This is a genomic window from Puia sp. (assembly GCF_036500295.1).
Taxonomy (GTDB): Bacteria; Bacteroidota; Bacteroidia; order Chitinophagales; family Chitinophagaceae; genus Puia.
In genome coordinates this window covers 1-57,671 of record NZ_DASYCH010000117.1, presented here as the reverse complement: position 1 = coordinate 57,671, position 57,671 = coordinate 1, and the positions used below count along the sequence as shown (strand labels likewise).

The following is a 57,671-nucleotide window of genomic DNA, read 5'->3' as shown; positions in this document are numbered from 1 at the left end:
GCTGTCCGCCGGAGAATTCATGCGGCCACCGGTCATAATGACTGGCGCTAAGGCTGACCTTCTCCAGCAGTTGGATCACCATTCCTTTTCGATCCTTTTCGGTTACTCCCATTCCATGAACCCTCATCGCCTCGGCAATTGCCGAACCGATCGTCAGGCGCGGGTTCAGGGAGGAATAGGGATCCTGGAAAATGAGCTGCATCCTGCTGCGAAGCTTTTTCATTTCAGCGGCGGTCAACGCGCCCAGCGACCGGCCTTCAAAAAAGACCTGACCTTCCGTAGGTTCTATCAGTCGCAGCAGCGCCCTGCCAAGGGTCGTCTTACCGCAACCCGACTCGCCCACCAGACCCAGCGTTTCGCCTTTAAAAACCTCGAAGCTGACGCCATCCACCGCTTTGTTATACCGCAGGACCTTACCGAGCAGGGTTTTCTTCGCGGGATACCAGACGCGCAGGTTGTCCACCTTTAAAAGCACTTCGGTCGACACCGGCACCGGGACTGGCACCGGCGTCGGCACCGGCTCCCTGCCCGCCAGATAATCACTTACAACGGGGAGCCGTTCGCCCTTCGCATGGAGCGCCGGCCGTGAATTCAATAGCCCTTTTGTATAAGGATGCCTGGGATGGTGAAACAGTTGGCGCACCGGCCCCTGTTCTACGATGGCTCCCTTATAAAGCACGACGGCGCGGTCGGCGATCTCGGCGACGACGCCCAGGTCATGTGTAATAAAGATGACTCCCATGTCCCCGGATTTCTGCAATTGCCGGATCAACCCGAGGATCGTCTTTTGTACCGTCACATCCAACGCCGTCGTCGGTTCGTCACAGATCAGCAGCGAGGGCCGGCTGCTCATCGCCATCGCGATCATGACCCGCTGTTTTTGTCCGCCGCTGAGCTGGTGTGGCCAGCGGTCGTACATCCCTTCGGGATCGGGTAGTTGGACTTGTTCGAAAAGCGCAATGGTCAGCTGCCTGGCTTCGGCCGCCGGGACCTTCCGGTGTGCCCGGATGGCTTCGGCAACCTGGTTGCCGCAGGTAAAGACGGGATTGAGGGAGGTCATCGGTTCCTGAAAGATCATGGCAATCTCGGAACCCCGCCGCCGGCGTAGTGCTTCGGGATCCAGGGTAAGGAGATCGACGGTCTGGCCGTCCCGTCCGGTGAAGAAGATCTTCCCGGAAAGATAGCGGGCGGGTGGGGTGGGCAGCAGGCCGAGGATGGAAAGTGAAGTGATGGACTTGCCCGACCCGGATTCGCCTACGAGTGCGACAATCTCCCCCCGTCGAACCTCGAGGCTGAGGTCCTGGACGCCGGGTATTATCCCGTCCTCCATGACAAAACCGATACCTAATTGCTGAATTGATAAAAGGGCAGACATTCCTAGAATCTTAGATGTCTTACCGTAACGCCGTTGTTGATCAGCTGTTTTAACGAATCGATGCCGATCCTGATATGTTTTTCCACGAATTCGCCGGTGATCTTCAGGTCGCTTTCCGCCGTCTTCACCCCTTCCGGGACCATCGGCTGATCACTCACCAGCAACAGCGCCCCCGTAGGGATCTTGTTAAAGAAGCCGACGGAAAAGATGGTCGCCGTCTCCATATCGATGGCATAGGCGCGGATCTTTTGAAGATATTCCTTGAAGATTTCGTCGTGTTCCCAGACCCGCCGGTTCGTTGTATATACTGTGCCGGTCCAATAGTCGACCGCATATTCCCGGATGGTGGTAGAGATGGCCTTTTGCAAGGCAAAGGCAGGCAGGGCCGGAACCTCGGGTGGGAAATAGTCATTGGAGGTTCCCTCGCCGCGGATAGCCGCGATCGGCAGGATCAGGTCTCCCAGTTTGTTCCGCTTCTTCAATCCCCCACACTTGCCAAGGAAAAGTGCGGCTTTTGGATGGATGGCCGTCAGCAGATCCATGATCGTCGCCGCCCCGGGGCTGCCCATCCCGAAATTGATGATGGTGATATCCCCGGCCGTCGCACATTGCATGGGTTTATGCTCGCCTATAACCGGCACCCCATGCCATTCGGCAAAAAGCTGCACATAGTTATCGAAGTTGGTGAGCAGGATATACTCCCCGAAATTCTCCAATTTTTCACCCGTGTAGCGTGGGAGCCAATTATTTACGATCTCTTCTTTGGTCTTCATTTCGTAAATTTAGCAAATAGTTTTGGCCTATGATCAAAATCTACTATCCTTCGTATCCCTTTAAAATACGTGAACCCGAACGAAAAAAGGAAGAGATCTGGGACGATCTTCGCAAACAGTGGGTGCGGCTCACCCCTGAAGAATGGGTGCGGCAGAATTTCATCCAGTACCTGCTGCAGGTAAAGAACTACCCGGCCTCCTATATGGCGGTGGAGCGGCGGATGAAACTGGGGGAATTGAACAAACGCTTCGATCTCCTCGTCTTCGACCAGGCGGCCCAGCCCTGGATGCTGGTTGAGTGCAAGGCCATGGAAGAAAAGCTGGATAGCCGGGTACTGTGGCAGGTGCTGCGTTACAATATGGCCATTCCCATAAAATATCTTGTCGTCACCAACGGCGAGGAATGTCACGCCTTTATAAAGACCCAAACGGACTTCGAAGGCATCACCGCCCTGCCTGCTTACCCGGAAGGCTAGGCGCCTGGCCGGATGACTCCCGTATACAGCTTCGTATCATACCCCACTCTTACCTTTCCTTCTTTTGCATGTCGGGCAAACAATGCCGCCAGTGCCTTCATCATCTCCTGGTTATCTTTCGGGATATAGGACGATGACAGCAGTCTCCCGGTCAGTCCCGGCAGGTCGAAAAGCTGCTCGTTATCGAATCGGTCCAGCCGCAGCTTCGCGGGTGAAAAGAAGGACTCTATTTGCAGCTGGTCGATATTGCGGTGATTGACGGTACGGTATTCACCGGCATATTGCAGGATCAGCGCCTCATATTCCTTTTCAAATTCGCTATCCATCATCCGTTCGTTCCAGACCAGCGCGACCACGGCGCCCGGGGAGGAAATGCGGGCAAACTCAGCCCGGCTTTTCACCGGGTCAAACCAGTGGAAGGCTTGTCCCGCCAGGATCAATTGCACACAGCCATCGTGCAGTCCCGTGGCCCCGGCCGTTCCGTCGACGGACACAAATCCCGGGTAGCTGCCAAGAAGCTCTTCTGCTTTTGTGCGCATCTCGCGGTTGGGTTCTACGGCATATACGCGATTGCCGTTGCGCAGGAACAGTTCCGTGGAGATGCCGGTACCCGCCCCGATATCGGCGACGGCCCAGCCGGTATTGAACCCATAGACATCGGCCAGCAGCGAAAGAATGGCCGCCGGATAATGCGGCCTGTATTTGACATAATCTTCTACCCGGTCACTAAAGCGGGTCGTGTTGTTTGACATACAGCTATTCGGATCGCAAACTCGATGCCGGATTCATCAGCGCCGCCCGCATGGACTGAAAACTTACGGTCAGCAGCGCGATGGCCAGTGCAGACATTCCCGCCACTATAAAGACCCACCACTCCACGCCGATGCGGTAAGCGTAGCCCTGTAACCAGCGATCCATCGCAAACCAGGCCAGCGGAAAGGCGATGAGCGTCGACAAGCCCACCAATTGCAGAAATTCTTTCGAGAGCAATCCCGTCAGCCCCGTCACGCTCGCGCCCAGCACTTTTCGGATACCGATCTCCTTTACCCTGCGCTCGGCCATATACGCCGAAAGTCCGAACAGGCCCAGACAGGAGATGATGATGGCCAGCACCGCAAACAGCCGCGACAGTTGTCCGATGAGGGCTTCGCTGCGGAACAGCGCATTGAAATCGTCATTGACAAAACTATATTCGAAGGGATATCCCGGGTTGTCTTTCTTCAGCACCGTTTCCATCTGCGCCAGCGCCGTCTCGGGATGAACCCCGGGCTTGATCCGCGCAAAGAGGAACATCGCCTGGTCTGTCGCATAGGTGAACAGCACGGGCTCCGGCTTGCCGTACATATCGCCAAAGACGAAATCCCTGACTACACCCACCACCGTTAACGCGTAATCGGTGTTCGACCCGAACCAGATACGCTTTCCGATAGCGCTGCCCTTACCCATCATCTTCGCCAACGACTCCGTTATCAACGCATGCATACTGTCTGCTTCCGGCAGGTCCTGCCGGAAATCTCTGCCCTCGGCGAGTTGCATACCTGCCGTGCTCAGGAAACCCGGCGTCACGCTGCGGAAGGAGATCAGCGGGTCCTGACCCGGTGCCTGTCCCGTCCATTTGGCTCCCGACCCATTATTGCCGATCCATAGGGTGCTGAAGCTGTTGAGCGCCGCATCCCCAATGGTGCCTGTATTGAGAAAGTCCTGGCGGATCAGTTTGAAGTTTTTGGCCATATCTCCCCGTACGGGCACCGTCACCAGATTTTCCTTGTTATACCCGATATTCCGGGTACGGATATGCTCGATTTGCTGGTAGATGATCATCGTGCTGATGATCAGCACGACGGATATCGTGAATTGCATCACCACCAGACCCTTGCGGACTAGCGCTGCGCTGCCGCCTTTCATGCGGATGCCCTTGAAGACAAAGATGGGATTGAAAGAGGAAAGATACAATGCCGGATAGCTGCCCGCCACCAGCCCGCACACCAGCGTAATGGCGATCAATACTCCCAGGTGCAGCGGCGTCATCAGTTGGAAGTCCAGCGGTTTGGCGATCAACAAGCTGAACGCCGGCATCACCAGCGCTATCAGCAGTACGCCCAATGCCACCGCAAGCGCTGACAGGATGATCGCTTCCCCGATGAACTGGCCGATCAACCCCTTCCTGTGCGCGCCCAACACCTTGCGGACGCCCACTTCCTTCGACCGTTTGTCGCTTCGGGCCGTCGCGAGGTTCATAAAATTGATACAGGCGATAAACAGGATGATCCAGGCAATGACGACAAACATCCGCACATAACCGATACGTCCGCCCACCAGCTTCCCATCCTCGAAATGATCCCGCAGATGCCAGTCATTGGCGCTGTGGAGGACACATTTGGCGAGGGCGTCCGTCTTCTTTGTCTGTATAAACCCATACAGCTGTTTGCCGACGGTAGTTGCACTGGCTCCCGGCTTTAGTTCGACATAGGTAGTGAGCCGGTTGGAATACCAGTTGTCCATTTGGCCCCCCTCATTATTCTCATTGTAGAAGGTCTGAAAAGGGATCATCCAGTCCATCTTTACCGTAGAATTGACGGGGAAATCCCCCACTACGGCAGACACCCGGTACTCCTTCTCGTTATTCATTTTGAGTGTCCTGCCCACGGCCGGCCCCTCTCCAAAGAATTGCTGCGCCATTTTACGGCTGATAACGATATCCGTCAGCTGTGCAAAAGCACTGCCCGGATTCCCTTCGATAAAGGGCAGCCCGAACATGCTGACAAAGGAGGGGTCGGTATAGGCGCCATTTTCGTAAATGCCTTTCTCGTCAAGACTGAACAACATCTTTCGTTCCTTCACGCGTGCGGCCGCGGCGACACCCGGGATCTCCTTTTCGATGGCAGGGGCGAGCGGCACCGGCGTCGATCCAAAGGTTCGAACCTTGCCGTCATAGGTCTGGTTCTCCCGGATATAATATACCAGGTCTTTTTTGGGGAACTGATCGTAGCTGAGTTCATCTTCCACCCATAAAAAGATCAGCCCCGCACAGGCGATACCTATTGCGAGGCCGAATATGTTCAGGAAGCTATAGCTTCTGTTCTTCCAGAGATTCCGGAAGGTTACTTTGATGAAGTTGAGGATCATGCCGGTTGGGTCCCAATCCTGATGCCATTTTCTAAAATACTGACAGCCAATAGGCTGAGCAGTCGTTTGGCATCTGCACTGTTCGCTTTCGATACGTCCGGTGTTCGCTAAGCGGCCAGTGGCCGCTCGCAGCTTGTTCCTCTACGGGAAGATGCCCAGTTCGGCATAGGACGTGCCGACCTTATTGATGGCCACCACGTATGCTGCCGTCCGCATATCCGGAATGTCTGGATTGGTCTTCCACACTTCCATGATCTCCCGGGTAGCGGCGATCATCGTATCCTCCAGTCCGCTGTACACCAGGTCGACCTCATCGGCGCCATGGGCTATGAATTCTTTTTCCTTCTGGGAAACCGTTTTCCCGGTCAACCCTTCGATCTGGTTGAGGATATGCGTATTCATATTTTCCGTAAACCGTTTGTCCATCCGGCCATAACGGACATGGCTCAGATTTTTCAGCCATTCGAAATAGGACACCGTTACCCCACCCGCATTCAGGTACATATCGGGTACGACCAGGATCCCCTTTTTGGCAAACACTTCATCTGCCTCTGGCGTAAGCGGGCCATTGGCTGCTTCCCCGATGATCTTTGCCTTTACCCTGGGTGCGTTCTTGCCGTTGATGACGTTCTCCAGGGCGGCAGGGATCAGGATATCACATTCCAGCTCGAGCGCGTCGCCGGAGGTGGCCAGGTTGGTTGCGCCCGGGAAGTTCAGAATGCTTCCGGTTTTCTTCCGGTGCTGGAACACTTCTTCTTCGTTCAGGCCGGCGGGGTTGGTGATCGCCCCCTCGAATTCTGCCAGCGCGATGACCTTGGCTCCCCCCTCGCGGAAGAACTTGGCGGCATGATAACCCACGTTGCCCAGGCCCTGTACGACGACAGTCTTGTTGGCTACGCCCGGTTTCAGTCCCTGCTTTTTCATGATGTCTTCCATGTTGCAAACCTCGCGGATACCATAAAAGACTCCGAGACCGGTGGCTTCGCGCCTGCCCCGTACGCCGCCCTGGCTGACGGGCTTACCCGTTACGCAGCCCAGCGCATCGATCTCTCCGGGGCGCATGCTCATATAAGTGTCGAGGATCCAGGCCATCTCCCGCTCGCCCGTACCATAGTCGGGAGCGGGGACGTCGGTGCCGGGGCCTATGAAATTTTTCTTGATCAGCTCGGAGGTATAGCGCCGCGTGATCTTCTCCAGTTCGTACGGGGTATACTTTTTGGGGTCGATGGTGATCCCGCCCTTGGCGCCGCCGAAGGGTACGTTCACGATCGCGCATTTAAAGGTCATCAATGCGGCCAGTGCCATCACCTCATCCAGGTTCACCGAGGGCGCGAACCGGATACCGCCCTTACATGGGGTCTTGTGGTGGGAATGTTGTACGCGATAGGCCTTGATGACCTCGATCTTGTCTCCGATCTTAACGGGAAAGAACATGCGGTACACCGCATTACATTGTTTGATCTGCTCCAGGATGCCGGGATCCCAATTGGTAAAGACAGCTGCTTTATCAAAGCTTTTCTCTACGGCTTCAAAAAATTTGTATTCCATTTGGCGTGCTATTGTTTAATGACGGGCCAAAAGCCCCATGTGTGTGATTATTTAAGGTCCTTTTCCAGCTTGTGGATCTTCCGGTCGAGTCTGACGACATAGAGGATCACCCCGGCCAGGATCGTCACCAGCACGAGCACGACGACATAGATCTTGCCATTGGCCCGAAGTCCGTCGGCCATCTCGACCGTTTTGGTCGTATCGTTTTGCGCCATTGCCGGTACAGTCAACAACCAACAGAAGAAAAGGATTAACAGCGTGCGAATTTTCGTATGCATTCTTGACTAGATATTGTAAAGTTTCTTTTCCGCCACGAGCGCCAGCCGGATACGCAGTGTCGCGATCCAGACACCCAGCAGGGTCCAGCCCGGGATCGCCCCGACAAGCCACACCATTGCCATCCGGGAGTCGAGGTCCTTAAAGGCAGGATTACCACCCATTCCGCCGGGGTGGAGACTCTCCACCATTCGCGGAAGGATCCATATCGTAGGGAATAACATCGCAAACGCAAAAATATTGTATACAGCGGCGAGCCTTGCCCGTTTATCGATATCCGGTATGCCGTTTCGGAACACCAGGTAGGCGTAATAAATAAGCATTGCGATCATAGCACCCAGCTGTTTGGGGTCGTTGCTCCAGAAGGCGCCCCAGGTATATCCGGCCCACTCGCTTCCGGTGATGATCCCAAGCGTTCCGAACACGATCCCGGTCTTTGCATATTCAACCGAATAGATATCGTTGACGTGAGTGGGATTTCTCAGATAGCGGATGGCATAGACCACCGAGATCGTAAGAAAGATCATCATCGCAAACCACATGGCGACATGAAAGTAGAGATTGCGGATCGACTCGTTTACGATCGGTTTGGCGGGAACGGGGCCCAGAAAGCCCCAGATAAACGTATAGGCTAATAAAAGGACGCACAATATTTTCCACCAGGTCTGACGAAGCATAGATTTCATCTTGGAAGGGTGACCGCGAAGGATACCCCATTTGGAGGGCAAAGGTAGGTTATAGCCTACTAATCCTTCCACAAAAAAGGAAAAAGAATAATCGCCAGCAGCACCAGCAGGAGATCCAGCCCGGCCATGATCGCCAGCATCCACCCAAGCCCCCCCTGCAGTACATCCTCAAAGGCGATGGTCGAGATCCGGTTCAGCAGCAGCAGCTGAGGGATCACCATGGGAAAACCAAGGATCGCCATCAGCGCGGCGCCTTGTTGCGCCCTCGCCGCCAGCGCCGAAAGAAAGGTAAACACCAGGCTGAGGCTTACTCCCCCAAGACAGGTGATTAAAACAAAATAGCCTTCATGGCCCATGGGGTCACCCAGCATGAAAAGAAACAGGACCAGGCTCACCCCGCTCATCAGGATCATCAACAGGGAATTGAACACCAGCTTGGCCAGGATAAAGTCCATTGCTCCCGCGATCGAATAGAAATACAACAGCCTTCCACGACCTTCCTGCAAAAAGCTCTTCGCCACCGCATTGACGCAGATAAAAAGCTGGATCATCCAGAAGAGGCCCTTCCATACAGGCGCCTCCGGCTGACCCATGGACAGATACAATACAAAAATGGTAGCCGCCACATATAATAACACTCCATAAAAGGTGTATTGCTGGCGGATCTCCAGCAAGAACTCCTTCTTTAAAAGATTGATAATATTTTTAATATGTGTCATAGCCAGTACGAAACGAGGAAATAAAGAGTTGTGGTGGGCGAAGATACATCCTCGCGGTCGGACATTCCATGGCTCTTTGCCAGCCGGCCTTCCAGGTTCCAGCGTGCTGCCCGGATTCCGGCACCCAACAACAGTGCGGGCTGGTAGGTTTGAAAGGCGCCTTGCAGAAATGGGGATCGGACGACGGAATTGTCAAAGTTATCATATTCGCTACGGGTACTCGTGTTTGAGAACACGACCGAATTGGCCAAACCCATTTCGATGAAGGGCCTCACCCGGCCCCTGGGATAGGTATACCGGAATAATAGATTAAGATCCAATATATTATAGTCTAATCTGTCGTCGATAGAAGTAAAGTTGTTTTCGGAAAAACGCGGGCTCTGTGAACTCATATGATGAAAAAGAAGTTCCGCCCCGAAAGAGAATTGCTCCCGATTCCTTGCCTGGGTATATATCAGGCCGGCTCCGGCAGCAACGCTTCCGTAGGAGGAGAAACGAACCTGGGACATGTCGTATGCTGTGCTTTTGATGCTGACCTGGTTATTGAAATATCCCATCACCGGGTATAGATGAAGGCGGCCATTTCGATTAGCCATGCGGTTCTCTGCCGTATCCTCGCCGCAGTGGTCATAGGAAAACACCAGCATGCGAAGGGCCGTTTCATTATAGCCGGTCCGCGTGATGTGCCGGGCCGAAGGCGTGCAATCGTTCATCAATGCGGTCAACTGATTTTTATAGACTTCCGTCAGCGAATATTGCTCCAGGCCATTGCGCTCATAAACGGTGCTGGTCAACCGTAGCTGTTGCAGGCCGCCGTCGGCCCGGCCGACGAAAAAATAGTCGACGTTTGTCGAGTCCTTATAAAAATAAAGGTTGAGCCGGCCCTTGACCAGCACCCGGAAGAACACGGTCTTTTCATAGGGCGCGGGATTGTACTGTTCGCTCGTGAGAACGGCAACATCGGTGGAATAGGGATACAGTTTCGCGGTACCGCTTTTATATTCGTCGCCTCCGACGCCAAAGCCTTGCAGATCGGCGGTCGTATAGTCCCTGGTTTGACTTTCGTCGGGCCGGAAATGAATACTTCTGGGATTGATACTCCAATCCCGATTATCGATCTGCCCGCGCAGGCTGTCCCCGTTTTTCAGAATGACATAGCCGGGTTGGAAATTCTTTTGGGCATGAAGGGATAAAGAAAGGGCAATAAAGATGGGCAAAAGCCATTTTCGGGAGTTTGGGGTCATACAAAGAAATGTTAAATTTTTACGGTTGGGTGTAGTAACAATGCCGGCAACGCGGCTCGTAGGTATCTTTTTCACCTAGCAGAAAACGCCCTGCCTGCGCGGTTTTGCGGTAGGAATAGTTGGCAATATTTCCACATTTGACACAAATGGCATGCAACTTGGTTATATAATCAGCTTTAGCCAGCAGGTAAGGCATCTGGCCAAAAGGTTTAGCCAGATAGTCCATATCGAGACCGGCGACGATCACTCGAATGCCCCGGGAAGCAAGCTGGTCGCAGACTTCCGGCAATTGATCGTCAAAAAACTGGGCCTCATCGATGGCAATTACGTCGACGTCGCCTGCCAATAATAGGATGGTCTGAGAGTTCTCGATAGGCGTTGATTGGATAGCATTTTCATCATGCGAAACGATATGCTGCTCGTGATAGCGGGTATCCATTGCAGGTTTGAAGATCTCGACCTTGAGATTTGCAATTTTGGCGCGCTTTAGCCGTCTGATGAGTTCTTCGGTCTTTCCCGAGAACATCGATCCGCAAATGACTTCGATCCAACCACGCCTCTCACCCTGCCAATGGGGTTCTATGAACATAGATAGGTATAAATTAGGTTCGGAATTTGTTATAACTTTATATAGGTTGTCCTATACAAACCCTTAAAGTGCTGTTTAGCTTGTACCATGGAACGACTTAGAGAACTGATCAATCAACTAAAGGAGCAACTCGACCATAAGGCCGAACCTGCTCAGATGCTCGACACTGCCAGACTCCTGGAAGCCGAGCTCCAGCAATTAGCCAGCCAGCCGCAGCCTGCCCGGGTAATGCCGACAAAAATAACGGTTATGATGCCATCCGCAACCAAAATGTATGCCGGACAGCCAAATAGCCAAACTCCAGCCGACCCCCGAAAAGAGCCTGCCAACCAACGGAATACCAATTCCAACGGGAGTTATTCCGAGCAGCGGAAGGAGCCTGCCGAGCAGAAAAAAGAGCCCGCGGAGCAAAAGAAAGAAGTTACCGAGCCAAAGAAGGAGCCGGTAGCGCCCATGAACACGCCGGTGAATCCGCCCGTTGCCGCTTCGGCCGATCTTAATGGTGTGGATGCCCGCTATATGCCCCCCCTCACTTCCGCTCCGGTCGCTGTTCCGGTCGTCGCGCAGGAAGCGCCGGCTACCGCAACGCTGGAGAAGGCGCCTGACCGGGGTGTTTGGCCGTTCAATCCTCTGGCAGACAAGCCGACGGATCGATTTACGTTGTCCCAGCGTAGCCGGGAGGTGAATGACGTTATCGGGCTGGCCACCACTTCTTCCCTCAACGACAAATTGAAATCTGAGGTAGCCGACCTGAAATCGGCGCTCAACGATACGCCCGTCCGCGACCTCAGAAAGGCCATCGGCGTCAATGACCGCTATGTCTTCATCAACCAGCTGTTCCGTGGCGACGAGGTCATGTATGAGCGTAGCATTAAGACAATCAATGGGTTCCGCATACTTCCGGAAGCCGAATACTGGATGGAAAGGGAATTGAAGGTAAAGCTCGGCTGGGATGAGAACCGGGAAACCACCCGCCATTTCTATCAGCTGGTCAAAAGACGCTTTTCATAAAAGTCGTTTCCCGTCTTAAAATGCGCCTCCCGTCATAAAAGGCGCTTCGTCACAAAAGATGCTTCTCGTAAATATACCGGGTGATCTTTTCGGTCGCTCCCTTTTTTGATTGCACATACCGGCCCGAAGCCTCACCGGTCTCCCGAAGTTCGCCGGCATTCTGTAACAACCGGTTGAAGACCTTTTCCGCCTCGAGAGCGCTATCGATGATCAGTCCCCCACCGCTTTCCGTCAGTTCCACCGCCTCGATATATTTCTCGATAACGGGTCCGAAAACGACCGGCTTTCCATAGACGGCGGCTTCCAGCACATTATGCACTCCGTCATCCCCAAATCCCCCACCGACATAGGTGATCGTGGCATACCGGTATAACCGGCTCAGCATCCCGATATTATCAATGATCAGCACGTTTGGTTCAGGCCAGGCGCCGCGCCCCGCGGCCGGAACGTTTTCCCCCCTGGCGAGGGCGGAATACCGGATGGAATGCCGGAAAAGCCCTTCCACCTCCTGGAGGCGGGCTTCGCTGATCTCATGCGGCGCTACAATGAACCGGATGTCCGGGTGGACGTTGGCAAAATGATCCAGCTCTTCTTCGTCCTCCTCCCAGGTCGATCCTGCCACGACCACGGGCCGCCCGCCGCAAAATGCCTCGATCAGGGGGAGGGATGTCCGCTCGAGCTCCGCGGCCGCCGCGATCTCGATCACCCGGTCGAACCGGGTATCCCCGCTGACGCTGACATTCTCCGTCAGCCGCAGGCGCCGCAACAGCGTCTTCGATGCTTCGGTCTGCACGAACAGGTGCGTAAAACATTCGAGCATATAGCGATGCAGCCGGCCGTACCATTTAAAGAAAGGCTGATCTTCCCGGAAGATCCCCGATATCAGCAGCAGGGGGATATTTCGCTTCTTCAACTCCGCGAGGAAATAGTACCAATAATCGTACTTCACCCAGAGAACGATATCGGGCTTTATGAGATCGATAAACTGCCGGGCATTTCCCGGGCTATCCAGGGGTAAATAGAAGATATGATCGGCGCCTTTGTAGTCTTTTCGGGTAGTATATCCCGAGGGGGAAAAAAAACTCAGCACGATGCGGCAGTCCGGCGACTGTCTTCGCAGCGCTTCGAGCACCGGCCGCCCCTGCTCGAATTCCCCAAGTGAGGAGCAGTGCATCCAGATGACGGGTCCCTGACGGACCGTAGCCGTCGCCATCTCTGCCCTGACCCGCTGAAAAAGCCCCTTTCTGCCCTCCAGCCAAAGCTTAGCCTTCCTGTTCCATGGAGAGATCAGTCGAATGCCTGTCCTATACAGTAGAAGAAATACATGATAAAAAATTATACTCATAAGCTTCCCGAACTACCCATTGGTAGCATTGGATAAACCACATTTTTGCAGTAGTTTCGTGCCCCAAATCCGCCTATGGCGGATTTAAAAATGAATTCTATGCGGCCCATCCAAATGGTTGATCTAAAGCGGCAATATACAAAAATTAAAAGTGAAGTTGATTCGGCGATTCAGGAGGTGTTGGATAATGCGGCCTTTATCAACGGAAAAGCGGTGACCGATCTCGCCGGCGCCCTTTCTGCCTATACCGGGTCAAAGCATGTTATCCCCTGTGCTAACGGTACCGATGCCCTCCAGATCGCGATGATGGCAATGGAATTGCAGCCCGGCGATGAAGTGATAACACCCTCTTTTACCTATATCGCCACTACCGAGGTGGTGGCCCTGCTCAAACTGAAACCCGTATTCGTAGAAGTCGATCCCAAGAGCTTCTGTATGGATCCGGCGGCCCTTGAAAAGGCCATCACTCCCCGTACCCGCGCCATCGTCCCCGTTCACCTCTATGGTCAGTCGGCCCCGCTGCAGGAGATCCTGGACATCGCCCGCCGTCACAATCTTTACGTCATCGAGGACAATGCCCAGGCTATCGGCAGCGATTACCGCTTCCCGGACGGCACCATAAAGAAGACCGGTTCTATCGGTACCATCGGCTGCACTTCCTTCTTCCCATCAAAAAATCTGGGCTGTTACGGCGACGGCGGAGCAATATTTACCAATGATGACGCGTTAGCCAACCGGTTAAAAATGATTGCGAATCATGGGCAGAGCCGGCGTTATTATCACGATGTGGTTGGCTGCAACAGCCGTCTCGATTCCATCCAGGCGGCCGTATTGAACGTGAAACTGAAAAAGCTGGATGAATATATCGCCGCCAGAAGGGCCGTAGCCGACTATTATGATAAGGCATTCAATGCCCACCCGAAGATAACGACGCCCTACCGGGCACCCTATAGTAACCATGTATTCCATCAGTATACCCTGCTACTCGAGGGAGTCGACCGCAACGGACTCAATGAATTCCTGGCCGGCCGGAATATTCCTTCGATGATCTACTATCCTGTACCCGCCCATCGCCAGCAGATGTTCGCAGGCTTCGGCGGAGGGAACTACCACCTCGAAACTACCGATTGGCTGACGGAACGGGTCATCTCCCTTCCCATGCACACAGAATTGGACGATGAACAACTGCACGCGATAAGCGATGCGGTTCTCGAATACATAAATAAATAAATAAAAAAGGATTCGTTATGAAAATTGCTGTGATCGGCACCGGTTATGTTGGACTCGTTACGGGCACCTGTTTTGCTGAGACTGGAAATGATGTCGTCTGCGTGGATATCGATACGAAAAAAGTAGAGAAACTGACGAATGGCCAGATCACGATCTATGAACCGGGCCTGGAAAAGCTTTTCCTCCGTAACCTGAAGGAAGAACGTCTCCGCTTTACCACCGACCTGGAAGATGGAATAAAGGAAGCCCAGATCATCTTCCTCGCCCTGCCTACCCCTCCCGGTGAGGACGGCTCTGCCGACCTTAAATATATCCTCGGGGTATCCGATCATCTTGGCAAGATCCTCAAAGAATATAAGGTCATCGTCGATAAGAGCACCGTTCCCGTCGGCACGGCCGAAAAGGTACACGCTGCCATCCGGAAGAACTACAGCGGCGAATTCGATGTCGTCTCCAATCCCGAGTTCCTCCGTGAAGGGGTAGCCGTCGACGATTTCATGAAACCCGACCGCGTCGTTATCGGAGCTTCTTCCGATCGCGCCCGGAAGACCATGAACGATCTCTATCAACCCTTTGTCCGCCAGGGGAACCCCATCATCTTCATGGATGAACGTTCCGCCGAACTCACCAAATATGCCGCCAACTCCTTTCTCGCCACGAAGATCACCTTTATGAACGAGGTGGCCCTGCTCTGCGAACGCCTTGGCGCCGACGTAGACATGGTGCGCCGGGGTATCGGCAGTGACGAACGCATCGGCAAACGTTTCCTCTTCCCCGGTATCGGGTATGGCGGGTCCTGCTTCCCCAAGGACGTTCAGGCCCTCGTAAAATCGTCACAGGAGGTAAGCTATGACTTCCGCATCCTCAACGCCGTCATGGACGTCAACGAAAAGCAGAAGCTCCACCTGATGCCCAAGGTGAAAAAATACTTCAAGGAAAATCTCAAGGGCAAACATTTCGCCCTTTGGGGACTGGCCTTTAAGCCCAACACCGATGATATCCGCGAAGCCCCGGCCCTCTATATGATCGAGTTCCTTCTGGCAGAAGGCGCAACCGTAAGCGTATTCGATCCCGAAGCCATGAACAATGTGAAACAGCTGGTCGGCGACAAGATCATCTACGCGGAAAACCAGTATGAAGCGCTTGAAAAGGCGGACGCTCTCATCATCGCGACCGAATGGAATGAATTTCGGACGCCGAACTTTTTGAAGATCGTCACGACCCTGAAGAACAAGGTCATCTTCGACGGTCGCAACCTTTTCGACATTGCCGCGATCCGGGAATTAGGTTTCTATTATGAAAGCATCGGCCGTGCACCCGCGGTGCCGGAAAAAATAAATAAGCAATAATCTAATCTCCACATGGACAAATATCGTGTTCTGATCACCGGCGCAGCGGGCTTCCTGGGATCGCATCTTTGCGACCGGTTTATAAAAGAGGGATATCATGTCATCGGAATGGACAACCTCATCACCGGTGACCTGCGTAATATCGAACATCTTTTCAAGCTGCCCGAATTCGAATTTTATCACCACGACGTGAGTAAATTCATCCATGTCCCCGGCGAATTGAAATATGTGCTCCACTTCGCTTCTCCGGCCAGTCCTATCGACTACCTCAAGATCCCGATCCAGACCCTCAAGGTGGGTTCGCTTGGGACCCATAACTGTCTGGGCCTGGCGAAGTCCAAAAAAGCCCGGATGCTCATCGCCTCCACCTCGGAGATCTATGGCGACCCTCTCGTCCACCCGCAAACCGAAGAATACTGGGGCAATGTAAACCCCATCGGCCCGCGCGGCGTATATGACGAAGCAAAACGGTTCCAGGAAGCGATGACCATGGCCTATCATAACTTCCACGGACTGGAGACGCGGATCGTCCGTATCTTTAATACCTACGGTCCCAGAATGCGGCTCAACGACGGCCGTGCCCTCCCCGCTTTTATCGGCCAGGCCCTCCGGGGTGAGGACCTGACGGTTTTCGGCGACGGCAGCCAGACCCGCTCGTTCTGTTATGTCGACGACCTTGTAGAAGGCATTTACCGGCTGCTGCTCAGCGACTATCATAACCCCGTGAACATCGGCAACCCGTCGGAGATCACCCTGAAACAGTTTGCCGAAGAAGTGATCGCCCTTACCGGGACAAAGCAAAAGATCGTTTATAAGCCCTTACCGGTGGACGATCCCAAGCAACGCCGGCCCGATATCACCCGCGCCAAAGAGATCCTGGGCTGGGAACCGCGGGTCCAGCGTCAGGAAGGGCTGCGGATAACCTACGAATACTTCAAATCCCTTCCGCCGGAAGAATGGGCAAGACAGCCAAAAGAATTTGTCAGCAGGAATTAACAAAAACGGGATGCCAACCAGCATGAGTGAAGCGAAGATCTACGAAGACCTCTTAGCCAGGAAAGCAAAACTGGCCGTCATCGGACTCGGATATGTAGGGCTGCCCATCGCCCTTGAATTTGCGCGGAAGATACCGGTTATTGGATTCGACATCAACACAAAGCGCATCGAGCTGATGCGCAAGGGCATCGATCCCAGCAAAGAAGTCGACGCCGCCGGGTTCCGCGACTGTGACATCGTATTCACCGACGATATCGAGGTGCTCAAGCAGGCCCGGTTCTTTATCGTTGCCGTTCCGACGCCCGTCGATAAATACAATGTTCCCGATCTGAAACCCCTTGTCGGCGCCTCTGCCACCGTTGCAAAGGCGTTGAAGAAAGGGGATTATGTCGTATACGAATCTACCACCTATCCCGGTTGTACCGAAGAGGACTGTTTGCCCATCCTGGAGAAGCATTCCGATCTTCGGCTGTCTTCCGGGGACTTCAGCCTGGGCTACTCGCCCGAACGGATCAACCCCGGAGATAAGAAACACACGCTCAAAACGGTAGTGAAGGTCGTTTCCGGCAACACGCCGCTTTCTCTTGACGAGATCGCAAAGACCTACAGCCTTGTCGTGGAGGCCGGCGTTCATCGCGCCCCTTCGATAAAGGTCGCCGAAGCCAGCAAGATCGTCGAGAATACCCAGCGCGACCTCAACATCGCCCTGATGAATGAATTATCGCTTATCTTTGACCGCATGGGGATCAACACCTATGATGTGATCGAAGCTGCGGGGACAAAATGGAACTTCCTGAAATTCCAGCCCGGCCTCGTAGGTGGTCACTGTATCGGGATCGATCCCTACTATCTAACCTATAAGGCGGCCGCGCTTGGCTACGAATCGAAAGTCATCACTTCTTCGCGTTATATCAATGATGACATGGCGCGCTATGTTGCCCGGAAGATCATCACCCATGTCCTGCGCATCTCCAACGAGCCCCGCGTCCTTGTAAAAGGCGTCACGTTCAAGGAAAATGTCAGTGACATCCGCAACTCCCGCATCGTCGACACGGTAAAAGAACTGCTGGCCTTTAACATCGCGGTCGATGTCGAAGACCCCTATGCAATGGAAGAGGAAGTGCATGAAGAATATGGTCTGCATCTGGCCCGGGAGGTGAAAGGAGACTATGACGCCGTCATCATCACCGTACCCCATGTCCAGTATAAAGAGCTGGATGATGCCTACTTCACTTCCATCAGCCGCGAAGGCGCCCTGATCGCAGACCTCAAAGGAACCTACAAGAATAAGATCACTAACAGAAAATACTGGAGTCTGTAATGGCAAATGATAAAAAGACCATCCTGATCACCGGCGGCGCCGGGTTCATTGGTTCACATGTGGTCCGGCTGTTCGTTACGAAATACCCGGAATATCGCATCGTCAATGGCGATGCGCTTACCTATGCCGGCAACCTGGCGAACCTGAGAGATATCGAGTCGGCCCCGAACTATGTATTTGAGAAGGTTGACATTGTGGAGGAGGCCCGTGTTAAGCAACTTTTTACCGAATACCGGTTTGAAGCCGTTATTCACCTCGCTGCGGAAAGCCATGTCGACCGGTCCATCATGGATCCCCTGGCCTTTGTCCGCACCAATGTGCTTGGAACCGCCAACCTCCTCCATGTCGCCGGCGCGGCCTGGAAAGGCAGTTATGAAGGCAAGCTGTTCTATCATGTCTCCACCGATGAGGTGTATGGTTCGCTCGGTGCGGAAGGGTTCTTTACTGAAGAGACCCCCTATGACCCGCGTTCGCCCTACAGTGCTTCAAAGGCATCTTCCGATCATTTCGTGATGGCCTGGCACCATACTTATGGCCTGCCCGTCATCCTCTCCAATTGCTCCAACAATTACGGCAGCAATCACCTCCCGGAGAAGTTGATCCCGCTGATGATCAACAATATTCTGAACAACAAACCCCTGCCGGTGTATGGAAAAGGCGAGAACGTCCGTGACTGGCTTTTTGTCGACGACCATGCCCGGGCTATCGACACCATCTTCCACAAAGGCAGGGTAGGGGAAAAATACAATATCGGCGGCTTTAATGAATGGAAGAATATCGATATCGTCAACCTGCTCTGCGGCATCATGGATAAGAAGCTGGGCCGGGCATCCGGCGAATCTGCAAAGCTGATCACCTATGTCAAAGACCGCCCCGGGCACGATCTCCGTTATGCCATCGACGCAACGAAGCTGAACAAGGAATTGGGCTGGAAGCCCTCCCTGCAATTCGAGGAAGGCCTTGAGCGAACGGTAGACTGGTATCTCGGCCACCAGGATTGGGTCAGGGACGTGACCTCCGGCGGCTATCAAAAATATTACAACGAACAATACAGCAAAAGATAAAAGGATGCCTTTCAAAACGACCGACATCCCGGATGTACTCATTTTCGAACCTTCCGTCTATAAGGACGAGCGCGGCTGGTTCTACGAATCCTACAACGAGCAAACGTATAAAAAGCAAGGTCTGGACATCGGGTTCGTCCAGGACAACCAATCTTTTTCTTATCATGGCGTGATCCGCGGGTTGCACTATCAGCTGGATCCGCATGCCCAGACAAAGCTGGTCCGTGTACTGGAGGGAAGGGTCATCGACGTAGCCGTCGACATCCGCAGGGGGTCGCCCACCTTTGGCAAGTATGTAGCCGTCGAGCTCTCCGCGGAGAACAAGTTACAACTGCTGATCCCCCGCGGTTTTGCCCACGGCTTTTCTGTCCTTAGCGAAACTGCCCAGCTGGCTTACAAATGCGATGGCCTCTATAGCAAGGAAAGCGAAGGCGGCATCCGGTATGACGACCCGCAGTTGAACATAGACTGGCAGGTCCCGGCCGCAAAAGCCATCGTTTCCGCAAAGGACCTCGAGCTCCCTTTCTTTGCCCAATGCAAAAATAACTTTGAATACAATGGGTAAGCCGACGATCCTCGTCACAGGAGCCAACGGCCAACTTGGCCGCGAACTGAACGTTCTTGCTGACGCGTATCCGGCGTATCATTTCATATTTGCCGATCGTGCCGCGCTTTCCGTCGACGACCGGCAGCAGGTGGATGCCTTCTTTGCCACCCATCAACCTGCCTGGTGTCTCAATTGTGCCGCCTATACCGCGGTGGACAAGGCAGAATCCGATCAGGAAGCTGCTTTTCGCATCAATGGAGACAGTCCGGGATGGCTTGCTGCCGCCTGCCGGCGGCATGGGGCCAAACTGGTCCATATCTCCACCGACTATGTCTTCGACGGAAGGTCTTCCACTCCGCTGAAAGAAAGTGACCCCACCAGTCCGATCAATGTCTATGGGGCCTCCAAGCTGGCCGGCGAACAAAAGGCGATGAATGACCATCCCGATGGTACGGTCATCATCCGCACCGCCTGGGTCTACTCCGAATTCGGGAACAACTTCGTCAAGACCATGATCCGGCTCATGAAAGAGCGCCCGGTCCTCAAAGTCGTCGATGACCAGATAGGATCGCCTACCTATGCCGCCGACCTGGCAGCCGCGATCCTGCGGATCGTGGGCAGTCCCCGCTTTGTTCCGGGTATTTATCACTATAGCAATGAAGGCCGGATCAGCTGGTATCAGTTTGCCCTGGCCATCCGTGACCGCATCGGCAGCGCCTGCAATGTCCAGCCGATTCCCAGCAGTGAGTTTCCCACCCCCGCTAAAAGACCTCAATATTCCCTTCTCGATAAAGCGCTCATCAGGGACACGTATCAATTGATCATTCCCGGATGGGAAACCAGCCTTTCCGCCTGTATGGCTCGTCTTGATTGACAATCACTTGCTTATAGACAAATAGGGATTTCCCTTAATGTGGAAAATTTATTTCGTTTAGATATGAGTCGTCTTTCGGATTTGTATCATGTATAAGTTATTGATTATTAGAATAGTCATATCAATAACGTATTTTCCTCCCCGACTATGGTAATTTTTACCATTGCACTTGACCTATTTCTTTTCTAGCTTGTGTTCTGAAGATTAATCCAGCAGTGGCTGCTGGCAATTGGTCATCCTCAATCCATCCTTATGAAACCTGTATACACCCTATTCCTTATCCTGGCATCTATGTCTTGCCTGTTTGAGCCTGCCGGCGTCCGTGCCGAAGGGACCAAGCAGGTGATGTCCAATGCTACGAACGGTACGGGTCTGATCGTATCGACGACGACGAGCTTCCCGCTTGGTAATGTCGGTAGCTATCTCGGAGCTCCCCTGGATAATCGCATCCAAATACATATCAAGGATTTTACCTCCGAGGTGTTCTACTATGGGTTCAACTGGGAACCGCTTTCTCCTTCCGGCTCCCCCAGCACCAATACCTACAACGATGTGTACATGAACATCTATGATCCGAATGGTACGCTGGTGTCCACGGTCAACCTCCCCTCCACTGTCGGAACTCCCGGCTTCATCGGCGGGGCGACGGGTTATGTCAATGCTCTTCAGGGACCGAAGATCAGCGGAGCCCCGATCAATGGTTATAGCGGCCTTTCCTTTACTCCGGCGATGAATGGAGACTATTATGTTTCCTTTTACCGAAGTACCGATGGGGGTGTCACCCACATCACCAACGGCGAATCGATGCTTGCCAAGTACTTTGACATCACGGTTGCCGCCGGTACGGTCAGGCTTCCGGGTCGTGTCCACTGTAACGAGTGGGCTTTTTCCGTTTATAACCCGAGCAAAAATGATATTCAGGACCCGGCGACGTCTACCAACGCCTCGTTCTATGGCTATACACCCGACTCGGTGACGGTGAAGGTATCTTTCCCGACCGCTCCCGGTTCTACCGCCAGCGGTTTTATGCCGCTTTCCTATATCGTGGCTTTTAACAGCTTTGGGGTAATCAACAGCGGCAACTGGCTGGTCGACCGTAACTCGATCAACCTGCCCAACCTGGTATCCCCTTATCTCACCGGCGGGTTCGACGTGTTCCTGAACCCGCCCGACCCTTTGATATATCCGGCCTGCGTTATTCCCAGTCCGCCCGTGCTGCTCGCGCCCGTCATCGCCGGCTGTCCGCCGGGACCCTATGATATCCGGTTCAAGGCGCCGCAACAAGGGGACTATTACATGCTTTTTGACCTCAACGGAGTAGCCGGTTTTCAGAACAATACGGCCGACCGCTTTATCGAACTGATCAGCCAGTCCCCCGGGATCATCACTTATGTGTGGGACGGTAAGGATGGACTGGGCAATGTGGTCCCGGCCAACACCACCTTTCCCATCATCTTCTCCTACCGGAAAGGGCGTATCAATATCCCCTTCTATGATGTGGAGCTTAATGTCAACGGCTTTCGCGTGGACGGGGTGTCGCCGGCGGCTGCCGTGCAATCCAATGCCATCCTGTACTGGAACGACTCCTATCTGACAAGCATGGGCGGTTGCTCCAGTGGTTCAAGCAATAATAATAACAGTAGCGGCATCGGCTATGACAATTCGGTGGTGGGTGTGCAGCCCGTATGGCCTACAACGCCTCCCGTGCCGACCTATGGCCGTGCGTGGAACGGCAACGGCAACCCAACCAACAGGACCCCGTCAGACTCGGTCAACTATAGTGGAACCTATAATAACCACGACAACCTGCAGTGTAATGACTATGGTAACGCCCGTCTGCTCAACACCTGGGCCTGGGGGATCACCCTCGACACCACCCAGCTGCTGACGCTTACCTGCGTCACCGTATCCGGTACCGTATGGAATGACGCCGATGGCAGCGCCACCGGTTTCACCAATATCCGGACCAACAGCGAGCCCGGTACCAATGCCGGCAATACCCTTTATGCCAACCTGGTGGATCCGATAACAGGCAATGTCCTGTCCACGACCACCGTGGCTTCAAATGGCAGCTATACCCTCGTCAACTGTCCCGTCAACTCTGTGGGCATGCAAGTGTTTATCACGACTTCTCCAGGCACCGTCGGCAGCCCTGTGCCGGCCGCGGGTATCCCGTCCACCTGGATCAATACTACGCAGCTGGTGGAACCCTTCAACTCGGGTTCGGCGCCGGTTACGGGCGTTGACTTCGGGATCGAACAGCTGCCCAACTCCTTTGATCAGAACTATACCATCGCCGCACCTGTGCAGAACTCCTATCTGCCGCTCAACGGTTCGGGTACCCTCGCGAGCCCCGGCCCGCTGACCGGCACCGATCCCGAGGACGGCGCGTTGGTCGCCGGCAGGACGGTAACCATCACTTCCGTGCCTTCAAATGAAGAGCTCTGGTACAATGGTCAGCAGGTTTACAATGGATTTGAGATCTTCAACTATAACCCGGCTTTCATGCTGATGAGGTTTACCACGGTCAATACCCTGAGTACTTCATTCATGTATGCGTATGTCGACGCCGCGAATAAGCAGGATCCGACCCCGGCGACGTATACGATCAATATGTCGGTTGTTCTGTCCGAATCGCTTGGCACCTTCACGGGCAAGGCCACCGATCTGGGCAACGTGCTCACCTGGACGGCGCTGGATGAGACTCCGGCGATGCATTTCACCATCCAGCGTTCTGTGGATGGCCTTACCTACACTTCCATCGGGGAAGTGAAGGCCACCGGCAACGGCACAAGCGTTAATCACTCGTTTACGGACGATAGTCCCACCCCTAATACCCCCAATTATTACCGTTTGGAATGGACAGACGGAAACGGCGTAGTCGCTTACAGCAATGTGGTGACCATCGCCACTTCCCTGGTGAGCGGGATCATGGACGTTGCCCCGAACCCCTTCCGGGATCAGGTAACGGTCCGGCTCAACCTCAACAGCACCCAGCGGGTTGCTATCCGGATGCTGGACAGCAAAGGAATGCTTGTCCAGCAAGGACAATACGAAGGCGTCAAAGGTGTCAACACCTTTACGCTGGATGGATTGTCATCGCTGCCGGTATCTGTCTATCTGGTTCAGATCGTGCTCGTCGATCAGGTCTTTGTGAAAAAGGTGTTTAACAACCGGTAGAAAATTTCACATACCGTAAATCCAAGCCGGCATGAAAAACTATTTGCCAGCCTTGCTCCTCATTTTATTATGGGGGGAGGGCGCCTACGCACAACCTTCCGGGGAAGCTGTTACCTCAAGCGAGGTCAACAAGATCATCCTGGGGACCTACAACGCCTCCAGTTACCCTGCCACGACCGTGATCACCGATCCGGCCGTCGTCTCCGCCGGACTGCTCAACGATATCTCGCCCGACTCGCTGAAGGCGTATCTGGTTATGCTCAACAGCTTTCAGAACCGGAACACCTTCTCGGATACCAACTCCACCAGCTTTGGTATCGGGGCCGCGCGTCGTTGGGTCTTCAGCAAATTTCAGCAGTATAGCTCGGCCAACGACAGCCGTCTGCGGCCGGCCTATCTGACCTTTAACTACGCTCCTTCCATGGCAAAGTGCGGCGGCACCAGCTCCATCGGCAAACACGCCGATGTCATCGCGGTGCTCCCCGGCAGCCAGACGACCGAGAGATCGCTCATCATCATCGAAGCGCATATAGATAGCCGGAATGTCAGCAACTGTGATGTGACGGGCAGTGCTCCGGGTATCGGCGACAATGCTACCGGCACTGCAATGGTCATCGAGCTGGCCCGGGTCATGAGCAAATACACGTTCCGCAACACGATCCTGTTCGCTGTGGTCACGGGGGAAGAGCAGGGGTTGATCGGGGCCACCGCGCTGGCCAATTATCTCTCGGATAACGGTGTGCTGATAAAGGCCGTCAACAACAACGACGTGTCGGGCGGCGTCTTCTGCGGGCATACTTCTTCCGCGCCAAGCTGCCCCTTCTATGGAAATATAGACAGCACCGACCTGCGGATCTTCTCTCTTGGCGATTTCAATTCGCCGAAAAAGCAGTGGGCCCGCTATATAAAACTTCAGTACAAAGAGCAGCTTCGCAGTCTTGTGACAGTTCCCACCAATATCCAGATCATGGAACCCGAGGATCGTACGGGCAGGGGGGGCGACCATCAGGCCTTTACAAAGATCGGCTATACGGCGGTGCGTTTTACCCAGGCCAATGAAGACGGCAACGCCAGTAACGGCACCGGCTACAGCGACCGTCAGCACAATGTCCGCGATAGCCTTGGTCATTACAACAGCGCTACGGGCAAGTTCGACTCCTATTATGTGGATGTCGATTACCTGGCGCGCAATGCCCTGGTCAACGGTAACTCCATGGCCATGGTAGCCTTGGGTCCGGATACCATCACCATGACCGGGATGCTTTGGGCCGCCAATTCCATCAAGGTGCAGTTCACCCCTGCGACGAGTCCCGGCTACCGGGTGGCCGTCCGGTCCGCTACCAATGACTGGGATACGGTTTACACGGTTACCGGTGCCTCTTCCGCGATCCTGAAGGTTCCGTATTCCAGCAATACCTCTTTTTATGTCAGCGCGGCTGCCATGGATGCCAACGGCACGGAAAGCCAGTTCTCGACCGAATATGTCCTCTCCACCGGGATGTTTGTACTCGATTGGACCCCTGACACCACCCGGGCTGTCGCCAGCGATCCCGGTTTCTATGGTGTCAAGCTGATGCCCAACCGGCCGAATCCCTTTGACGAGGCTACGATGATCGCCGTCTCGTCCGGCACCGATGCCTATGCCGATCGCACCTGGCTGCAGATCACCAGTCTTGAGGGGCGGCTTGTTGCCCGCATTCCGCTCCACCTCCAAAAGGGGATGAACCAGGTGGTTTTCAATCATGGATTTGGGGTTGCAGGCATTTATATCTGTTCGCTGATGATCGACGGCCTGCCGGTCCAAAGCACGAAAATGATCTTCCGGAAGGAATGATCAGGGGGCCGATGAGTCCCCCCAGACCAAAATATTGCCGGAGGCCAAGTCGCCTGCCGCATACCCAGAACTACCTGCTTCCTTATCCCTGATTCCACGCGCCAGGCTCCCGTATCTGCGGGGGCCTTTTTTTTGCGGGGTCCCGATGGGCCCTATGCAACAATATTCCCGCTCCCCCGACTCTAATGGTAACCTTTCGTTCAACCAAACGTCAATAAATAAAGAATTAACGCATGAAAACGCTCAAAATCGCCTTTTTGGCCCTCTTTGCGATAGCCGGTATCACAGTCACGGCTTTCGCCCAGTCTGAAGAAACCCGCTCGGTTTCCGGTTATTCCGGGGTAAACAGCGGAGGCTCCTTTAATGTACATGTGAAGATCGATGGAACCGAGAGCCTCCGGCTCAAGGGGGACGCAGAGGATCTTCGCAAGATCGAAACCGTCGTCGAGCGCGGTGTCCTGCAGATCCGGTTTCCCAAAGATCAGGAACGGGAACACCAGCACATCGGCCGTGTCGATGTCTATGTCACCGCAAAATCGCTTTCTTCCATCGGTCTCGGCGGTTCCGGTTCCATTGAAGTGGATGGGGTCGTAAAGGGAGAGAAGGTAAAGGTCAGCATGGGCGGCTCGGGTACCGTCACGACTGCGGTGGAGTCGAACAATCTCCACGTATCCATCGCCGGTTCCGGCAATATCAATCTCAAAGGGAAGGCAAACGATACTGAAATCTCTATTGCCGGTTCGGGCAATCTAAAAGCCGCCGATCTGCGTACGGATAATGCGGATATCAGCATCGCGGGCTCAGGCGACATCCGCATGGACGTAGAAAAGAGCCTTTCCGCACGTATCGCGGGCTCCGGGAATGTCGTTTATTCCGGTAACGCCAGTGTCAACAATATATCGACTGCGGGTTCTGGCCGGGTGAGAAGGATCTGATCGCCGTTTACTCGCTTCGCAGCGCGCGTACCGGGCTCGCCATGGCTGTGCGGATCGTCTGATAACTCACCGTGATAAAGGCGATCAGCAAGGCCATGGCTCCCGCCGCCGCAAAGACCCAGCCACTGATACCGATCTTATAGACAAACCCGTCCAGCCAGCGGTGCATCGCAAACCAGGCAATGGGAAAGGCGAAGAGCAGCGAGGCGGCCACCAACCGCAGAAACTCCCTTGCCAGCAGGAATACGATCCCTGCCTCGTCGGCCCCAAGTATCTTCCGCACTCCGATCTCTTTTGTTCTCCGCTGCGTCGCAAAAGTGGCCAGGCCAAAAAGTCCAAGACAGGAGATGACGATGGAGAGCACTGAGAAGATCGTAAACAGCGATCCCATCCTCGCCTCCGTCTGGTAAAGATGGTCGAGGTCCTGGTCGACAAAGCCATAGGTGAACGGGGCATTGCCATAGTATCGCGCAAAGGCGCTTTGGATGGCAGCCAGCACCCGCCGGGTGTTTCCCGGTGTTGGCCGCACCAGAAAGATATCATCGGTCTGATCGTGTTTGATCACCAATGGGCCGATCGGCTGGTCCGCGGGCTTGAAATTAAAATCTTTTACGACTCCGATGACGGGGCCTTCGAGGTCATTGATCGTGACCAGCTTTCCGAGGGCCGCGGCAGGCTCGACGCCCATCGCTTTTGCCGCCGTTTCGTTGATGACATACCGGTCCCGCCCGTCACCGGGCGAATAAAACCGGCCGGCAGCCATTTTCAATCCCAGCGTGGAAGCATAGCGGTCGTCACCGCCGATGCGTGTAATAAGAACCAGCGTATTCCTGTCCATGCCGCGCCATTTCAACGGTGAGGCGGTATTCAGATTGGTGGGGAGGTTCCAGGTACAGGTGATATCGGCGACGGCCGGGTTATTGCGGAATTCATCCCGCAATGCGGCGCCGCCATCGCCGGGTGTAGCGAGGTTCGCGATCCGGAAATAGAGCAAATTGTTCTTGTCGAAACCGATATCGCGGTTATGAAGAAAGCGAAGCTGGTCGTAGATGACAATGGTGCTGATGATCAGGACCACGGAGATGGAGAATTGCAGCACGACCAGGCCGTTGCGCAGGAATGAACCCTTTACGATCCGGGCGCCCTTCAAGACTTCCACGGCGTTGAAACCGGAGAGATAGAGGGCGGGATAGCATCCGGCCAGAAGACCCGTCAGGACGGCGATGCCGACCGCCTTACCCAGGAGGGTGGGATCCAGCAGGTTTAACGTGATGGATTTACCTGAGAGCCCGCTGAAATAAGGCATCGCAAACGCCACCAGCACCAGGGCCAGTGCCAGTGCGATCAATGCGAGGAGCAACGACTCGCCGATGAATTGCCCGATCAACTGCCAGCGCAGCGCCCCGATCGTCTTTCGCAGGCCCACCTCTTTTGCCCGCGTCCCTGACAAGGCGGTGGACAGGTTCATAAAATTGATACATGCGATGACGAGGATGATCACGGCGATGAGAGAAAACAGGCGGACATATTCGATATTTCCCTGCCCTTCTATATCGTTCTTGAAATGCGACCGCAGGTGAACATCCGGCAGGGCCTGCAGTGTCCAGCTTGCCGGCACGGCCGGGGTGTTGACGATGGCCCGGTCCCGGATAGCCTTGAGCCGGTTTTCTAGGGCATGTAATGTCGCTGCATCGGGAGTCACCCCATCGGCGAGCTGCAGATAGGTATGACTGTCGAAGTAGCGCCAGGTCTGCGACCTATCCATATTCCGCAACCAAATGTTTTCCGGCAGCAGCAGGTCGAAATGCAGGTGCGAGTTGCCGGGTACGTCCTTCAGGATGCCGGTTACCTGTAGCAAGAGACTGTCCGTCTCGTCGAACACCGATCGTCCCATGGCCTTATCCACGGATCCAAAATAGCGGATGGCGGTGGCCTCCGTCAGCACGGCGCTGTTGAGCGTTTGCAATACCGAGGCTTTATCGCCTCTTACCAGCGGGTAATTAAAGATGTTCAGGAAGTTGGTGTCCACACAGAGTACCCGCTTCTCTTCAAAGAGCTTTGTTCCCACCCTCATCAGCTTATTCCCGTCGTACAGGTGCGTTGAATTCTTTACTTCCGGCACCTCTCGTTTTATCGCCACTGCAAACGCCGTCGGCACCCCAGAGGTTGTCGTCTCTTTTACGTTTCCCAATAGGCGGAAGATCTTTTCCGCGTGGGGGTTAAACCGGTCGTAACTCTCTTGGTCCCCCACCCATAAAAAGATCAGGATACTGCAGGCCAGCCCCGTCGCCAGGCCAAATACGTTCAGGCCCGTAAAAAGGCCGTTGCGCCGCATGTGCCGCAGCGCGGTTTTGAGGTAATTGCGGATCATTTCCTAATATAAATAAAAAAGCCTGCAATATTTTGAATTAACGTCTAATAACTGCATTTTGCCATTTGTCTAATTCCTTCTTTAGGTTTTCTTATTCAGCCTGTTCATTTAAATTATACAAAATTTCGCTAACTCGCCAATTTCCTAAATCGACTCGCCTATCGTCTATTTGGCTCGTCTGTATCTTCTTATTCCCACCCGGGCGCAAATTTTCCTTGCTTTGTCACATCCCCCCTGGCTAACTATTTAACCTTGAAATTCTTCGATCATGACCAGGTATCTCCTAATCGTATGTCTTTTTTTTTCTTCGCCACTGATCGGTATTTGCCAATCGGAGTCCCATGATTTTATAACCTATGACACGACGTGGAATCTGAGTCCTGGCGGACGCTGGAACATGCGTATTTCCCGCCCCAGGAATATGTTCAACCCGTCCAGCCCCGATACCGCGTCCAGGCCGGTCATACTGACCATGCCCGGTCAGGGTGAATGGGGGACGACTGACTATAGCACACTACAGGTATATGGCCCCCACTATTGGCTCAACCATGGATGGGGCGGGAGCATAACGCTCGGCAACGGGACACATTATCCCATCCTTATCACGTTGACCTACGTCGATGGTATCACCGTTACTGCGCCATACTTCCATAATATCCTGTTGGCGATCCTAAACGCCTATCACATAAAAAGAAATTCCGTTCATATCGGCGGTCTGTCGCAGGGGGCATTTACAGCCGGGGGGGAAATCACCTACGAGGCTACTCCGCATGACGAGACCGGCATGAAAGTCGTCACCAGCTTAGTTGCATTGCAAGGTCGACCCGATCCGCCTCTAGCGCCGTACACTACCTGGTATCGGGGGGATACTTGTTACAAGATATGGGCAAAAAAGTATAACGGAAAGTACTTCACACTGGAAGGCAGCGGCGCCGACAACTTCCGGGATACCTGGCTCGAGGCCGGCGCTATGAACGATACCGTGCCTGGAAGCGCTTATTTCTCGTACGAAAATCTGGGCGGCGGTATGCATTGCTGCTGGAATGACATGTGGAACCCTTCCAATACAAACTGGACCTGCGTCGGCACGCTGGGACCGAATAACGCACCTTCACAGGCTGGAACAAATACCATGGGTGATTACCATGCGCCCTGTAATATTTTTACATGGATGCTTAAACAGGGCGATACTTCAATGGTATACGGGGATACGTCTACCACTCCTTCCCTGGCTGCTTCGCCGTTGTCTATTATCGGTCTCAACGGGACAGTGGGTACCGCGGGAACTTCACAGACTGTGAATGTCACCTTTTCCAGAACAACCATCAACGCAAGCGCTCCCTCAAATACAGAAATTAGCATCGATGGTGGCATCTCATATGCAAGCTCGCAAAGCCTTGCGTATTCTTCTCCTGCAGGATTGATGATAAGAACAACTGCCGGCGCCGCAGCCGGATCCATCTCTGGAAACCTGGTACTTTCCGGAACGGGTGTTTCATCGATTACCATCCCGGTAACGGGGACGGTTTCAGGATCGGGAACGACTCCGGATTCTGCCAGGTTTCAGTTCCTGATCACTCCGTCCCTTTTAGTTTCCGGATGGCAAGGGGTGATCGGAGATCCGAGTTTGGCTGTCCTTTCCGGGACTATATCCGGAACTAATGTTACCTACTCCACCGTGTCGACCAGCTCCAATAATTGGGGGCAGTTCAACGGTGCCTGTATTGGTGCGAGCAACGGTGTAACCAATGCGACCATACCCGATGCAAGTAATAGTGGGGTTATGAAAGAAGCGTTCAATACCGCCAATCTCTACCAAACCACCTATCCGCAATTTATTACCGGAGGCTGGAAAACGGATGGAACCACCTATGACATAGAACTCTCCGGCACAACACAATATCCCGTATCGGCGTTGGGAACTTATAATGTAAAAGGAAGTACGCTGAGTTCTTCTTTTTCAATATCCGGCAGTGGCAACACCAGTTCAAATATAACATGGACCAATGTGTCTCCCGACACCAGCGGCAACTTTACATTCTACGTTGGAAAAGATAATGCTGGTCAACAGGTCGGCATGCTTTCCTATATAAAGATCAAAAAACACATTACAACTCCGGATTCTGCCAGGTTTCAGTTCCTGATCACTCCGTCCCTTTTAGTTTCCGGATGGCAAGGGGTGATCGGAGATCCCAGTTTGGCTGTTCTTTCCGGGACCATATCCGGAACCACTATTACATACACTACCGTGTCAGCCAGCTCGAATAATTGGGGGCAATTCTATGGTGCTTGTATCGGTGCAAGCAACGGTGTGACCAATGCAACTATACCCGATGCAAGTAATAGTGGGGTTATGAAGGAAGCGTTCAATACCGCCAATCTCTATCAAACCACCTATCCACAGTTTATTTCGGGAGGTTGGCTGACGGATGGAACCACCTATGATATAGAACTTTCCGGCACAACCCAGTATTCCGTGTCGGCCTTAGGGACTTACAGTGTGCGGGGAAGTACATTGAGTTCTTCTTTTTCAATATCCGGCAGTGGCAACACCAGTTCAAATATAACATGGACCAATGTGTCTCCCGACACCAGCGGCAACTTTATATTCTACGCTGGAAAAGGTAATGCTGGTCAACAGGTCGGCATGCTTTCCTATATAAAGATCAAAAAACACACCACCGCGGTTTCGACTCCGGATTCTGCCAGGTTTCAGTTCCTGATCACCCCGTCGCTTTTAGTTTCCGGATGGCAAGGAGTGATCGGAGATCCCAGTTTGGCTGTTCTTTCCGGGACCAAATCCGGAACCACTATTACATACACTACCGTGTCAGCCAGCTCGAATAATTGGGGGCAATTCTTCGGTGCTTGTATCGGTGCGAATAACGGTGTGACCAATGCAACTATACCCGATGCAAGTAATAGTGGGGTTATGAAGGAAGCGTTCAATACCGCCAATCTCTATCAAACCACCTATCCACAGTTTATTTCAGGAGGTTGGCTGACGGATGGAACTACTTACGATATAGAACTCTCCGGCACAACCCAATATTCCGTATCAGCCGTGGGAACGTATAGTGTACTCGGAAATACACTGAATTCTTCTTTGTCAATATCCGGTAGTGGCAACACCAGTTCAAAAGCAACGTGGACCAATGCGTCTCCCGACACCAGCGGAAACTTTACATTCTTCGTCGGAAAAAGTAGCGGTAGTGGACAGGTCGGCATGCTATCCTATATTAAGATCCAAAAGCATGCAGGAACCGGAGGCTCCGCGGCTGCCGGCAGGAATTTGGAAGGGAACCCGGCGTCGTTTGGGGATTCTGTAAAGAACCCGGTGTCACTATTGTATCCTAATCCCACTACCGGGCAATTGAGGGTATATTTTACGTCCGCCCTGGAGAAGGCAGGAATTGTGTTGCTGGACGCCGCCGGACATGTGCTGCAGCAGCGCATACAAAGCGGCAGCCGGCTTGAAATGGACATCTCTTCTCTCTCGGCAGGTGTATATATTTTGCGTGTCCGGCAGGCGGCAAATGTGTTTACGTATAAGGTAGTGAAACGCTAGGCTCTTAAACCTTTAAACGTTGAAAAATGAAAAAAATATTATTATGTTTTTTTTTGTGTTCGCCGCTGATCGGTTTCTGCCAAACTACCATTAGTTCCATTGTTGTTGCCGAATACAGGACTTGGTATATCCGTTCGGACAGTACCATCTGGACGTTCAATAACAACTCCTTACATCCGGTGCAATGTGTGCTCGGCAGTGGATTAAAGACGATCGGCGGCTCGGGAGCGTTCAATTATTTCCGGATGTTGGATGCAACCGGCTATGTGTGGACCTCAAAACCGATAAATGTCAGTATCAACCCCAATAGCGCGACCCGAATGGACACAGACACAACGGGAGCCGCATTTAGCGGGAATTGGTATGTGAATGCCTATGGCCATGCCTTTGTCACGATTCGCGCGGATTCGAGCGCATGGTATGGCGGGAAAGACGTGTTCAGCATGTTCTATTCCGGCGGCAACCTGAATACGCAGACCGGTACTACAATGGCTCCTGGCCAGCTTTCTCCGGCCGGCATGAAATTTAAAAAGGTCCTGATGGCAAATGTCAGGATCATCGGCCTGACAACGGCTGGTGATGTCTACGTCTGGACCGCTGGCGGAAGCAGGACACCGACAAAGATGACAACTCCGAGGCCGGCCATCGATATATTTATGTCTTCCCTGGATTTCCAGGGCTGCATCATCCCCGACGCGACAGGTTCGCAAACGATGGGCTACCCTTATGTTTGGGGCGGCGCCACAAGCATGTACGGAGGCTCTACACCCTTTACGCAGCCGACAAGCATTAAAGCCCTATGGAATATGACGGTGCCGATCAGGGAAATTTCGGTGGATCACAATACCATACATTACATTGACAGCACGGGCAAATTATGGGGAACGGGTTTTAACTCATCCGGCGAGGTCGGCAACGGGCAGGAGTTTGTAAATAAATATTATTATCCCGGGTACCCTGGGTATGGTTGGACCTTCACAGACTATGAGAACCCGACAGGTTTACCGGTCCAGATCTCTTCCAAAACGGACTGGAAGCATTTATATTCAAATAACTGGTTCGGCTTCTACAAATATGCAAGCGACAACAATGACAGTATCTACAGTTGGGGCCGCAATAAAGCGCTTGTCCTGGGTAATGGACTGCAAAACTATGAAGAGGCGACATCGCCAAATGCCCAGGATGTGCTTACGCCGACATTGGTACACCCGCTGCCGACAACATTCCAACTATACGATTTTACTCCGCCTACCCTTTCGGCAGGGACGAATCAGGCTATATCCACCAGTACCGCAGCGTTGACGGCGACGGGGAATCCGGCATTACTGATCGCAAAAACTCATCCGGCAGCGAATGGCATTGACACGGCGGGTTATTCCTGGGTCTCTTACGCGTGGTCGCAACTTTCCGGACCTTCAACGGCTTCCATATCTTCGCCCAACGCAAATTCCACGCCGGTCAGCGGGCTTACAAATGGGACCTATGTGTTCCGGATCTTAGCCACGGATAACAACACAGGCCAGGATACTGCACAGGTACAGGTGACGGTCACGCTTGTTGATACTCTATATGCTTCCCCGTTGTCCATTACCGGCCTTAACGGGACGGCGGGCACTGCAGGGACTCCCCAGACCGTCACCGTCACCTTCTCAGCAACGACGATCAACGCAAGCGCCCCCACCAACACCGAGATCAGTAAGGACTCGGGTGCCACATACGCAAGCTCGCAAACCCTTGGGTCTGTTTCTCCTGTGGATCTGAAGATAAGAACAACCGCCGCCGCCCCAGCCGGTTCGATCTCGGGGAATCTTGTACTTTCCGGTACGGGCGTATCAACGATCAACATTCCGGTAACGGGTACGGTTTCGCCATTGGTAACAACTCCGGATTCTGCAAGATTTCAGTTCCTGATCACTTCGTCCCTTTTGGTTTCCGGATGGCAAGGGGTAATGGGCGATCCCAGTTTGGCCGTTCTTTCCGGGACCATCTCCGGAACGACGATTACCTACACTACCGTGTCGACCAGTTCCAGTAATTGGGGCCAGTTCGCAGGTGCCTGTATTGGTGCGAATAATGGTGTGACCAATGCGACGATCCCCGATATGAGTAATCGTGGTGTTATGAAGGAAGCGGTTCTTTCCTCCCTCCTCTACCAGACCACCAATCCCCAGTTTATTTCAGGAGGCTGGAAGACGGACGGAACTACCTATGACATAGAACTTTCCGGCACAACACAATATTCAGTATCAGCCGTAGGAAGTTATAATGTACGGGGAAGTACGCTGAATTCTCCTTTGGCAATCTCCGGCAGTGGCAACACCAGTTCAAAAGTAACATGGACAAATGTGTCTCCTGACGCCAGCGGCAATTTTACATTCTACTTCGGGAAAAATAACAGTGGTGAGCAGGTCGGCATGCTATCCTATATAAAGATCAAAAAGCACTCAGGTACGGGAGGCTCCGCAACTAATGGCGGGAATTTGGAAGGGAGCCCGGCATCGTTTGGGAATGGAGAGAAGAACCCGGTGTCGCTGGTGTACCCTAATCCTACTAACGGGCAGTTAAGGGTATACTTTACTTCCCCCCCGCTGGGAAAAGCAGGAATCGTATTGGTGGACGCCGGCGGACATGTGCTGCAGCAGCGGATTCAGAGCGGCGGTCAGCTTGAAATGGATATCTCTTCTTTCCCGGCGGGTATATATACATTGCGCGTGCAGCAGGGAACGAATGTGTTCACGTACCAGGTAGTGAAGCAGTAAACCAGGGGCGATAGCAATCACTACTCTATATTTCCGTATCTTGTGTAAAACCGACCTTGACCTATGTTGCGAACCTTATTAGTCGACGATGAGCCGGATTGCCTCGACGTGCTCAGACACCTCCTCAAAACCCATTGCCCTGGGGCCGAGATCGTCGGGGAGGCCGGTACCGTCGAATCGGCCCTGCACTTGATCGGGCGGTGCACCCCCGACCTCCTGTTACTCGATATTTCCTTAAAAAATGAAAGTGGGTTCGATCTGCTGAAACACCTGGGCGCCGTGGCCCCGCAACTGATCTTTGTAACAGCCTGGGACAACCACGCCCTCCGCGCCTTCAAATACAGTGCTATCGACTACTTGCTAAAGCCCGTGGATGGCGAGGAACTGCGGGCTGCCGTGGAACGAGCGGCGAAACGCGCCGAGGAAAAGGGCCTCACGGAAAAGCTCGACACCCTGATGTCCAACCTCAGTGCCCTGCAACACCCGCAGCAGAAGATGGCCGTTCCAACCATGAACGGTCTCAGCTTCATCTCTCTGAGCAATGTCCGTCGTCTCGAAGCGAAGGGAAGCTGTACGGCGATCTTTCTCGACTCCGGAGATGCCATCGTCACGACTCGCTCCATCAAAGAGTATGAAGATCTGCTGCCGGCCACCATCTTCTACCGCGTTCACTATTCCCATATCATCAACGTCAACAAGGTGCGGAAATACCAAAAGGGCAGGGGCGGCTACCTGGTAATGGAAGATGGGACCCCCATCGAAGTAGCGCAACGCCGCCGCGAAGATTTTTTGCAGATCTTGTTGAAGTGATTCCCCGTTTATGATCAGGAACTTATTATTGGCCGTACTGTGCGCGATCATTTTTTCCTGCCGCTGTTCCGGTCAGGAATATAGCTATACCCACTACGGTACAGCAGAGGGGCTGCCAGATGCCACGGTGCTTTGCATCACTCAGGACAAGGAGGGTTTTATCTGGACCGGTACGGAAACAGGGGCAAGCCGGTTCGACGGCACGCATTTCCAAAATTTTACCACCAGGGACGGACTGCCCGATCTGGAGATCCTGATCATCTTTGGCGACTCGAAGGGGCGGGTGTGGATGGCGCCGTTCCGCAAAACCCTATGTTATTATTACAAGGGAAAGATCTATAACGAACATAATGATCCGCTCCTCGCCCGAATCCACTTACAGGGATTTGTCAAAGGCTTCGCCGAGGACGCGGCGGGAAACATCCTGGTACAGGAAACGGATGCCCTGCACCAGGTGAACGCGGATGGTTCACTGACTGACATCGATTCGCTGGATGGCAGGCACATCAGGGATTGCCTGGCCGTCAGTGCCGGCTCATCCGGCAACTTCCTGGTGGCAACGAACGGCAAGATCTTGGAATTCTCTGGCAAGCGCCTGCTCCGATGCATGCCGGGCCCGCCATTAGGATACAATACATCCTATGTTCCTTATGTCGCGATGAATCCCGCCGGCATGGTATCGAAGGTATGGTCGGGGGGCTATGAGATCCGGATGTTTGCCCAGGGCACCGTCGCCACCCGTTCGTTTCCGCTAAAGCACATCGGCATCGTCACTGCGGCCATTTTCGATGACAGCCTTGTCTTTACGAATGAACTGTCGGGAAGCTTCGAATACAATCTCCACACCGGCAAAACAAAACATTATCTGCCCGGCAAGGCCGTATCCCGGGTATTCCGGGACGCCTCGGGTGATCTCTGGTTCACTACCCTGGGAGAAGGCATCTTCAAGCTGAATTCAAACGCCGTCGCCATCATCAACCCCGGTGTGCCATTCGGCGAGATGGCGGGTGTCTCATCGGTCAGGCGCATCGGGAACGAGCTATGGGTGGGGAATGACCGAAATTATGTTTTCCGGTACTCTTTACCGGATTGGAAGCTGATCAGCCGGGAGGCCATTCCGCAGCTGATGCAGCGCCGCATCCACTACATCGATACGACCGCGAATGGCGTCGTCCTGGTTGGGGGCGATAACGGATTATTTGCCCGTACCCCCGACGGCCGCCTTTTACGGCTGCTTCCCGCCACCGTCAAGGCGGCGTGGCGGATCAGCGATCGAAAGCTGCTTATCGCATCGCATTTGGCCAGCGTCATTGTCGACCTTTCGAATCTTCGCGTTATTGACACCCTATTCCGGGAAAGGGCTACCATAGCCTATGGCCAAAAGGATACGCTTTATATCGGCGGGCTGAACGGGCTTTACCGATGGGTGAAAGATGGCCCGCCCATCTTCCTGGGGGAGAAGATGTCATTCTTGCGGAAAAGAATGGCCGCCATCGCAGAGTCCCCCGACGGCATTCTCTGGATCGCCTCGGCCGATGATGAAGGCGTCATCGGTTTCAAAGATGGTCGGCAAGTGGCTGCCCTCACCCAACGCCAAGGGTTGACCAGCAATGTTTGCCGGTGCCTCCTGATACATAGCAACGTCCTCTGGGTGGGGACGGACAAGGGATTGAACAAGGTCGAGCTCGGCAAGCCGGGATACCCCGTGACCCAGTACACGTTGAGGGACGGACTCGCGTCCGATCTGATAAATACCGTTTTTATCGATGGTTCCCGGGTGTATGTCGGTACGCCGGCGGGACTCTGCTACTTCGATGAGAACCAGGCCGCCAAACCGGATAGCTGCCGGCTGTTCCTGCTATCGTTGATGAATTTCGATCGGGACAGGATCGCCGATACAGCCCGGCTCGAGTTGCCCTATACGGACAAACGGGTACGGTTTGAATTTGCCGGGGTCTCCTACCGCAGCGCAGGGGATATCGTTTATCGGTATCGCATGCTGGGCATTGACGACAAATGGCGGCAGACGCGGGACAATTACCTGGAATATCCAGATCTCCCCTCCGGAAACTACGAATGGCAGCTATATGCCGTAAATAAATTCGGCAAGAAAAGCCGCGTGGTGAAGCTGCCCATTACCGTCGCCACGCAGTTTTGGAAAAAGACATGGTTCATTGCGGGGGCCTGGCTTTTTTCGATCTTCATTTTATGGCTGTTCCTGTCACAGCGGGCACGGCTTATTCGGCGCCGGCAGCGGGAGAAAGAAGAGTTGACGCAGCGGATGGGAGATTTGGAGGTCACGGCGCTCAAGTCGCAGATGAATCCGCATTTTATTTTTAATTGCCTTAGCTCTATCCAGAAATTCATTTTCAACGGCGAGATAGAGGCCAGTAATAAATACATTGCGGGGTTGGCCAGACTGATCCGGATGACGCTCATCAATTCTTCCAAAAGCCTTGTCTCCATCGGCGAAGAGATCGACTACCTGTCGTCCTATCTTTCCCTGGAGAAAATGCGGTTCAAGGAGATGATCGGGTATTCCATCGAGGTAGATCCTGCCATTGACCGCAGCGCCGTTCTCATTCCGCCGATGCTGGTCCAGCCCCATGTCGAGAACGCACTGATCCATGGTCTCGGAGATGCGACCCACGGGGTCGGCTTTCTACGGGTGGCCATCGAAAAAGCGGATGGACAGCTGGTCGTGACGGTGGAGGACAATGGCATTGGCAGACCCGAAGCGGCGCAAAGAAGGATCATCCGGATCCAGGGCGACTCTCCGAAAGGTATGTCGCTGACCGGGGATCGCATTGCGATGCTAAATAAACTATATGGAGGCGCCGCCAGCCAAACTATAATCGATCTGCTCGATGACCAGGGCTGTCCCGTCGGAACCCGCGTCACCCTCCGGCTGCCTTTGTTCTGTGAACAGGCGCTGTATTCCTGATGCGACAGAACTAAGCAAAGCTGAGGCTCGCTTGTTGCTCCTGCCAAAAAGATACCAGATTAGCCTGTCTACTGGAAATTATTTGTATGTTTCTTGCTTATAGTGGAAGAAATTGATAAAAATGAGTTGTTCTTCGATCTTACTGGAAAATCCTTGCGCCGGTTTATTGGAAAACATTTTCATAAATCCGACTTATAATGGAAAATATTTGCTAATTTTGGATATTAGCCTTATATAATGGAAAAAATTTTACCCATACACCTCCAGGAGGTGGTCTTTTCTTCTAGTGACCCCAGCTACAGCCGCCAGATCGCACAGCTGGAAAAGGACGACAAGCTTCGCAAGATCGCTCCCCGTGTATATACACCCAATTTTGAGGAATCCCCTGAAACGATCATCCGGCGGAATCTGTTCACGATACTGGGCAAGTTATACCCTGGCGCCGTACTTAGCCATCGGTCGGCACTGGAATTTAAGCCGACGGCCGCGGGTCATCTCTTCGTGACATACACCTACACTAAAAAAATAAGCCTGCCTGGTGTTGTCCTTCGATTCGTGCAAGGCCCAGGGCCGATAGAAGGGGATAATCCGCTCTCCGGTGAACTGTTCGTTTCACAGATGGAAAGAGCGTTGCTGGAAAACATGGAGGTAAGCCGTCAGCCGAGACCGGAATCTAAAATCCTTACCTTACCGGAGATCGAAGACCGGTTGGAAAATGTAGTCCGGGTAAAGGGAGAACCGGGGTTGAATGAAGTTCGAGACAGAGCTAGGGAAATTGCCCAAAAATTAGCCATGGAAAAGGAGTTTGATAAGCTCAATAAACTCATCAGCGCCTTGCTTACAACCAAACCATCGAAGATTTTATCCTCGCCCTTGGCGGTGGCCCGGGCCTTCGGAAACCCGTACGATCCCGCCCGGCTATCGATTTTTGAGAATCTATTCAGAGAGCTGAAGCAGCAGGAGTTTAAAGACCTCCCGGAAAAAAACACCAGCATAAAAGCATTCCGCAACTTCGCCTTTTTTGAAGCCTATTTTTCCAACTATATTGAAGGAACCGAATTTGAATTGGAGGATGCCAAACGGATCATCGAAACTGATACGCCAATGCCCGCACGGGATGAGGATTCGCATGATATTCTGGGTACATACAAGCTAGTCTGCAACCGGCAGGAGATGAGCGTCATTCCCGGCACTTCCGAAGAGCTGCTGAACATCCTACTGTACCGGCACAAAGTGTTACTGAGCGCCAGGACATCCAAAAACCCCGGGCAATTTAAAGATAAGAACAACCGGGCCGGTGAGACCCATTTTGTCAACCAGTTGCTGGTCAAAGGAACGCTGATAAAAGGGTTCGACTTCTACCAGGCACTGAGTCATCCCTTTGCGAGAGCAATCTACATCATGTTCCTGGTCAGTGAGGTCCACCCTTTTCTGGACGGAAATGGCCGGGTCGCCCGGGTCATGATGAATGCAGAGCTCGTCAAACAGCAGCAAACGAAGATTATCATCCCGACCGTCTACCGGGAGGACTATGTATTGGCTTTACGAAAGCTGACCCGACAGGGGGATCCCGCAGCCTACATTCGTATGATGGGGCGCGCACATGAATTCAGCGACACGATCGTCGGCGACGATATGGAAGCCATGGAAAAACACCTTGCAGCAAGCAATGCCTTTAAAGAGCCGGAAAAGCAAAGCTGAAGATAGTGCCGATAGAATCTTAATGAAAAGAAAATCCCAAGCGGGTGAAATATTGAAGCGGAGCCGATGAGTCGATATATTCCTATGATGTTTATAATCAATAAGTAGTGAATCACGGCGACTTATTAAAGTTGCCAACCTGGATTATCTCCGGCGCCTCCCGTCGTCGGGGCCTCCGCTGATCCACCCTGCACTGCATTACCCAAATGGCTCCCGTACCTCCTTCGTCGGTACGGTTTTGTTTCCCCGTCCGCTATGGAGAGCAAGGCTCTCCCCGCTACCGGGAAAAACAAAACCCCTCACGGGGCGAGGGGCCATTTGTTGCCCAACCTGGATTCGAACCAAGACGAGCAGATCCAGAATCTGCTGTACTACCATTATACTATTGGGCAATGGGAGGGCAAAATTAGGGTTTTTTCACCTTATTTTGCCAAAATATGGTAAAGCAATTTTTAGCACTTGTACTTATAGCCGGATCCACCCTGGCGGCTGCCGGCCAACCCCGGTCGTACCCCATTACACCCGCAGACTCCGCCACGCGCTTTGCCGACTCCATCTTCCGTCGTCCGGTCTTTCTCTACCAACAGGTGCAGCCCGATATCCCCGCCGATATCCAGTCGATCCTCGTTCGCTTCAACAACGCCCTCGTCGCCAACCGGCAATGGTTCCAGGATTATCGCACTACCTATGCCGGACAGCCGCTGCCCTATAACCAACGCTTTGGCATCACCGCAGACGAATACCGGCGCCTGCAGAATCTCGAGCGTACGCCCCCCCAACTCGTGCCTGTAGACACGCAGAAGGTCACCGTCGTCCGGGAAGCCGGCTATATCCGGTTTCACTCCGAAGGCGATATCCATCTTCTCGACTACCTGCAGATCGATCTGCAGAAAGATCTTGTCGTCTTCGGCGGGGATACGATCCCGCTCATCGGGCACACCACAACCCCTCCCACCAGCCCCTATGGCGAATGGCAGGGCTATACCTGGCGGCTCGAGAAAGCCGATGCCGCCAGCACGATCGCTTCCAGCCGCGTCACCGCCCGCGTCGTCGAGATCAACATGGGACTGACGCCCCCCGGCCCCTCATCGCCGCAGGCCCCGGCCGCGCAAACGTCCGGGCGCATCTTTCTCCGCCTCAAATATCAGGATATGCGTGACGGCGCCACCGTCGCCAACCTCGAACTCGTCGGCTATCTGCTCTAGGATACAATTTCCGACGCCTTAGCGAGACGCAGGGAAGACCGCAGCAACCGGTAGATGCCATAAGAGAAAAGCACCCCATGCACGATCAGCACGATCCAATCATAGCGGAAGACCAATGCCGCGCGCAACAACAAGGCGATGGGTAAGAACACCTGGTAGAAGTCTGCCAGGAAGATGAGATAGGGATAGGGGTATCCCGGCGGCATAAGAATGATAACCATCCGGAAACCCAGCTTCCGCCAGCTGGCCATCGCGAATAATAGATAGAACACCAGAAAGATGACCGGCAAGGGCTTGCCGATGCGCCAAAGCATGGCCCCCAGGGCGATCATCTCGACGACAAGGATCATCCATTCGCGTCCCCGAAAACTCTGGGGATCCACCTTTGTTGCGTAGGTGGGTGTACCGGAGGCAATATCGTTCTCGCGATCGAAGAACATATGCCAGAGAATGCCCCGTAGCCCATAGCAAAGCGCCCACAGCCCCACCGCGAAAAACCAGATCCAGTCGATCGGCTGACCGGTATAGTGACTCATACTCGCCACGATGAACAGGCTGGTGAAGATATGTGCACCCGAGGCATCCGCCAGGACGCCGGCGATACCCCGTTTCTTCAGCCGGATGGGTGGGATGGAATAACAGCTAAAGGCGATCCACGGCATTGCGGCCAGCGCCATGATCAGCACGTGCGGATAGAAAGTGGCGATATAGGCGGCTCCGGCCACGAGGGCCACCGCAGGAAAGATCCACCGCCGCGAAGGCGCGACACCCGCCATGCGATTCTTCTTCCCGATGGCCAGGTCTTCTTCCATGTCGGTGATATCGTTGATCACACTCACATACGCGGCGCCAAGCACCATGGCCAGCATGATATAAAGGAGGTAAGGACTCGATTCCGCAAGGCTCTTGCCCGACTTCATCGCGGTGGCATACCCTATCGCCAGCAGCGGAGCGACTTTATACCCCCACCATTCGGACGCGCGTATCGTTTTAATAGCCTTCATTTCAAAAGCTTCTTCCAACCTGTTTTTACGAACAGTACCGGGTTTAACCAAAACGCCTGGGTCAATTTCCCAAGACTCCCCGCATAATGCGCCTTTATCATAAAACTCACCTTCAATAACTGGAACGAATGATCGATACACCGATCCTGCAAGATGCCTACTTCTTCTTTGGTCAATTGGCCGGCATATCGCCGCAACATCTCCCGCGTATCTTCGATATACAACATTCTCAACACGTCATATTGATCGCGCCCATCATATATATTGTCGTCATTGACACTTTTATGCCATAATTTTTCGCGGATCATCGCGCCACGCGCCTTCTTTGAGAGCACAATATCCAGCATCAGGCACCAGTCGTCGGCCACATGCACCCGGTCGTTCCATGCGCCTACAAAAGAGCTTCGCCGGATGAGAACGGATGACGAAGGAGAGGGACAGCACTCCAGGTAAAGCCGGCGCAGCTCAGGATAGGTGAATAACATCGGGGATTCGTTCCGGGTGGTCCAATAGGAGCGTAGATATTTAAACTCTGCAAAGTAATCCGCCAGGCGGCCGTTGGGCATCTGCTGATACCAGTTGACAAACACAAAGTCCAGTTGCAGCTCGTTCATCGCCTGGATGCCGGTGGCAAGAAATCCCGGCTCCCAGACATCGTCGCTGTCGAGCGAAGCGATAAATCCACCGGTCGCGACAGTCAGGCCGGTTGACCTTGCGGCCGCCTGCCCGCCATTGGGCCGGTAGACATATTGCACCCCGGGATACGCTCTGACGACGGCAGCGGTATTATCGACGGAGCCGTCATCGACGACGATGATCTGTTTATGGGGATAGGTCTGACCCATCGCGCTTTCTATCGCCCTGCCGATCAGCGCCGCCCGGTTATAGGTAGGGATGATCACGCTGACCAGGTGTTTATCGTGGGTATCACTCATGTACGATCGAAATTAGGGTCTTTGCAAACCCGGCCTCGGCGGGACTGTCGGGTAAGCGGTTGGGCAGGTCGTTGCAGGCGGCTAATCCGATGGCTTCCCATTCCGCTCTCCGCTGCCAGGCCCGCTCCAGCGCCTCGTCAAAGGATTCGGTGCCGGTATCTCCGATGAACCCGGTGACCCCATCGGTGAGCACCTCCCGGCTTCCGCCCGCCGTCGTCGTGATCACCACCCGGCCGGCCGCCATTGCCTCCAGCACGACCAACGGCAGACCTTCGCTGCGGGAGGGCAGGGCCAGTGCATGAAATTCCCGCCAGCATTCCCGCATATCACTGCGCTGACCCGCAAAATGGATATTCGTCAGCCCATACATCCGGGCCATCCCCTCCAATCCTTCCCGGTCGACGCCCGACCCGATAAAGGTCAACTCCACCGGTCGCTCCCGCCACTTGGGGCGGGCCAGCAGCCGGATCAGGATATCCTGACCCTTGTCGAGTACGAACAATCGCCCGATACAGGCAAGCCGGTATACCGATGTGCCCGCCGGATAGGCAACAGGTCCACTGCCGCGGTCGACAGGGTTGAAGATCAGCTGGGTGTTGTTTAGCCGGACGCCAAACTGCTCTTCGGTCAGCTCCCGGTTATGCCGGGAAACAAAGAAACATTTTCGTGCCTGCGTTAACGCCCTGACCATTCCGGGCCGCTGATTCGGCTGCGGCCAGAAAAAATCTACAGCCTTCTGAGCGATAATGACATAGGGCGCACCCACGGCGATACAATCCTGTGCAAAATTCAATCCATCAAAATTGATGCCCTGTGCGATGACCACCAGTGCGGGCCGATGAACCCGCAGCCGCCTCATAAATTGCCTACGCAGTTCGCTGCTTTCATACCAATGACGTTTTCGCATCCGGAGCAACGCCTTCCGGGCCAGGAACATCCATTTCTGCGTCTGCAATTCCTGCAACTCCACCCCCCCTGCCGCAAGCGCCGACCAGCGCGGATGGGTCCGGTTGATGCGGTCTTTGTATACCGTTACGGTCATACCGGAGGCCTGCAGGATGGGTATACTTCTTGCCCATAGCTCTTCGCTGCCGCCCCATTCCTCGATACAGGTTGATATGATCGCGATCGTTGGCATATTATTGGTGACCGGCGCTATCCGAGCCCACCGGCTTCTTTAAAAATAATTTGGAATACGTACCGCCCATTGCCACAAGCTCTTCATGCGTTCCATGCTGCTGTACCCGCCCGTCGCCCATTACATAGATATGGTCCGCATGCCGTACAGCGGTCAACCGGTGGCTGATGATCAGCGCGGCCCGGTTACCGATGCGCTGCCGGAACGACTGGAACAATTCCTCTTCCGACACGGCATCGAGAGCACTCGTAGCCTCGTCAAAGATGACAAAACGACTGTTACTGAAAAACGCCCGCGCGATCGCCAGCTTCTGCCACTGGCCGATACTCACCTCCCGGCCGTTCTCAAAGATCCGGCCCATCATCGTCTCATAGCCCTCCGGGAATTTCCGGATATAATCGTGGGCCCCTGACTTCCGGGCGGCCTCCTCGATATCCTCCGATGGCCGTTGACTATCGATATCCCCCCACCGGATATTCTCCGCCGCGGTGATATTGAATTTCCCAAAATCCTGAAACACGGCGCTGATATGCTTCCGGTACTCGGTGCTTTTAAAGCTGCGGATATCCAGCCCATCCATCCGGATACATCCTTCCGTCGGATCGTAAAGCCGGCATAGGAGCTTGATGAGTGTCGTCTTGCCCGCTCCGTTCAACCCCACGATGGCGATGATCTTACCCGGCGGAACCCGCAGCGACACGTTGCGCAGGGCGGGCTCATTTGCATGCGGATAGGTGAAACTCATATTCTCCACGACCAGGTCGACGGTTTCGGACTGTGGAACGGCTATCGGGTTCTCCGGTTCGTTCAGGGTGGCCCGCAGATCGAACATCTCGAAGAGATTATTGATAAAGATATTGTTCTGGTAAAGCCCCGAGATGCCCTGGGACATCAGCTGCAGAACGCCGAAGGACTGTGGGAATACGATAAGGAACAGGGACATGTCCCCCACGCTCATCCGGCCCCTGATCATGCTGAAGCACAGGTAGGCGATACAGGCAAAGAGTCCGAGCGTGGCCATGATATTTGTCAGCAGTTCCTTAAACGTGTTCCGGCGGGTCATTTGTAACCGTTGACCCATCAATTTGACACGGATATCGGTATAAAGTGCACGGATATGGCTTCCGAGGCCATATCCGCGAATTTCCTTGGCGGGGCTGTCTTCGGTGATCAGACTGCTCAGATATGCCGCCTGGCGTTCCACCGGTGTCTGTTTCCGGCGCCACTGATACATCTGTTCGGCATAACGGATACGCACCAGCAGGGTTGGTGCGACAAAAAGCGCCAGCAGGGGCAGCAACAGCCAGCTGATGGAGATGAGGATCGAGCCGATGGCCACCAGCGTGAGGCTGTTCTTGGCGATGTCGGCCAGGTTGAGGACGACGTTGTTCGGTGCTTCGGGACCCGCGTCCTTGGCCCGTTTCATCGTGTCGAAGTAGGCGGGGCTCTCGTAAAAGGCAAGGTCCAGACTTACCGCACATTCATGAATTTTCTCATCTATACTCTCCTTTACGCGTTGGGCCTGGTTCTCGATGGCCAGGGTCGACAACGCCTTTACGGTGACGTAGATGATGGTCCCAACCGTAATAACGACCAGATACCACAGCACCCGCCGGACCTTTTCGTCGTCAAAGGGTGTGGCCTTTGTCACTTCGTTGATAAGATGCTTGAAAATATAAAGCAGCAGGAGGTAAAGAACGCTTTCGCCGACGATCGACACCAGGGTAAGCGTGGTCCATTTCTTCGAGATCGACCAGATGAGGCGAAGGGTCCTCATCAGATGGAGGTTAGTTTTTAGTTGGCGAACCCGATGACGGATGGTCCCGATCATGCCCCAAAATAGTCATAAATATTTAAAAAACAGCATTTTTTGACGCATGACAGCGACCCCCCCACAGGTGATGTTGTTCTCTCGTTTTCCCCGGCGTTTCGGCTTTCATCTAATTTTAATCTGATGAATTTCGGTTTTAACAGTTTCTTCTGTACTTCAGCGCTAATTTTATTGTCTGTAATTGGAAGGACTCCAATTCGTTCACCTAATTAGTCATTGAACCAAATCCACGACCTATGTCGAATAAAGAAGCAAAGCGCTTCCTCTCTATCCGCCTTTCTGCAGAGGAATTACAGGAAGTCTACAGCCATCAGCACCAGTCCACTTGCCGGAGCTTGACCGAGTATGTAAAAAAAGTTCTTACCGCCAAGCCCATAACGGTAAAGACGCGTGACGAGTCGAAGGAGGATACCCTCCAGCAGCTTATCGCTATCAAGGTCAGACTGGATGACCTGGCAGAAAGGACCGAGCCGCCCGTGAATGGCTCGCTTGTCGGGGAGATCGCAGACATTAAGTTGTCCATCCGGAAGATCGCGGATGCCTGTTCGCATCAGCATCAGTAAGTTCCGGCAGGAAAGGATGTCCGAGGAACGAAATTATTTCGAGAAGCCTGCGATCTTGTGCAATTGCAAAGGGTCATATACTTTTCCGTCCTTGATCACCAGCTTCACCTTGCGGATATCCCTGATATGATGTAGCGGATCTCCGTCGACAAGGATAATATCAGCGTCGCGGCCCGGCATCAGCGAGCCGCTTATACCCGCCTGTTTCATGACCAGCGCGGGTACGATCGTAGCCGTTCGCAAGGCCTCCAGCGGCGTCAGTCCAGCATCCACATACAATTCCAGTTCCCGGTCTACGCTATATCCCGGGAAACCCATATCCGTGCCCGCGACGATGGGCACGCCCATGTCATGCAACACTTTGACCTGCTTCTCCAGGTCTTTGAAATAGCTTTTGAATTTTTCTGCCTGCGCCGGCGGCATCCCCATCGTGACAAACAATACCTGCAACGGCTGAGGAAGGGTTCCGAATGCCGGCTCCATGCTCGTGATGCTGTCTTTCACCGATCGGAAGATCATCTCGAAAACCCCGAGCGTAGGGTCGATCACGGTTCCATGCTGCCTGATGAAATCGAGTCCTTTTGCGGTTTTGGGGTCGTTCCAATCCACCAGTCTGTCTTTGGTCCTTGCCAGGATCGGTCCGACATACTGGATATGATTGACCATATCCATCCCGGAGTCCACACCCTGTTCGAGGTTCATCCCTTCGGGGATATGGCCGGTAACGGTAAGCCCCAGCCGGTGGGCTTCGTCGCAGATCACTTTGAGGATCGGCGCCGTCACCGAACTATAGATCTTTATCTGGACAAAGCCGCTGTCCTTATAACGGCGCACCGCATATTTTGCTTCCTGCGGCGTGCCGGCGCGGACGATGCCAAGACCCATCGGGCCCGGGCCGTCGATGATCCCGGCCTTGAGGATATGCGGGCCGACACCCACGCCCTCGTCGATCGCCCGCTTCACCGAATTGATATAATTGAATTCATTGCCGCAGTCGCGTACCGTCGTCACCCCGGCCGCCAGGTAGGCGGGCCCCCACTCCGCCTGCTCGAAATGCGCATGCATATCCCAGAGTCCCGGAAGGATCGTCCTGCCTTCGGCGTGAATGATCTTCGCTCCCGCGGGGACGGCCACCGCCGCTTTTGGGCCCGCTTTTATGATCTTCCCGTTCTCTATCAGGATTACCGCATCGGGTGTAGTCGCACCCATCGCAACATCCACCATCCTGCCGCCGACGATCGCCAACACTCCTTTCTGCCCTCTTGCCCCGGCCGAACCGCCGTCATCCCCTTTCATCGAAGCCGCAAACAACTGCATCCCATAGGTCGCCGCGCGGCCGATAAGTTCCGGCAGCAGGCTCTCATATTTATCCAGCATCATCTCCAGCTTATCTCCTTCTGCGTCATTGGTGATCAGGCAAACGAGGTTGCCGTCATTGTCGGTCCAGACCAGTTCGTTGCCCCAGACCAGGCCGCTGATCACCAACCGCTGCAATGGCAGCCGGTTGCCATAATAGAACAGGGTATCATATCCAGACATCTTTATGGAGACGGAACCTGTCGGCAACAGCCGCAGCTTCTCCGGCCGGCCATGTTTGTTCCAGTATTGGAGCAGGAGCATTTGCACCGTTGCCGGCGAGTAACCCGCTACCGGGAAGGCAGGCCCTTTTATCTCCTGCGTGAAACTGCTGTCGTCCACTTTTGCATAGGCCTTGCTACCGGTGACGGATACACTATCGTGTACGGTGGAGAACCGCGACGTATTTCCTTTGATCCAAAACCGCAACGGCTCGCCGCTTGGCGTCAATAAGATGCGCGCAATCAGGGGCACCGGCGATCCCCGGTCGACGAACTTGAATCGAACCGCATAGCTTACCCCGCTATCTCCCGCTGTCCGGTAATAGACTTCCTGGCCAATGTTTTGCGCAAACTTGTGCAGGAAGAAGCGCGCGCTGTCACCGCCGGCCGCCGGTGTCTGCGCCAGCCCGTGTAACAAACAGCCAAGCAGCAACGTACTAACAGTAGTCTTTTTCATATCAGGGGAAAATACGATAAATTTGATAAAACGCCTTCGTCCTATGTTCTGGAACCAGATAAAACTCGCCTGGCGGAATCTTTCGAAGAACCGCTTCTTTACCGGGCTCAATATTCTCGGGCTTGGCCTCGGAATGGCCTGCAGTCTGCTGATCCTTCTTTGGGTCATGGACGAGCGGTCCATGGACGCCTTGAATACCAACCGTGACCGCCTTTATGTGGCTTATAGCCGCGGTTATGGCGACGGCAAGATCACCGGCGACTACGAACTCCCTGCCTTATTGGGCGAAGAGTTGAAAAGAGTGCTTCCCGATGTGGAATATGCCGCCACGGTCGACCGCGACTACAACAATACGTTTCGGGCGGCGGGAAAAAGCCTGAAGGCCAACGGCGGGTTCGCCGGCAGGGACTTTTTCCATCTGTTCAGCTTTCCCCTCGAGGAAGGCAATGCCGACAACGCCCTTAATACGCCAAACGCCATCGCCATCTCCAGGGAAATGGCAGTCCGATTTTTCGGGACCCCGCAGGCCGCGATAGGTCAGACGCTGAGCCGCGATTCCCTCAACCGCTGGACCAATTTCACCGTCACGGCGGTATTCGATAACCCGGATCATTCCACGCTGCATTTTGACTTCCTGATCAACTGGCAACAATTCCTGAAGGAAAACAACTGGATGAACCGCTGGGACAACTCCGGCCCTTCGACCTACCTGGCATTACGCGCGGGCACGAACCCGGAAGCGGTGCGGGTGAAGATGAAAGACCTGTTGCAGCGGCAAGGGGAACATCCTGTTCCCGGTCATCACACCGAACTGGACATGCAAGTCTTTAAGGAGAAATATTTACACGGCAATTTTAATAACGGCGTGATCGAGGGCGGGCGTATCGGTTACGTGCGGCTTTTCACCATTGTCGCCGTTTTCATCCTGCTGATCGCATGCATCAATTTTATGAACCTCACCACGGCACGCTCCATGAAAAGGGCCCGGGAGATCGGCGTACGAAAGGTCATCGGTGCGAAACGCGGCTCGCTGATCCGGCAATTCCTTGGCGAGGCGGTTCTGCTGGCCTTTCTCGCGGTAGTCCTTGCGCTCACGCTGACGATCGGGCTGTTGCCGGCATTCAACAGCATTGCCGGCAAAACGATGAGCCTTCCGCTTGGCGATTGGAGCTTCTGGCTGCAGATCCTGGGCCTCACGCTGCTGACCGGCTGCGTCGCCGGCAGCTATCCGGCGCTTTTCCTCAGCTCGTTCCAGCCGATAAAAGTGTTGAAGGGAACGATGGTGATGGGTAGCGGGGCCACACAGTTTCGGAAGGGACTTGTCGTTTTCCAGTTTGTCCTTTCCATCATCCTGATCATCGGCACCCTGGTGATCACCCAACAGGTCAACTACCTCCAAAAGGCGGACACCGGCTACAGCCGGGATAACCTGGTCTATCTTCCGCTTCAGGGCAGGCTCACCGATCAGTATCCAGCGTTCCGGGAACAGGCGGTACAACTACCCGGTATCCGATCGATCAGTTGTATGAACAATACGCCGACGGTCATGGATAACGGGACGATCTCGGTGGAGTGGGCGGGGAAACCGGCTAACTACCTTCCTTCCTTCACCCAGGCTTCCGTCGGCTATGATTTTACGGCGACGACGGGTATCCGTGTCCTGCAGGGCCGCGACTTCTCGCGGGACTACCCGACAGATTCGAGCAATTATATTTTGAATGAGGCTGCGGTCAGGCTTATCGGTTTTAAGGAGCCTGTGGGCCGCGAGATCACCTTCTGGGGCCGGAAAGGGAAGATCATCGGCGTGATAAAGGATTTTCATTTTGCGTCCCTTCACGATCCTATTTATCCGCTGATCCTCCGGTTCAATGAACATGCCCAGGATGGGTATGTGCTGGTAAAGATCGCGCCCGGAGCCACCCGTCAGGCGCTTGGAGGTCTCGAACGGTTGTCGAAGGCGGTGAATCCCGCGTTCCCCTTCACCTATCAATTCTCCGACGAGCAATATCAAAAGTTTTATGCGAGTGAACAGGTGATCGGTCGGTTAAGCCATTATTTTGCCGGGCTGGCGATCCTTATCTCCTGTATGGGATTGCTGGGGCTCACGCTCTATACGGCCGAACAGCGTACCAGGGAGATCGGCATCCGCAAGGTCCTCGGCGCCGGCGCCCCCCAACTCTTCCTGTTGCTCAGCCGCGACTTTCTCCTGCTCGTCCTTCTGGCCTTCGGCATCGCCACCCCGATCGCCTGGTGGGCCATGCAACATTGGCTCGGCGACTATGCCTATCATATTCCCCTCGGTGCGACGGTCTTCCTTGTCGCCGGCATCGCCGCGTTCGGCATCGCCATGCTAACGGTCAGCTACCATTCCTTCCGCACTGCCCGCGCAAATCCCGTCCGGGCTTTAAGAAGTGAATAGGCTACCCGCCATCGGTATATACCCTTCATCCTTAAGGGTACATGACAACCTTAAATAATTTGTCTGCCTTCGGCGACAGAATATGTAATTTCATCGATTGTCATTGTATATTAAAACCTCATTTTATGGCAAAAGTCACAAGGCCTATCATTCCGACTGAAGGGACGATCGCCAATAAAATTCACATGATCCGGGATAGAAAAGTTATGCTGGACTATGATCTTGCTGAAATGTATAAAGTGGAGACGAAGCAGCTTAAAAGACAAGTAAGACGTAATATAGGTCGCTTCCCAGAGGATTTTATGTTCGAACTGACCCCAACAGAATACAATTCTTTAAGGAGCCAAAATGGCACCTTAAAACAAGGCGAGCATAGCAAGTATGTTCCCATGGCTTTTACGGAACAAGGTGTAGCTATGTTATCCAGCGTACTGAATAGTGCAACTGCTATTAAGGTAAACATTCAGATCATCAGAGTATTTACCCGAATGCGAGAACTATTGCTAACGCACAAGGACATCCTATTAAAACTCAAACAACTCGAAAAACGAGTCGTTAAAAACAGCGAAGACATTCAATTGATCTTTGTTGCCCTTAAAAAACTATTCACGAAGCCACAAGAACCGCGCCGCCGGATCGGCTTCCGAAGGGCAAACGAAAGGAATTGATCCTGCAATAGATTGAAATTTTAAGGCGCCAATTTGGCGCCTTAAAACTCATCTCATTTTAGCGTGGGGCGTGTTTTGTCCGTACTGAAAGAATAGGGATAATCCGCGGGATTGACTTCCTTTGTCCTGTTCGGGGTAGCACCCATCGTCAGCCGAAACTCTCCCCCCTTGACGATCGTCGAATGCGCGATCCAGTTCTTACTGTACGGCTGGCCATTCAGCGTGGCGCTTTGCACGTAGAGGTTGGCGGCGCTGTTGTTCGGCGCGCTGATGACAAAATCTTTTCCGCTTTCCAAATGAAGAACGGCTTTACGGAACAGCGGCGTTCCAAGTACGTACTCATCGGTCCCGGGACAAACGGAATAAAAGCCCAGCGCCGAGAACACATACCAGGCCGAAGTCTGTCCGTTGTCCTCGTCACCGCAATATCCGTCCGGCGTAGCCTGGTACAGCTTGCGCATGGCCTCGCGGATCCAATACTGGCTCTTCCACGGCTCACCTGCATAGTTGTACAGATATAGCATATGCTGGATCGGTTGGTTGCCATGTGCGTACTGCCCCATCCCGGCGATCTGCATCTCGCGGATCTCATGGATGACCTCGCCATAGTAGCTGTCGTCGAAGACCGGCGGCATCACAAACACGCTGTCCAGCATCCGCACAAACTCTTTCTTCCCACCCATCAGATCGATGAGCCCCTGGATATCATGAAACACGCTCCAGCTATAATGCCAGCTGTTGCCTTCGGTGAACGCGTCGCCCCATTTAAACGGACTGAAGTTGGCGGAGAAGCTTCCATCCTGGTTCTTTCCGTGCATCAGCTTGTGGGCCGGGTCGAACAGGTTCTTATAATTCTGCGAACGTTTGGCATATACCGCAAGCTCCGAAGCCGGCCTGCCAAGCGCCTTGCCCAGGCGGTAGATGCAAAAATCATCATAGGCGTATTCGAGCGTGCGGGCTGCGTTCTCGTTGATGTGCACGTCATAGGGAACATACCCCAGGCTGTTGTAATAGCTGACGCCCTTGCGACCCACCGCATCGATCGGTCCCTCCGCGTTCGCATCCTTCAGCAACGCATCGAATAGCGTATTGATATCATAACCCCGCAACCCTTTGAGCCATGCATCCGCAACGACGGAAGCGGAGTTATTGCCGATCATCACATTCCGATAGCCCGGATCGGACCATTCCGGCAGCCAGCCGCCTTCCTTATAATCGTTGACAAGCCCTTCCTGCATCTCCTTGTTGATAGAAGGGTAGACCAGATTCAGGAAAGGATACAATGCCCGGAAGGTATCCCAGAAACCGGTGCCCGAGAACATATATCCTGCCTCGATCTTCCCGTTATAAGGACTGTAGTGGACGATGCGGCCGGCGGCGTCTTTCTCATAAAGCCGCATCGGGAAGAAAAGCATCCGGTACAGACAGGAATAGAAGGTTCGCATCTGATCGATGGTGCCGCCCTCGACGGATACCCGGCCAAGGGTCTTGTTCCAGACGGCCCGGCCTTTTGCCTCTACAGTGGTAAAATCGTCATTGCCGATCTCGCTGGCGAGGTTCTGCTCGGCCTGCTCGATACTGATAAACGAAGAAGCCACTTTTGCATTGATCACCGTCCCGCGATGCGCCGCTGCGAACCCGATGATCGCGCCGACATGCGGATCGGTCAGCTCCAGCGAATCCATGAGCGTGCTATCCTTCCAGGCGTGCATCGAAGTAAAGGGTTGATCGAAGACGATGACAAAATAGTTTCGGAAGTTCCGGGCGACCCCGCCGCTGTTCCGCGTGGAATAGCCAACGATCTTGCGTTCGCCGGGAATGATCCTGATATACGACCCCTTGTTGTAGGCATCGATCACGACATGGGCGCTGTCCGTCTTTGGAAAGGTAAACCGGAAACGCACGGCCCGTTCGGTGGGCGTCAGCTCCGTCGTCACATCGTGATCGGCGAGATAAACGCTATAATAATAAGGCTTTACCACCTCCGCCTTGTGCGAGAACCAGGAAGCCCGTTTCTCTTCCCGAAACTGCGACCCGTTGACCGGCATGAGGCTGAACTCGCCAAAATCATTCATCCACGGCGAAGGCTGATGGGTCTGTTTGAAACCCCTGATCTTATCAGCTGTATAAGTATATTGCCAGCCATCTCCATTCCTTCCGGTCTGCGGTGTCCAGAAGTTCATCCCCCAGGGCAGGGCGATCGACGGGAAGGTATTTCCGGTCGAGATCGCGTAGGTGGATTGTGTGCCCATCAGCGGATTGACAAAGTCGACGGGATCATGAACGGCGTCGACCCACTGGGCCCGTGCACCGCCTGCCAGGGCAAGCACAGCGCTAAATAGAAAGGCTTTTTTTAGCATGGTACTATTGGGAATTTTATCCCGCAAGCTATCGATTCCGCTGCAAATTTTTACAGCTAATCCGCGAACGCGGTATCTTTAGCACATGAAACGAATCGTCCCGCTACTCGCTTGCCTGATCAGCCAAACTCTTTCCGCACAGCAGCCGGCAACGCACCTTCCCAACGAAGGCGCCCCTGTCTCCTATGTCGATCCTTATATCGGCACCGGCGGCCACGGCCATGTCTTTCTCGGCGCCAGCGTTCCCTTCGGCGCGGTACAGGTCGGCCCTATGAATATAAATAAGGGATGGGACTGGTGCTCGGGTTATCATTATAGCGACAGCGTCGTCAAAGGCTTTGCCCAGAACCATCTCAACGGTACGGGTATCCCCGACCTCGGCGACATCCTGATCATGCCCTATACCGGCGCCGTTCGCACCGAAGTGGGCACCCAGCAAAACCCGACGGCCGGATACGCCTCACATTATGACCACAAAAACGAGATCGCCCGCCCTGCATACTACTCGCTCTGGCTAAAAGATCATAAGGTCAACGTCGAACTCACCGCCACCGAACGCGTCACCTTCCATCGCTACCGTTTTCCAGCCAATCGTCCTGCCCATATCATCATCGATCTCCTCCAGGGCAACTTCGATGCGGGCTGGCAACATCCAAAAGTAAAGGCCCACCTGCTAAAGCTTGATGACAGTACCCTGATCGGATGGCGCAACAGCTCTCAGTGGGCGAAGGACAGGCGGATCTATTTCGCGATCCGCACCAACTTCCCGTTAAAGAACCTGGCCCTGCTGAACGGTAATACGCCCGTAAAAGAGTTATCCATCGAAGCCGATACCGTCAAAGGGCTGATCTCCTTTCAAAAGAATCCGGGCACGGTCATGCTGAAAGTGGGCGTTTCCAACGTCAGCGGGGAGAATGCCCTTGCCAATATCAAGGCAGAGATCCCCGGCTGGAACTTCGAAGCCGTCGTCCGGCAGGGCAATGAGAAATGGCGGCGGGCGCTGGATAAAATAAAGATCGACGCCGCCGATGCCGTCCAGCGGAAAGTGTTCTACACCGCACTGTATCATTCGATGATCGCCCCGGCGCTGTACAACGACCACGACAGCAGTTACCGCGGCGCGGACGGAAAGGTGATCGAACATGCTCCCTATAATAACTATACCATCTTCTCGCTATGGGACACGTATCGTACGCTGAATCCGCTGATGACGCTGATCCATCCCGAACGCGTCAATGATATCATCAATACCATGCTCGCCATCTATGTCCAGCAGGGCAAGCTCCCCATCTGGCATCTCCAGGGCCGCGAGACGGATTGTATGGTCGGCTACAGTGCCGTCCCCATCATTGCCGACGCTTTTTTGAAAGGATTCCATGGCTTCGATGCCAATCTTGCCCTCGAAGCGATGAAGGCATCTTCCACCCGTGATGACTATGGCGTCAAATACCTGAAGGAAGAAGGATTTATTCCCGCGGATAAAGAGCGGGAATCGGTGTCCAAGGCATTGGAATATGCTATCGATGACTGGTGTATCGCCCGGGTGGCTGCGAAACTGGGCCGGACGGAAGACGAACAGGTTTATGCCAAACGCGGCGAATATTTCACGCGCTATTTCGACCCCGTTACGAAATTTATGCGGCCGGTCCTTGCCGACGGCAAATATCGCGAACCCTTCAACCCCTTCCAGTCGATCCACGAATGGGGTGACTATACCGAAGGCAATGCCTGGCAATATACGTGGCTCGTTCCTCAGGATGTGGAGAGACTCATCAGCATGATGGGCGGCGACAAACCCTTTGTCACCAAACTGGACAGTCTTTTTGTCGTCAGCCAGTCGATGGGCAAGGAGGCCTCGCCGGATATCTCCGGCCTGATCGGGATGTATGCGCAGGGCAACGAGCCCAACCATCACATTGCCTATCTCTACGACTTCGCCGGTTACCCGTGGAAGACCGCTGAAAAGATCAAACAGATTGCCGACGAGTTTTACACCGCAAAAAACGACGGACTCTGTGGCAACGACGACGCCGGCCAGATGAGCGCCTGGTATGTCATGTCGGCGCTTGGGATCTATCCCGTCAACCCTGCCAATGGCGTCTTTGTCTTCGGGACACCGCTCGTCCGCAAAGCCATCCTGGAAGTAGGGGAGGGAAAACACTTCACCATGCAGGCGGTGAACTTTGGTAAGAAGAACATCTATATTCAAAAAGCCACCCTCAATGGCGCCCCCTATACCAAATCTTATATCGACTTCAAAGCCATCAAGGCCGGCGCCTCGCTCGTTCTCTATATGGGGGATAAACCCGATGAGCAGTTCGGCAAGGCGCCGGACGATCGTCCCAAATCCAATCCGGACGGCCAGCCCGCTTCCGCAGTATCCATTCATGTCAACCAGGCCATCTTCCCGCCCAATGAACCAAAGATCGCCGTCGTGGAAGGCAGCGCGAATGATGGGGTATTCGAGATTATCGATGGGGCAGGGCACCCCGTTTTCCATGGTCGTCTCGGGCACCCTGAATCCGTCCGGGACTGGTCTTCTGAGCACAACTACTTCGAGGCGGACTTCTCGACTTTCAAAACGCCGGGCAGGTATCGCCTCACTGCCAACGCTGTCACCTCCGCCGCCTTCACCATCGGCAATGCCGACTGGGCCCGTCCGCTGGTGAGCAGCATCATCCATTATTATCACCAGCAACGCGCCAACACTCCCGCAGAGTTGGAGGCCGACAAACACCTACTGCTCTTCGGCAGCGACAAACGGGTCGATCTTCACGGCGGCTGGTGCGATGCCTCGGGTGATGTCAGCAAATACTTCTCGCATCTGGCCTACGCGAATTTCATGTCACCCCAACAGATCCCC

The 57,671-nt window shown here is 53.9% G+C and carries 40 protein-coding genes and 1 tRNA gene (1 of these 41 running past the window's edge); 22 read left to right on the top strand and 19 right to left on the bottom strand.

The annotated features are described in order from the left end of the window. Both VGM48_RS21775 and VGM48_RS21770 read right to left on the bottom strand, forming a co-directional pair. Positions 1–1,375, bottom strand: partial view of an ABC transporter ATP-binding protein gene (locus VGM48_RS21775; protein WP_331582555.1) — the 5' portion only. 332 nt of this gene lie to the left of the window's left edge; only the first 1,375 of its 1,707 coding nucleotides appear in the window; it begins with the start codon at positions 1,373–1,375; its stop codon lies off the left edge, out of view. A 2-nt stretch (positions 1,376–1,377) separates the two neighbouring features. Beyond that, entirely contained in the window at positions 1,378–2,148 is a 771-nt protein-coding gene (locus tag VGM48_RS21770; RefSeq protein WP_331582554.1) for an AMP nucleosidase, read from the bottom strand. Between the two features lie 29 nt (positions 2,149–2,177). On the opposite strand from VGM48_RS21770, the gene VGM48_RS21765 reads away from it, so the two are divergent. After that, positions 2,178–2,624, top strand: a complete 447-nt coding sequence (locus VGM48_RS21765; protein WP_331582553.1) for a type I restriction enzyme HsdR N-terminal domain-containing protein — start codon at positions 2,178–2,180, stop codon at positions 2,622–2,624. Here the strand turns inward: VGM48_RS21765 and VGM48_RS21760 are convergent. The 8 genes from VGM48_RS21760 to VGM48_RS21725 all read right to left on the bottom strand — a co-directional run bounded on the left by VGM48_RS21760 (position 2,621) and on the right by VGM48_RS21725 (position 10,812). Then, on the bottom strand, positions 2,621–3,376 hold the full coding sequence (locus VGM48_RS21760) for a class I SAM-dependent methyltransferase (protein WP_331582552.1): 756 nt from the start codon (positions 3,374–3,376) through the stop codon (positions 2,621–2,623). The genes VGM48_RS21765 and VGM48_RS21760 overlap by 4 nt on opposite strands. Before the next feature lie 4 nt (positions 3,377–3,380). Continuing rightward, a complete protein-coding gene (locus VGM48_RS21755; protein ID WP_331582551.1) occupies positions 3,381–5,750 on the bottom strand; it encodes an ABC transporter permease in 2,370 nt (789 codons plus the stop codon). A gap of 141 nt (positions 5,751–5,891) precedes the next feature. Continuing rightward, complete coding sequence (locus tag VGM48_RS21750; RefSeq protein WP_331582550.1) at positions 5,892–7,298, bottom strand: Glu/Leu/Phe/Val dehydrogenase; 1,407 nt, start codon at positions 7,296–7,298, stop codon at positions 5,892–5,894. Positions 7,299–7,345: 47 nt separating this feature from the next. After that, positions 7,346–7,576 carry a CcmD family protein gene (locus VGM48_RS21745; RefSeq protein WP_331582549.1) on the bottom strand — a complete coding sequence of 77 codons (231 nt, stop codon included), beginning with the start codon at positions 7,574–7,576 and terminating at the stop codon, positions 7,346–7,348. Positions 7,577–7,582: 6 nt separating this feature from the next. Beyond that, positions 7,583–8,251 (bottom strand): cytochrome c biogenesis protein CcsA, encoded by a 669-nt coding sequence (gene ccsA, locus VGM48_RS21740; RefSeq protein ID WP_331582548.1) that lies wholly within the window; start codon positions 8,249–8,251, stop codon positions 7,583–7,585. 68 nt (positions 8,252–8,319) lie between these two features. Next, the gene (locus VGM48_RS21735) at positions 8,320–8,979 is read right to left on the bottom strand and encodes a heme exporter protein CcmB (protein WP_331582547.1); all 660 of its coding nucleotides are present in this window, start codon (positions 8,977–8,979) and stop codon (positions 8,320–8,322) included. Next, positions 8,976–10,223, bottom strand: coding sequence for a hypothetical protein (locus VGM48_RS21730; protein ID WP_331582546.1), 1,248 nt, complete (start codon positions 10,221–10,223; stop codon positions 8,976–8,978). The genes VGM48_RS21735 and VGM48_RS21730 overlap by 4 nt, the downstream gene beginning before the upstream one ends. Positions 10,224–10,242: 19 nt before the next feature. Beyond that, positions 10,243–10,812 (bottom strand): thymidine kinase, encoded by a 570-nt coding sequence (locus VGM48_RS21725; protein WP_331582545.1) that lies wholly within the window; start codon positions 10,810–10,812, stop codon positions 10,243–10,245. An 87-nt stretch (positions 10,813–10,899) separates the two neighbouring features. On the opposite strand from VGM48_RS21725, the gene VGM48_RS21720 reads away from it, so the two are divergent. Further along, positions 10,900–11,823, top strand: coding sequence for a hypothetical protein (locus VGM48_RS21720; RefSeq protein WP_331582544.1), 924 nt, complete (start codon positions 10,900–10,902; stop codon positions 11,821–11,823). Between the two features lie 49 nt (positions 11,824–11,872). Here the strand turns inward: VGM48_RS21720 and VGM48_RS21715 are convergent, their stop codons facing one another. Beyond that, positions 11,873–13,168: a 3-deoxy-D-manno-octulosonic acid transferase gene (locus VGM48_RS21715; protein WP_331582543.1), complete on the bottom strand. Its 1,296-nt coding sequence runs from the start codon at positions 13,166–13,168 to the stop codon at positions 11,873–11,875. Between the two features lie 99 nt (positions 13,169–13,267). On the opposite strand from VGM48_RS21715, the gene VGM48_RS21710 reads away from it, so the two are divergent. The 10 genes from VGM48_RS21710 to VGM48_RS21665 all read left to right on the top strand — a co-directional run bounded on the left by VGM48_RS21710 (position 13,268) and on the right by VGM48_RS21665 (position 26,498). Next, positions 13,268–14,398 carry a DegT/DnrJ/EryC1/StrS family aminotransferase gene (locus VGM48_RS21710; protein ID WP_331582541.1) on the top strand — a complete coding sequence of 377 codons (1,131 nt, stop codon included), beginning with the start codon at positions 13,268–13,270 and terminating at the stop codon, positions 14,396–14,398. Between the two features lie 17 nt (positions 14,399–14,415). After that, positions 14,416–15,747, top strand: coding sequence for a UDP-glucose/GDP-mannose dehydrogenase family protein (locus VGM48_RS21705; RefSeq protein WP_331582540.1), 1,332 nt, complete (start codon positions 14,416–14,418; stop codon positions 15,745–15,747). 12 nt (positions 15,748–15,759) lie between these two features. Continuing rightward, a complete protein-coding gene (locus tag VGM48_RS21700; RefSeq protein ID WP_331582539.1) occupies positions 15,760–16,743 on the top strand; it encodes a UDP-glucuronic acid decarboxylase family protein in 984 nt (327 codons plus the stop codon). A 22-nt stretch (positions 16,744–16,765) separates the two neighbouring features. After that, positions 16,766–18,064 carry a nucleotide sugar dehydrogenase gene (locus VGM48_RS21695; RefSeq protein ID WP_331582538.1) on the top strand — a complete coding sequence of 433 codons (1,299 nt, stop codon included), beginning with the start codon at positions 16,766–16,768 and terminating at the stop codon, positions 18,062–18,064. After that, the gene (gene rfbB, locus VGM48_RS21690; protein WP_331582537.1) at positions 18,064–19,128 is read left to right on the top strand and encodes a dTDP-glucose 4,6-dehydratase; all 1,065 of its coding nucleotides are present in this window, start codon (positions 18,064–18,066) and stop codon (positions 19,126–19,128) included. The genes VGM48_RS21695 and rfbB overlap by 1 nt, the downstream gene beginning before the upstream one ends. Before the next feature lie 4 nt (positions 19,129–19,132). Further along, positions 19,133–19,693 (top strand): dTDP-4-dehydrorhamnose 3,5-epimerase, encoded by a 561-nt coding sequence (rfbC, locus tag VGM48_RS21685; protein ID WP_331582536.1) that lies wholly within the window; start codon positions 19,133–19,135, stop codon positions 19,691–19,693. Then, positions 19,686–20,549 carry a dTDP-4-dehydrorhamnose reductase gene (rfbD, locus tag VGM48_RS21680; RefSeq protein ID WP_331582535.1) on the top strand — a complete coding sequence of 288 codons (864 nt, stop codon included), beginning with the start codon at positions 19,686–19,688 and terminating at the stop codon, positions 20,547–20,549. Before rfbC ends, rfbD begins: the two co-directional genes overlap by 8 nt. A 291-nt stretch (positions 20,550–20,840) precedes the next feature. After that, entirely contained in the window at positions 20,841–23,729 is a 2,889-nt protein-coding gene (locus VGM48_RS21675) for a hypothetical protein (RefSeq protein ID WP_331582534.1), read from the top strand. Positions 23,730–23,760: 31 nt separating this feature from the next. Then, the gene (locus VGM48_RS21670; RefSeq protein WP_331582533.1) at positions 23,761–25,563 is read left to right on the top strand and encodes a M28 family peptidase; all 1,803 of its coding nucleotides are present in this window, start codon (positions 23,761–23,763) and stop codon (positions 25,561–25,563) included. 233 nt (positions 25,564–25,796) lie between these two features. Continuing rightward, the gene (locus VGM48_RS21665; protein WP_331582532.1) at positions 25,797–26,498 is read left to right on the top strand and encodes a head GIN domain-containing protein; all 702 of its coding nucleotides are present in this window, start codon (positions 25,797–25,799) and stop codon (positions 26,496–26,498) included. 7 nt (positions 26,499–26,505) lie between these two features. On the opposite strand, the gene VGM48_RS21660 is transcribed toward VGM48_RS21665, so the two are convergent. After that, the gene (locus tag VGM48_RS21660) at positions 26,506–28,869 is read right to left on the bottom strand and encodes an ABC transporter permease (protein ID WP_331582531.1); all 2,364 of its coding nucleotides are present in this window, start codon (positions 28,867–28,869) and stop codon (positions 26,506–26,508) included. A gap of 268 nt (positions 28,870–29,137) precedes the next feature. Here VGM48_RS21660 and VGM48_RS21655 point away from each other — a divergent pair, with 268 nt between their 5' ends. The 5 genes from VGM48_RS21655 to VGM48_RS21635 all read left to right on the top strand — a co-directional run bounded on the left by VGM48_RS21655 (position 29,138) and on the right by VGM48_RS21635 (position 40,651). Continuing rightward, positions 29,138–32,437 (top strand): T9SS type A sorting domain-containing protein, encoded by a 3,300-nt coding sequence (locus VGM48_RS21655; RefSeq protein WP_331582530.1) that lies wholly within the window; start codon positions 29,138–29,140, stop codon positions 32,435–32,437. Positions 32,438–32,463: 26 nt separating this feature from the next. Next, the gene (locus VGM48_RS21650) at positions 32,464–35,196 is read left to right on the top strand and encodes a PKD domain-containing protein (RefSeq protein ID WP_331582529.1); all 2,733 of its coding nucleotides are present in this window, start codon (positions 32,464–32,466) and stop codon (positions 35,194–35,196) included. Positions 35,197–35,259: 63 nt separating this feature from the next. Then, positions 35,260–36,006: a LytTR family DNA-binding domain-containing protein gene (locus VGM48_RS21645; protein WP_331582528.1), complete on the top strand. Its 747-nt coding sequence runs from the start codon at positions 35,260–35,262 to the stop codon at positions 36,004–36,006. Between the two features lie 10 nt (positions 36,007–36,016). Continuing rightward, positions 36,017–38,950: a sensor histidine kinase gene (locus VGM48_RS21640; RefSeq protein ID WP_331582527.1), complete on the top strand. Its 2,934-nt coding sequence runs from the start codon at positions 36,017–36,019 to the stop codon at positions 38,948–38,950. 237 nt (positions 38,951–39,187) lie between these two features. Next, positions 39,188–40,651: a Fic family protein gene (locus tag VGM48_RS21635; protein ID WP_331582526.1), complete on the top strand. Its 1,464-nt coding sequence runs from the start codon at positions 39,188–39,190 to the stop codon at positions 40,649–40,651. A 321-nt stretch (positions 40,652–40,972) separates the two neighbouring features. Here VGM48_RS21635 and VGM48_RS21630 read toward each other — a convergent pair. Beyond that, positions 40,973–41,043, bottom strand: a tRNA-Gln gene (locus VGM48_RS21630). Between the two features lie 45 nt (positions 41,044–41,088). Between VGM48_RS21630 and VGM48_RS21625 the strand changes: the two genes are divergently transcribed. After that, positions 41,089–41,856 (top strand): hypothetical protein, encoded by a 768-nt coding sequence (locus VGM48_RS21625; protein WP_331582525.1) that lies wholly within the window; start codon positions 41,089–41,091, stop codon positions 41,854–41,856. Here VGM48_RS21625 and VGM48_RS21620 read toward each other — a convergent pair. Genes VGM48_RS21620 through VGM48_RS21605 form a run of 4 tightly spaced genes read right to left on the bottom strand, consistent with a single transcriptional unit; the run spans position 41,853 to position 46,764 of the window. Next, positions 41,853–42,860 carry a UbiA family prenyltransferase gene (locus tag VGM48_RS21620; RefSeq protein ID WP_331582524.1) on the bottom strand — a complete coding sequence of 336 codons (1,008 nt, stop codon included), beginning with the start codon at positions 42,858–42,860 and terminating at the stop codon, positions 41,853–41,855. The genes VGM48_RS21625 and VGM48_RS21620 overlap by 4 nt on opposite strands. After that, the gene (locus tag VGM48_RS21615) at positions 42,857–43,795 is read right to left on the bottom strand and encodes a glycosyltransferase family 2 protein (protein WP_331582523.1); all 939 of its coding nucleotides are present in this window, start codon (positions 43,793–43,795) and stop codon (positions 42,857–42,859) included. The genes VGM48_RS21620 and VGM48_RS21615 overlap by 4 nt, the downstream gene beginning before the upstream one ends. Beyond that, positions 43,788–44,933, bottom strand: a complete 1,146-nt coding sequence (locus tag VGM48_RS21610; protein WP_331582522.1) for a glycosyltransferase — start codon at positions 44,931–44,933, stop codon at positions 43,788–43,790. The genes VGM48_RS21615 and VGM48_RS21610 overlap by 8 nt, the downstream gene beginning before the upstream one ends. 1 nt (position 44,934) lies before the next feature. Next, the gene (locus VGM48_RS21605) at positions 44,935–46,764 is read right to left on the bottom strand and encodes an ABC transporter ATP-binding protein (RefSeq protein WP_331582521.1); all 1,830 of its coding nucleotides are present in this window, start codon (positions 46,762–46,764) and stop codon (positions 44,935–44,937) included. Between the two features lie 236 nt (positions 46,765–47,000). Between VGM48_RS21605 and VGM48_RS21600 the strand changes: the two genes are divergently transcribed. Beyond that, a complete protein-coding gene (locus tag VGM48_RS21600) occupies positions 47,001–47,327 on the top strand; it encodes a hypothetical protein (RefSeq protein ID WP_331582520.1) in 327 nt (108 codons plus the stop codon). A gap of 33 nt (positions 47,328–47,360) precedes the next feature. Here the strand turns inward: VGM48_RS21600 and VGM48_RS21595 are convergent, their stop codons facing one another. Continuing rightward, positions 47,361–49,361, bottom strand: a complete 2,001-nt coding sequence (locus tag VGM48_RS21595; protein ID WP_331582519.1) for an amidohydrolase family protein — start codon at positions 49,359–49,361, stop codon at positions 47,361–47,363. A 43-nt stretch (positions 49,362–49,404) separates the two neighbouring features. Here VGM48_RS21595 and VGM48_RS21590 point away from each other — a divergent pair, with 43 nt between their 5' ends. Both VGM48_RS21590 and VGM48_RS21585 read left to right on the top strand, forming a co-directional pair. Further along, positions 49,405–51,780 (top strand): ABC transporter permease, encoded by a 2,376-nt coding sequence (locus tag VGM48_RS21590; protein ID WP_331582518.1) that lies wholly within the window; start codon positions 49,405–49,407, stop codon positions 51,778–51,780. Between the two features lie 125 nt (positions 51,781–51,905). After that, complete coding sequence (locus VGM48_RS21585; protein ID WP_331582517.1) at positions 51,906–52,448, top strand: ORF6N domain-containing protein; 543 nt, start codon at positions 51,906–51,908, stop codon at positions 52,446–52,448. Between the two features lie 53 nt (positions 52,449–52,501). Here VGM48_RS21585 and VGM48_RS21580 read toward each other — a convergent pair whose 3' ends face one another. Continuing rightward, positions 52,502–54,808, bottom strand: coding sequence for a GH92 family glycosyl hydrolase (locus VGM48_RS21580; RefSeq protein WP_331582516.1), 2,307 nt, complete (start codon positions 54,806–54,808; stop codon positions 52,502–52,504). An 85-nt stretch (positions 54,809–54,893) separates the two neighbouring features. Between VGM48_RS21580 and VGM48_RS21575 the strand changes: the two genes are divergently transcribed. Continuing rightward, positions 54,894–57,671, top strand: a 2,778-nt coding sequence (locus tag VGM48_RS21575; RefSeq protein ID WP_331582515.1) for a GH92 family glycosyl hydrolase, incomplete at its 3' end; no start/stop codon positions are given.

Excerpts from the sequence above, each read along its gene's own strand:
- VGM48_RS21720 (WP_331582544.1), top strand. The coding sequence starts at position 10,900 with ATGGAACGACTTAGAGAACTGATCAATCAACTAAAGGAGCAACTCGAC.
- VGM48_RS21595 (WP_331582519.1), bottom strand. The coding sequence starts at position 49,361 with ATGAAAAAGACTACTGTTAGTACGTTGCTGCTTGGCTGTTTGTTACAC.
- VGM48_RS21580 (WP_331582516.1), bottom strand. The coding sequence starts at position 54,808 with ATGCTAAAAAAAGCCTTTCTATTTAGCGCTGTGCTTGCCCTGGCAGGC.
- VGM48_RS21645 (WP_331582528.1), top strand. The coding sequence starts at position 35,260 with ATGTTGCGAACCTTATTAGTCGACGATGAGCCGGATTGCCTCGACGTG.
- VGM48_RS21705 (WP_331582540.1), top strand. The coding sequence starts at position 14,416 with ATGAAAATTGCTGTGATCGGCACCGGTTATGTTGGACTCGTTACGGGC.
- VGM48_RS21695 (WP_331582538.1), top strand. The coding sequence starts at position 16,766 with ATGAGTGAAGCGAAGATCTACGAAGACCTCTTAGCCAGGAAAGCAAAA.
- VGM48_RS21600 (WP_331582520.1), top strand. The coding sequence starts at position 47,001 with ATGTCGAATAAAGAAGCAAAGCGCTTCCTCTCTATCCGCCTTTCTGCA.
- VGM48_RS21725 (WP_331582545.1), bottom strand. The coding sequence starts at position 10,812 with ATGTTCATAGAACCCCATTGGCAGGGTGAGAGGCGTGGTTGGATCGAA.
- VGM48_RS21745 (WP_331582549.1), bottom strand. The coding sequence starts at position 7,576 with ATGCATACGAAAATTCGCACGCTGTTAATCCTTTTCTTCTGTTGGTTG.
- VGM48_RS21760 (WP_331582552.1), bottom strand. The coding sequence starts at position 3,376 with ATGTCAAACAACACGACCCGCTTTAGTGACCGGGTAGAAGATTATGTC.
- VGM48_RS21715 (WP_331582543.1), bottom strand. The coding sequence starts at position 13,168 with ATGAGTATAATTTTTTATCATGTATTTCTTCTACTGTATAGGACAGGC.
- VGM48_RS21665 (WP_331582532.1), top strand. The coding sequence starts at position 25,797 with ATGAAAACGCTCAAAATCGCCTTTTTGGCCCTCTTTGCGATAGCCGGT.
- VGM48_RS21755 (WP_331582551.1), bottom strand. The coding sequence starts at position 5,750 with ATGATCCTCAACTTCATCAAAGTAACCTTCCGGAATCTCTGGAAGAAC.
- VGM48_RS21730 (WP_331582546.1), bottom strand. The coding sequence starts at position 10,223 with ATGACCCCAAACTCCCGAAAATGGCTTTTGCCCATCTTTATTGCCCTT.
- VGM48_RS21710 (WP_331582541.1), top strand. The coding sequence starts at position 13,268 with ATGCGGCCCATCCAAATGGTTGATCTAAAGCGGCAATATACAAAAATT.
- VGM48_RS21635 (WP_331582526.1), top strand. The coding sequence starts at position 39,188 with ATGGAAAAAATTTTACCCATACACCTCCAGGAGGTGGTCTTTTCTTCT.
- VGM48_RS21660 (WP_331582531.1), bottom strand. The coding sequence starts at position 28,869 with ATGATCCGCAATTACCTCAAAACCGCGCTGCGGCACATGCGGCGCAAC.
- VGM48_RS21625 (WP_331582525.1), top strand. The coding sequence starts at position 41,089 with ATGGTAAAGCAATTTTTAGCACTTGTACTTATAGCCGGATCCACCCTG.
- VGM48_RS21675 (WP_331582534.1), top strand. The coding sequence starts at position 20,841 with ATGTCTTGCCTGTTTGAGCCTGCCGGCGTCCGTGCCGAAGGGACCAAG.
- ccsA (WP_331582548.1), bottom strand. The coding sequence starts at position 8,251 with ATGCTTCGTCAGACCTGGTGGAAAATATTGTGCGTCCTTTTATTAGCC.
- VGM48_RS21735 (WP_331582547.1), bottom strand. The coding sequence starts at position 8,979 with ATGACACATATTAAAAATATTATCAATCTTTTAAAGAAGGAGTTCTTG.
- VGM48_RS21670 (WP_331582533.1), top strand. The coding sequence starts at position 23,761 with ATGAAAAACTATTTGCCAGCCTTGCTCCTCATTTTATTATGGGGGGAG.
- VGM48_RS21650 (WP_331582529.1), top strand. The coding sequence starts at position 32,464 with ATGAAAAAAATATTATTATGTTTTTTTTTGTGTTCGCCGCTGATCGGT.
- VGM48_RS21590 (WP_331582518.1), top strand. The coding sequence starts at position 49,405 with ATGTTCTGGAACCAGATAAAACTCGCCTGGCGGAATCTTTCGAAGAAC.
- VGM48_RS21605 (WP_331582521.1), bottom strand. The coding sequence starts at position 46,764 with ATGATCGGGACCATCCGTCATCGGGTTCGCCAACTAAAAACTAACCTC.
- rfbC (WP_331582536.1), top strand. The coding sequence starts at position 19,133 with ATGCCTTTCAAAACGACCGACATCCCGGATGTACTCATTTTCGAACCT.
- VGM48_RS21615 (WP_331582523.1), bottom strand. The coding sequence starts at position 43,795 with ATGAGTGATACCCACGATAAACACCTGGTCAGCGTGATCATCCCTACC.
- VGM48_RS21640 (WP_331582527.1), top strand. The coding sequence starts at position 36,017 with ATGATCAGGAACTTATTATTGGCCGTACTGTGCGCGATCATTTTTTCC.
- rfbD (WP_331582535.1), top strand. The coding sequence starts at position 19,686 with ATGGGTAAGCCGACGATCCTCGTCACAGGAGCCAACGGCCAACTTGGC.
- VGM48_RS21620 (WP_331582524.1), bottom strand. The coding sequence starts at position 42,860 with ATGAAGGCTATTAAAACGATACGCGCGTCCGAATGGTGGGGGTATAAA.
- VGM48_RS21700 (WP_331582539.1), top strand. The coding sequence starts at position 15,760 with ATGGACAAATATCGTGTTCTGATCACCGGCGCAGCGGGCTTCCTGGGA.
- rfbB (WP_331582537.1), top strand. The coding sequence starts at position 18,064 with ATGGCAAATGATAAAAAGACCATCCTGATCACCGGCGGCGCCGGGTTC.
- VGM48_RS21750 (WP_331582550.1), bottom strand. The coding sequence starts at position 7,298 with ATGGAATACAAATTTTTTGAAGCCGTAGAGAAAAGCTTTGATAAAGCA.
- VGM48_RS21770 (WP_331582554.1), bottom strand. The coding sequence starts at position 2,148 with ATGAAGACCAAAGAAGAGATCGTAAATAATTGGCTCCCACGCTACACG.
- VGM48_RS21585 (WP_331582517.1), top strand. The coding sequence starts at position 51,906 with ATGGCAAAAGTCACAAGGCCTATCATTCCGACTGAAGGGACGATCGCC.
- VGM48_RS21610 (WP_331582522.1), bottom strand. The coding sequence starts at position 44,933 with ATGCCAACGATCGCGATCATATCAACCTGTATCGAGGAATGGGGCGGC.
- VGM48_RS21765 (WP_331582553.1), top strand. The coding sequence starts at position 2,178 with ATGATCAAAATCTACTATCCTTCGTATCCCTTTAAAATACGTGAACCC.
- VGM48_RS21655 (WP_331582530.1), top strand. The coding sequence starts at position 29,138 with ATGACCAGGTATCTCCTAATCGTATGTCTTTTTTTTTCTTCGCCACTG.